The organism is Sphingopyxis bauzanensis (genome assembly GCF_002205675.1).
GTDB classification, from domain to species: Bacteria; Pseudomonadota; Alphaproteobacteria; order Sphingomonadales; family Sphingomonadaceae; genus Sphingopyxis; species Sphingopyxis bauzanensis.
In genome coordinates this window covers 57672-112900 of sequence record NZ_NISK01000004.1, presented here as the reverse complement: position 1 = coordinate 112900, position 55229 = coordinate 57672, and the positions used below count along the sequence as shown (strand labels likewise).

General features: G+C 64.8%; 59 protein-coding genes and 1 tRNA gene (2 of these 60 cut by a window edge). 25 read left to right on the top strand and 35 right to left on the bottom strand.

Going from position 1 to position 55229, the window contains the following annotated elements; all coding sequences use genetic code 11:
- The 10 genes from CDQ92_RS15960 to CDQ92_RS15920 all read right to left on the bottom strand — a co-directional run.
- Positions 1-58, bottom strand: partial view of a prolyl oligopeptidase family serine peptidase gene (locus CDQ92_RS15960; protein ID WP_188682381.1) — the 5' portion only. Its footprint begins 2093 nt before the window's first position; 58 of the gene's 2151 nt are visible here — the first part of the coding sequence; the start codon lies at positions 56-58; its stop codon lies off the left edge, out of view.
- 128 nt (positions 59-186) lie between these two features.
- Positions 187-315 (bottom strand): hypothetical protein, encoded by a 129-nt coding sequence (locus tag CDQ92_RS21850; protein ID WP_268239162.1) that lies wholly within the window; start codon positions 313-315, stop codon positions 187-189.
- A 176-nt stretch (positions 316-491) separates the two neighbouring features.
- Positions 492-914, bottom strand: coding sequence for a 50S ribosomal protein L17 (rplQ, locus tag CDQ92_RS15955; protein ID WP_088442505.1), 423 nt, complete (start codon positions 912-914; stop codon positions 492-494).
- Positions 915-1029: 115 nt separating this feature from the next.
- Complete coding sequence (locus tag CDQ92_RS15950) at positions 1030-2088, bottom strand: DNA-directed RNA polymerase subunit alpha (RefSeq protein ID WP_039576660.1); 1059 nt, start codon at positions 2086-2088, stop codon at positions 1030-1032.
- Positions 2089-2195: 107 nt separating this feature from the next.
- Positions 2196-2585 carry a 30S ribosomal protein S11 gene (gene rpsK / locus CDQ92_RS15945; RefSeq protein WP_003040416.1) on the bottom strand — a complete coding sequence of 130 codons (390 nt, stop codon included), beginning with the start codon at positions 2583-2585 and terminating at the stop codon, positions 2196-2198.
- Positions 2586-2685: 100 nt separating this feature from the next.
- Positions 2686-3054: a 30S ribosomal protein S13 gene (gene rpsM, locus CDQ92_RS15940; protein WP_088442503.1), complete on the bottom strand. Its 369-nt coding sequence runs from the start codon at positions 3052-3054 to the stop codon at positions 2686-2688.
- A 199-nt stretch (positions 3055-3253) separates the two neighbouring features.
- Entirely contained in the window at positions 3254-4045 is a 792-nt protein-coding gene (locus CDQ92_RS15935) for a 3'(2'),5'-bisphosphate nucleotidase CysQ (RefSeq protein ID WP_088442501.1), read from the bottom strand.
- A gap of 13 nt (positions 4046-4058) precedes the next feature.
- Positions 4059-5402 carry a TldD/PmbA family protein gene (locus tag CDQ92_RS15930; protein WP_088442499.1) on the bottom strand — a complete coding sequence of 448 codons (1344 nt, stop codon included), beginning with the start codon at positions 5400-5402 and terminating at the stop codon, positions 4059-4061.
- Between the two features lie 51 nt (positions 5403-5453).
- The gene (locus CDQ92_RS15925; RefSeq protein WP_088442497.1) at positions 5454-5852 is read right to left on the bottom strand and encodes a hypothetical protein; all 399 of its coding nucleotides are present in this window, start codon (positions 5850-5852) and stop codon (positions 5454-5456) included.
- A 104-nt stretch (positions 5853-5956) separates the two neighbouring features.
- Positions 5957-6169, bottom strand: coding sequence for a hypothetical protein (locus CDQ92_RS15920; RefSeq protein ID WP_088442495.1), 213 nt, complete (start codon positions 6167-6169; stop codon positions 5957-5959).
- Here CDQ92_RS15920 and CDQ92_RS15915 point away from each other — a divergent pair.
- The gene (locus tag CDQ92_RS15915) at positions 6168-8105 is read left to right on the top strand and encodes a S9 family peptidase (RefSeq protein WP_088442493.1); all 1938 of its coding nucleotides are present in this window, start codon (positions 6168-6170) and stop codon (positions 8103-8105) included. The two genes, CDQ92_RS15920 and CDQ92_RS15915, sit on opposite strands and share 2 nt — an antisense overlap.
- Positions 8106-8214: 109 nt before the next feature.
- Here CDQ92_RS15915 and CDQ92_RS15910 read toward each other — a convergent pair whose 3' ends face one another.
- From CDQ92_RS15910 to CDQ92_RS15860, 11 genes are all read right to left on the bottom strand, one after another.
- Positions 8215-8820, bottom strand: a complete 606-nt coding sequence (locus CDQ92_RS15910) for a hypothetical protein (RefSeq protein ID WP_088442491.1) — start codon at positions 8818-8820, stop codon at positions 8215-8217.
- 83 nt (positions 8821-8903) lie between these two features.
- Positions 8904-9422 (bottom strand): demethoxyubiquinone hydroxylase family protein, encoded by a 519-nt coding sequence (locus CDQ92_RS15905; RefSeq protein WP_088442489.1) that lies wholly within the window; start codon positions 9420-9422, stop codon positions 8904-8906.
- Positions 9419-9901: a disulfide bond formation protein B gene (locus tag CDQ92_RS15900; protein WP_188682383.1), complete on the bottom strand. Its 483-nt coding sequence runs from the start codon at positions 9899-9901 to the stop codon at positions 9419-9421. Before CDQ92_RS15900 ends, CDQ92_RS15905 begins: the two co-directional genes overlap by 4 nt.
- A gap of 12 nt (positions 9902-9913) precedes the next feature.
- Positions 9914-11305 carry a S41 family peptidase gene (locus CDQ92_RS15895; RefSeq protein WP_088442487.1) on the bottom strand — a complete coding sequence of 464 codons (1392 nt, stop codon included), beginning with the start codon at positions 11303-11305 and terminating at the stop codon, positions 9914-9916.
- Positions 11306-11437: 132 nt separating this feature from the next.
- Positions 11438-12652, bottom strand: coding sequence for a murein hydrolase activator EnvC family protein (locus tag CDQ92_RS15890; RefSeq protein ID WP_088442485.1), 1215 nt, complete (start codon positions 12650-12652; stop codon positions 11438-11440).
- Positions 12649-13077 (bottom strand): 23S rRNA (pseudouridine(1915)-N(3))-methyltransferase RlmH, encoded by a 429-nt coding sequence (locus CDQ92_RS15885; RefSeq protein ID WP_088442483.1) that lies wholly within the window; start codon positions 13075-13077, stop codon positions 12649-12651. Before CDQ92_RS15885 ends, CDQ92_RS15890 begins: the two co-directional genes overlap by 4 nt.
- A gap of 32 nt (positions 13078-13109) precedes the next feature.
- The gene (gene rsfS, locus CDQ92_RS15880) at positions 13110-13508 is read right to left on the bottom strand and encodes a ribosome silencing factor (protein WP_088442481.1); all 399 of its coding nucleotides are present in this window, start codon (positions 13506-13508) and stop codon (positions 13110-13112) included.
- Positions 13505-14158 carry a nicotinate-nucleotide adenylyltransferase gene (locus CDQ92_RS15875; RefSeq protein ID WP_088442479.1) on the bottom strand — a complete coding sequence of 218 codons (654 nt, stop codon included), beginning with the start codon at positions 14156-14158 and terminating at the stop codon, positions 13505-13507. The genes rsfS and CDQ92_RS15875 overlap by 4 nt, the downstream gene beginning before the upstream one ends.
- Positions 14155-14442, bottom strand: a complete 288-nt coding sequence (locus tag CDQ92_RS15870; RefSeq protein WP_088442477.1) for a type II toxin-antitoxin system RelE/ParE family toxin — start codon at positions 14440-14442, stop codon at positions 14155-14157. Before CDQ92_RS15870 ends, CDQ92_RS15875 begins: the two co-directional genes overlap by 4 nt.
- Positions 14439-14711: a CopG family ribbon-helix-helix protein gene (locus CDQ92_RS15865; RefSeq protein WP_088442475.1), complete on the bottom strand. Its 273-nt coding sequence runs from the start codon at positions 14709-14711 to the stop codon at positions 14439-14441. Before CDQ92_RS15865 ends, CDQ92_RS15870 begins: the two co-directional genes overlap by 4 nt.
- A 30-nt stretch (positions 14712-14741) precedes the next feature.
- A complete protein-coding gene (locus CDQ92_RS15860; RefSeq protein WP_088442473.1) occupies positions 14742-16028 on the bottom strand; it encodes a glutamate-5-semialdehyde dehydrogenase in 1287 nt (428 codons plus the stop codon).
- 79 nt (positions 16029-16107) lie between these two features.
- Between CDQ92_RS15860 and CDQ92_RS15855 the strand changes: the two genes are divergently transcribed.
- Positions 16108-17244 carry a DUF3667 domain-containing protein gene (locus CDQ92_RS15855; protein ID WP_088442471.1) on the top strand — a complete coding sequence of 379 codons (1137 nt, stop codon included), beginning with the start codon at positions 16108-16110 and terminating at the stop codon, positions 17242-17244.
- Between the two features lie 93 nt (positions 17245-17337).
- Positions 17338-18948: an alkaline phosphatase D family protein gene (locus tag CDQ92_RS15850; protein ID WP_088442469.1), complete on the top strand. Its 1611-nt coding sequence runs from the start codon at positions 17338-17340 to the stop codon at positions 18946-18948.
- On the opposite strand, the gene CDQ92_RS15845 is transcribed toward CDQ92_RS15850, so the two are convergent.
- Positions 18945-19868, bottom strand: coding sequence for a crotonase/enoyl-CoA hydratase family protein (locus tag CDQ92_RS15845; protein ID WP_088442467.1), 924 nt, complete (start codon positions 19866-19868; stop codon positions 18945-18947). The genes CDQ92_RS15850 and CDQ92_RS15845 overlap by 4 nt on opposite strands.
- A gap of 340 nt (positions 19869-20208) precedes the next feature.
- Between CDQ92_RS15845 and purC the strand changes: the two genes are divergently transcribed.
- The 3 genes from purC (at position 20209) to CDQ92_RS15830 (ending at position 24704) form a co-directional block, all read left to right on the top strand.
- Complete coding sequence (gene purC / locus CDQ92_RS15840; RefSeq protein WP_088442465.1) at positions 20209-20988, top strand: phosphoribosylaminoimidazolesuccinocarboxamide synthase; 780 nt, start codon at positions 20209-20211, stop codon at positions 20986-20988.
- 110 nt (positions 20989-21098) lie between these two features.
- Positions 21099-23996 (top strand): M16 family metallopeptidase, encoded by a 2898-nt coding sequence (locus CDQ92_RS15835; RefSeq protein WP_088442463.1) that lies wholly within the window; start codon positions 21099-21101, stop codon positions 23994-23996.
- Between the two features lie 60 nt (positions 23997-24056).
- Complete coding sequence (locus tag CDQ92_RS15830) at positions 24057-24704, top strand: DsbA family protein (protein ID WP_229667434.1); 648 nt, start codon at positions 24057-24059, stop codon at positions 24702-24704.
- Positions 24705-24741: 37 nt separating this feature from the next.
- On the opposite strand, the gene CDQ92_RS15825 is transcribed toward CDQ92_RS15830, so the two are convergent.
- The 3 genes from CDQ92_RS15825 to CDQ92_RS15815 form a co-directional block, all read right to left on the bottom strand.
- Entirely contained in the window at positions 24742-25161 is a 420-nt protein-coding gene (locus tag CDQ92_RS15825) for an addiction module antidote protein (protein WP_088442459.1), read from the bottom strand.
- Between the two features lie 273 nt (positions 25162-25434).
- The gene (gene bfr, locus CDQ92_RS15820) at positions 25435-25917 is read right to left on the bottom strand and encodes a bacterioferritin (RefSeq protein ID WP_088442457.1); all 483 of its coding nucleotides are present in this window, start codon (positions 25915-25917) and stop codon (positions 25435-25437) included.
- 99 nt (positions 25918-26016) lie between these two features.
- Complete coding sequence (locus CDQ92_RS15815; RefSeq protein ID WP_088442455.1) at positions 26017-26190, bottom strand: (2Fe-2S)-binding protein; 174 nt, start codon at positions 26188-26190, stop codon at positions 26017-26019.
- 193 nt (positions 26191-26383) lie between these two features.
- Here CDQ92_RS15815 and purS point away from each other — a divergent pair, with 193 nt between their 5' ends.
- Together purS and purQ are read left to right on the top strand one after the other, a co-directional pair.
- Positions 26384-26614 carry a phosphoribosylformylglycinamidine synthase subunit PurS gene (purS, locus tag CDQ92_RS15810; protein ID WP_088442453.1) on the top strand — a complete coding sequence of 77 codons (231 nt, stop codon included), beginning with the start codon at positions 26384-26386 and terminating at the stop codon, positions 26612-26614.
- A 14-nt stretch (positions 26615-26628) separates the two neighbouring features.
- Entirely contained in the window at positions 26629-27294 is a 666-nt protein-coding gene (gene purQ, locus CDQ92_RS15805; RefSeq protein WP_088442451.1) for a phosphoribosylformylglycinamidine synthase subunit PurQ, read from the top strand.
- Here purQ and CDQ92_RS15800 read toward each other — a convergent pair.
- Together CDQ92_RS15800 and CDQ92_RS15795 are read right to left on the bottom strand one after the other, a co-directional pair.
- The gene (locus CDQ92_RS15800) at positions 27256-27645 is read right to left on the bottom strand and encodes a hypothetical protein (protein WP_088442449.1); all 390 of its coding nucleotides are present in this window, start codon (positions 27643-27645) and stop codon (positions 27256-27258) included. The genes purQ and CDQ92_RS15800 overlap by 39 nt on opposite strands.
- 3 nt (positions 27646-27648) lie before the next feature.
- The gene (locus CDQ92_RS15795; RefSeq protein ID WP_088442447.1) at positions 27649-28437 is read right to left on the bottom strand and encodes a queuosine precursor transporter; all 789 of its coding nucleotides are present in this window, start codon (positions 28435-28437) and stop codon (positions 27649-27651) included.
- 59 nt (positions 28438-28496) lie between these two features.
- On the opposite strand from CDQ92_RS15795, the gene CDQ92_RS15790 reads away from it, so the two are divergent.
- Both CDQ92_RS15790 and CDQ92_RS15785 read left to right on the top strand, forming a co-directional pair.
- Positions 28497-28573, top strand: a tRNA-Arg gene (locus tag CDQ92_RS15790).
- A gap of 47 nt (positions 28574-28620) precedes the next feature.
- Positions 28621-30894, top strand: coding sequence for an FdhF/YdeP family oxidoreductase (locus CDQ92_RS15785; RefSeq protein WP_088442445.1), 2274 nt, complete (start codon positions 28621-28623; stop codon positions 30892-30894).
- Here CDQ92_RS15785 and mobA read toward each other — a convergent pair.
- Together mobA and fdhD are read right to left on the bottom strand one after the other, a co-directional pair.
- On the bottom strand, positions 30891-31409 hold the full coding sequence (mobA, locus tag CDQ92_RS15780) for a molybdenum cofactor guanylyltransferase (RefSeq protein WP_088442443.1): 519 nt from the start codon (positions 31407-31409) through the stop codon (positions 30891-30893). The genes CDQ92_RS15785 and mobA overlap by 4 nt on opposite strands.
- Complete coding sequence (gene fdhD, locus CDQ92_RS15775) at positions 31406-32209, bottom strand: formate dehydrogenase accessory sulfurtransferase FdhD (protein WP_088442441.1); 804 nt, start codon at positions 32207-32209, stop codon at positions 31406-31408. The genes mobA and fdhD overlap by 4 nt, the downstream gene beginning before the upstream one ends.
- Before the next feature lie 82 nt (positions 32210-32291).
- Here fdhD and CDQ92_RS15770 point away from each other — a divergent pair, with 82 nt between their 5' ends.
- Positions 32292-32954: an MOSC domain-containing protein gene (locus CDQ92_RS15770; RefSeq protein ID WP_088442439.1), complete on the top strand. Its 663-nt coding sequence runs from the start codon at positions 32292-32294 to the stop codon at positions 32952-32954.
- On the opposite strand, the gene CDQ92_RS15765 is transcribed toward CDQ92_RS15770, so the two are convergent.
- Positions 32951-33856 carry an AraC family transcriptional regulator gene (locus CDQ92_RS15765; RefSeq protein WP_088442437.1) on the bottom strand — a complete coding sequence of 302 codons (906 nt, stop codon included), beginning with the start codon at positions 33854-33856 and terminating at the stop codon, positions 32951-32953. The genes CDQ92_RS15770 and CDQ92_RS15765 overlap by 4 nt on opposite strands.
- A 99-nt stretch (positions 33857-33955) precedes the next feature.
- Here CDQ92_RS15765 and CDQ92_RS15760 point away from each other — a divergent pair, with 99 nt between their 5' ends.
- Positions 33956-34699, top strand: coding sequence for an SDR family oxidoreductase (locus tag CDQ92_RS15760; protein ID WP_088442435.1), 744 nt, complete (start codon positions 33956-33958; stop codon positions 34697-34699).
- On the opposite strand, the gene glpD is transcribed toward CDQ92_RS15760, so the two are convergent.
- Complete coding sequence (gene glpD, locus CDQ92_RS15755; protein WP_088442433.1) at positions 34683-36197, bottom strand: glycerol-3-phosphate dehydrogenase; 1515 nt, start codon at positions 36195-36197, stop codon at positions 34683-34685. The two genes, CDQ92_RS15760 and glpD, sit on opposite strands and share 17 nt — an antisense overlap.
- A 160-nt stretch (positions 36198-36357) precedes the next feature.
- On the opposite strand from glpD, the gene CDQ92_RS21845 reads away from it, so the two are divergent.
- From CDQ92_RS21845 to CDQ92_RS15700, 13 genes are all read left to right on the top strand, one after another.
- Complete coding sequence (locus tag CDQ92_RS21845; protein WP_268239163.1) at positions 36358-36483, top strand: hypothetical protein; 126 nt, start codon at positions 36358-36360, stop codon at positions 36481-36483.
- A gap of 13 nt (positions 36484-36496) precedes the next feature.
- The gene (locus CDQ92_RS21840; protein WP_268239164.1) at positions 36497-36628 is read left to right on the top strand and encodes a hypothetical protein; all 132 of its coding nucleotides are present in this window, start codon (positions 36497-36499) and stop codon (positions 36626-36628) included.
- Between the two features lie 163 nt (positions 36629-36791).
- Positions 36792-38195: a glucose-6-phosphate dehydrogenase gene (gene zwf / locus CDQ92_RS15750; RefSeq protein ID WP_229667455.1), complete on the top strand. Its 1404-nt coding sequence runs from the start codon at positions 36792-36794 to the stop codon at positions 38193-38195.
- 204 nt (positions 38196-38399) lie between these two features.
- A complete protein-coding gene (gene edd, locus CDQ92_RS15745) occupies positions 38400-40241 on the top strand; it encodes a phosphogluconate dehydratase (protein ID WP_088442431.1) in 1842 nt (613 codons plus the stop codon).
- Complete coding sequence (gene eda, locus CDQ92_RS15740; protein ID WP_088442430.1) at positions 40238-40858, top strand: bifunctional 4-hydroxy-2-oxoglutarate aldolase/2-dehydro-3-deoxy-phosphogluconate aldolase; 621 nt, start codon at positions 40238-40240, stop codon at positions 40856-40858. The genes edd and eda overlap by 4 nt, the downstream gene beginning before the upstream one ends.
- 89 nt (positions 40859-40947) lie before the next feature.
- Positions 40948-42534 carry an HAD-IB family hydrolase gene (locus CDQ92_RS15735; RefSeq protein WP_229667437.1) on the top strand — a complete coding sequence of 529 codons (1587 nt, stop codon included), beginning with the start codon at positions 40948-40950 and terminating at the stop codon, positions 42532-42534.
- A 112-nt stretch (positions 42535-42646) separates the two neighbouring features.
- Positions 42647-44992, top strand: coding sequence for a glycerol-3-phosphate 1-O-acyltransferase (locus CDQ92_RS15730; RefSeq protein ID WP_088442428.1), 2346 nt, complete (start codon positions 42647-42649; stop codon positions 44990-44992).
- A gap of 117 nt (positions 44993-45109) precedes the next feature.
- A complete protein-coding gene (locus tag CDQ92_RS15725; RefSeq protein ID WP_088442426.1) occupies positions 45110-46687 on the top strand; it encodes a wax ester/triacylglycerol synthase family O-acyltransferase in 1578 nt (525 codons plus the stop codon).
- 22 nt (positions 46688-46709) lie between these two features.
- Positions 46710-48161: a DUF3336 domain-containing protein gene (locus CDQ92_RS15720; RefSeq protein WP_088442424.1), complete on the top strand. Its 1452-nt coding sequence runs from the start codon at positions 46710-46712 to the stop codon at positions 48159-48161.
- A gap of 1 nt (position 48162) precedes the next feature.
- A complete protein-coding gene (locus CDQ92_RS15715; RefSeq protein WP_088442422.1) occupies positions 48163-49017 on the top strand; it encodes an alpha/beta hydrolase in 855 nt (284 codons plus the stop codon).
- 37 nt (positions 49018-49054) lie between these two features.
- Positions 49055-49987: an alpha/beta fold hydrolase gene (locus CDQ92_RS15710; protein ID WP_088442420.1), complete on the top strand. Its 933-nt coding sequence runs from the start codon at positions 49055-49057 to the stop codon at positions 49985-49987.
- Positions 49988-50180: 193 nt separating this feature from the next.
- A complete protein-coding gene (locus CDQ92_RS15705) occupies positions 50181-51182 on the top strand; it encodes an NAD(P)H-dependent glycerol-3-phosphate dehydrogenase (RefSeq protein ID WP_088442418.1) in 1002 nt (333 codons plus the stop codon).
- Positions 51183-51719: 537 nt separating this feature from the next.
- Positions 51720-52679, top strand: a complete 960-nt coding sequence (locus tag CDQ92_RS15700; RefSeq protein ID WP_088442416.1) for a beta-propeller fold lactonase family protein — start codon at positions 51720-51722, stop codon at positions 52677-52679.
- Between the two features lie 188 nt (positions 52680-52867).
- On the opposite strand, the gene CDQ92_RS15695 is transcribed toward CDQ92_RS15700, so the two are convergent.
- Positions 52868-53647 (bottom strand): precorrin-2 dehydrogenase/sirohydrochlorin ferrochelatase family protein, encoded by a 780-nt coding sequence (locus tag CDQ92_RS15695; RefSeq protein WP_088442414.1) that lies wholly within the window; start codon positions 53645-53647, stop codon positions 52868-52870.
- A 53-nt stretch (positions 53648-53700) separates the two neighbouring features.
- Entirely contained in the window at positions 53701-54960 is a 1260-nt protein-coding gene (gene lysA / locus CDQ92_RS15690) for a diaminopimelate decarboxylase (RefSeq protein ID WP_088442412.1), read from the bottom strand.
- Between the two features lie 17 nt (positions 54961-54977).
- On the bottom strand, positions 54978-55229 hold the full coding sequence (locus tag CDQ92_RS15685; RefSeq protein WP_088442410.1) for a hypothetical protein: 252 nt from the start codon (positions 55227-55229) through the stop codon (positions 54978-54980).
- Position 55229, bottom strand: a 1-nt sliver of a protein-coding gene (argH, locus tag CDQ92_RS15680) for an argininosuccinate lyase (protein WP_229667439.1). Its footprint extends 1403 nt past the window's final position; only 1 of the gene's 1404 nt is visible here; the start codon falls outside the window, past its right edge; its stop codon straddles the right edge of the window (only 1 of its three bases is visible, at position 55229). The genes CDQ92_RS15685 and argH overlap by 1 nt, the downstream gene beginning before the upstream one ends.

Here is a 55229-nt window from a genome sequence, read left to right as displayed (position 1 = left end):
TGGGCGTCATGGCAAGGGCGACGAGCGCCAGCGGCGCGGACAGGGCATTGCGGGACATGGCAAGGCGATCCTCATGGTTCCGGGGTAATTATCGTGCGCCAATATGTAAGGATGCAAAAGCCGCGGGCAAGCGGAATTCGGACCTATTTTAGTGGTGGTGTGGGCTGGGCGCCGAACGATTAGCGTTTAGAACTCGATCAAGATCCGGACCTTGTCCGGCGTGGTGCCGACGACGCGGGCGATATCGGCTCGACTGGTAGCCAGCAGGACAGGTGTGAATTCGCTGTCGAGTTCAGCAGTTGATACGCCGAGCATCTTACCCAGCGCCGCTACTCTGCCGTGGCGGGGGCGTGCTCGACCCTTTTCTCAGCCCGATATCGCAGGCGTGCTACGAGTACATCGACGGACGTGGCGGCAAGCGCCTGCCGCTAAAGAAAAGGGCGGCCATCCTGTCGGAGGCCGCCCTTGATCTTGTCTAATTAGAGCGAGGCTCAGGCTTCCGCCATATCCTCTTCATACTGCTCGACCGGACCCGAATCCTGGCCCTTGGCAGCGACGTCGCGATCGACGAGTTCGATGATCGCCATCGGGGCGGCGTCCGAAGCGCGAATACCGGCCTTGATGACGCGTGCGTAACCGCCATTGCGGTCCTTGTAGCGTTCGGCCAGGACGTCGAACAGCTTGACCAACTGGGTGTCGTCCATCAGGCGGCTCATCGCTAGACGGCGATTGGCCAGACCGCCGCGCTTCGCCAGCGTGATCAACTTTTCGATATAAGGCCGCAGTTCCTTCGCCTTGGCGACGGTGGTCGTGATCTGCTCATGCTTGATGAGCGCGGCCGACATGTTGCGGAACAGGGCCGTGCGGTGCGCGCTGGTGCGCTGCAGCTTCCGGCCACCCGATTTATGACGCATGGTTTCTTCCTTCGTTTGTCAAAGGGGCCGTGTGAGGTACCCCAAGCCAGGTCGATTGCGGGCCGACCCATTCCCGTTGTGACAGCGCCCCGGCGAACCGGGGCGCTTATCTCGATTAACCCAGCAGCTCTTGCTCGAGCTTCTTGGCCATCTCTTCGATGTTTTCCGGCGGCCAGCCGGGGATGTCCATGCCCAGGCGCAGACCCATCGAAGACAGCACTTCCTTGATTTCGTTCAAGGATTTGCGGCCGAAGTTCGGGGTGCGGAGCATTTCGGCTTCGGTCTTCTGAACCAGATCACCGATGTAGATGATGTTGTCGTTCTTCAGGCAGTTGGCGCTACGGACCGACAGTTCCAGCTCGTCGACCTTCTTGAGCAGGAAGCGATTAAGCTGGTTGACGTCGGACTCGTCGGCGGTGGTCGGCGAAGCTGCCATGCCGATCATGCCGCTGTCGTTCATCGCTTCTTCGAAGTGGACGAAGACCTGGAGCTGGTCCTGGAGGATGCGAGCAGCGTAAGCCACGGCGTCTTCCGGGGTGATCGTGCCGTCGGTTTCGACGGTCAGGTTCAGCTTGTCATAGTCCAGTTCCTGACCGATGCGGGCATTGTCGACCTTGTAGGCGACCTGGCGCACCGGCGAGTAGAGCGAATCGACCGGGATCAGGCCGATCGGCGCGTCGATCGGACGGTTGGCGGTCGCGGGGACATATCCTTTGCCGGTGTCGGCAACGAGTTCCATGTTCAGCGTCGCACCGTCATCGAGGTGGCAGATGACGTGGTTGGGGTTCATCACCTTGATATCGCCCGACACCATGATGTCGCCGGCCTTGACGGTCGCGGGACCGGTGGCCGAAAGCTGGAGCCGCTTCGGGCCTTCGCCTTCCATCTTGAGCGCGATCTGCTTCACGTTGAGGACGATGTCGGTGACATCTTCGCGCACGCCGGCCAGGCTCGAGAATTCGTGGAGAACGTTCTCGATCTTGATCGACGTGATCGCCGCACCCTGGAGCGACGAGAGCAACACGCGGCGCAGCGCGTTGCCGAGCGTCAGGCCAAAGCCGCGCTCGAGCGGTTCGGCGACGAAGGTCGCCTTGCGCTTGCCGTCGCTGCCAGCCTTGATTTCCAGGTTGCTGGGCTTCTTCAATTCCTGCCAGTTCCGGATATTGACAGTCATGGTCTTCCCTTTGCTTTTGGCGGGACGAATTGGGGGTCGACCAATCTGTCCGGCGTTAGGAGTTTAGCGGATGCAGCCCCGGAAATGGGGCGCATCCGAAGCAGGCATCAGACGCGGCGGCGCTTGGCCGGGCGGACACCATTGTGCGGGATCGGGGTCACATCGCGGATCGAGGTGATGTGGAAACCAACCGCCTGCAGCGCACGGAGCGCCGATTCACGACCGGCACCCGGGCCTTTGACTTCGACTTCGAGGGTACGGACGCCATGTTCGGCGGCCTTCTTGCCGGCGTCTTCGGCGCAGACCTGCGCTGCATAGGGAGTCGACTTGCGGCTGCCCTTGAAGCCCATCATGCCGGCGCTCGACCAGGCAATCGCGTTGCCCTGCGCGTCGGTGATGGTGATCATCGTGTTGTTGAAGGTCGCGTTGACGTGGGCGACGCCCGACGAGATGTTTTTGCGTTCGCGCCGACGAAGGCGCTGCGGTTCACGAGCCATGATGTAATCCTAACCTAATCCTGAATGGCCGGTGGCGGGCGATGGCCGCTGCCCCGGCAGGGGAAATAAGGAAGCGCGCCCGGATGGACGCGCTCGAACCTTATTTCTTCTTACCGGCGATCGCCTTGGCCTTGCCCTTGCGGGTACGCGCATTGGTGTGCGTGCGCTGGCCGCGGACCGGCAGGCCCTTACGATGACGCAAACCGCGATAGCAGGCGAGGTCCATCAGGCGCTTGATGTTCATCGCCGTGGTGCGGCGAAGATCACCCTCGACGGTCAGGTCGGCGTCGATCGTTTCACGGATCTGCAGCACTTCGGCGTCCGACAGGTCTTGAACGCGGCGCGACTGGTCGATCCCCAGCTTGGTGGCGATGTCGACGGCGGTCTTTCGGCCGATACCGTGGATGTAGGTGAGCGCGATGATCACGCGCTTGTTGGTGGGCAGATTGACGCCCGCAATACGTGCCATAAGTAACTTTCTCCTGCTCCACAGGGCCGTAGGCAATCGACCCCATCTCAAAGCGTCTGATTTCCAACGCAAAAAACGGACCACGAATGCACGCTACGCGCTTCGCCGTCCGGTCATGATGTCGGAATGGAGGCGCAACTAAGGTGAGTCGGGCCGATTGTCAAGCGGAGTGCGCTGGTTTGCCGCGGCGCTTTTGCCATCAGGATGGCGATGTAAGGGCGACCGCGCGATCGTGCAAGCGATCGACCACCGCGGCATGAATATCCGGGGCGCAGGCGATCACCCCGAACGCCTGTGCGCGCGGCGTGTTGAACTTCAACGGCGCGCCAAAGGCGTCGGTGACGCTTGCGCCCGCTTCGGTCGCGATCAGCGCCGCGGCGGCGACGTCCCACTCGAACCCCCAACGCAATGTCGCGACCAGATCGGCGCGGTCGTCGGCGACGAGCGCTATGCGCAGCGCGATGCTGTTCGGCTTGGTGACGATCACCAGATCGCTGTCGACCTTGGGCAGGGCGTCGGCGGGGACGCGCGATCCGGCGAATGTAATGCGCTGGCTGGCGTGCAGCGTCTCGCCGTTGAGCTGCGCGCCTTGCCCTTTTTGTGCGACCCACAATTCATCGAGCGCCGGGGCATAAAGGATGCCGAACTCGGGGGCGCCATCAATCACCAGCGCGACCGACACGCACCACCCGGGGCGGCCGCGAATGAAATCGCGGGTGCCGTCGATAGGGTCGACGCACCAGATCGCGCGGCACGCCAGCCGGTCGGCGTTATCGGCGGTTTCTTCGGACAGCCAGCCCGCTTCGGGCACCATCGCGCCGAGCACCGCCTTCAGCCGCGCATCGACCGCGAGGTCGACGTCGCTGACCGGATTGTTGTGCGACTTGTTCCAGACATTGACCGCCTGCCCCTCGCCGCGCCAGCGCGCCATCGCCATATCGCCGACTTCGCGGGTCGCGGCGATCGCGGCTTCGAGGTTGCGGCCGGGCATTAGCGGCTGATCCTTAGCTCGACGCGACGGTCATGCCGTCGATGCGCAGCGTCGGTGCATTGGTACCGTGGCGGAATTCCAGGTCGTTGGCGGGGACCAGCGCCGCGAACATATCGATCAGGTTGCCTGCGATGGTAAATTCGGCAATCGGCCCGGCGATTTCGCCATCCTTTATCAGGAAGCCCGAGGCACCGCGGCTGTAATCGCCCGTGACTGGATTGACGCCGTGGCCGATCAACTCCGTGATGTAGACACCGTCGGCGATGCCCTCCATCAGCGCGGCGGGCGTTACGCTGCCCGCGGCAAGGTGGAGATTGCTGGCGCCGACTCCCGAGGCACCGCCGCCCCGGCTCGCGTGGCCGGTCGGGGTCAGGCCAAGCTGCTTCGCCGATGCGGTGTCGAGCAGCCAGCCGGTGATCTTGCCGTCCTCGACCAGGTTGCGCGCCGCGGTCGGCAAGCCCTCGCCGTCGAAGGCGCGACTGCGCAGCCCGCGCATACGATGGGGTTCGTCGCGAATGACGATGCTGCGGTCGAAAAGCAGCTGATCCTCTTTGCCGAGCAGGAAGCTGGTGCCGCGCGCGATCGCCGGGCCGGCGATCGCGCCGAGCAGATGACCGACGATGCCGCCGCTAACGCGCGGATCGAACAGCACCGGCGCCTTGCCGTTCGGCGCCTTGCCGGGGTTGAGCCGTGCAACGGCGCGCGTTCCCGCCCGGGTGCCGATGTCGCCGACGCTTTCGAGGTCGGAGAGGTGGTGCGCGCTGTGCCAGCCATAGTCGCGCTGCATGTTGGCGCCTTCGCCCGCGATGACGCTCGCCGACAGGCTGTGGCCGCTCAACCCGTAACCACCGGCAAAGCCGTGGCTGGTCACGAGCGCGAAACGGGTGCGGCTATGGCTCGCGCTGCCGCCTTCGCTGTTGGTCACCCCGGCGACCGCGCGCGCTGCTTCCTCGACCGCCTGCGCGGCTGCGCGCAGCGCAGCGGGGTCGGCTTCACTGCCGTCGTCGAGATCGAGGTCGGGAACCGGGCATTTGAACAACAATTCTTCAGGCGCCAGACCGGCATAAGGATCTTCGGGCGCCTCACGCGCCATGGCGACACAGCGTTCGACCAGCTTGGTCAGCTCGCCCGCATCCATGTCGGCGGTCGACACGCTGGCGCTGCGTTGGCCGACAAAAACGCGCAGGCTGATATCCTGCCCCTCGGAGCGCTCTACATCCTCCAGCGCGCCAAGGCGCATCGAGACCGACGTGGCGGCGTTGCAATAATAAAGCGCGTCGGCGGCATCGGCGCCGGCTTTGGCAGCGGCGCCGCACAGCAATTGCGCGCGATCGAGGGCCTGGGAGACAGTGAGCATTGCCGCGCCCTATACGGCGGGCGGCAGGGCGTCAAACTTGGCTGATGGTGGTTACTTGACGATCGCCGCAATCGCGTCGGTGGCGGCCATCGCGCCGCTAACCCACAAAAAGGGCAACGTCAGCGCGGCGATCCACAGGCGGCGGACGTCGCGGCGAAAGCGCGCATGCAATCCCCAGCTGGCGAGCGCCTGACGGCTCAGGTGATACCAGCGCCGCTCGGTAGAGCGCGCAACGGGAACGGCGAGGGCCAGCAGGACAATTAGCGCGACGACAACGAGCGTCGACGAGGCGCCCGCAGCGATTGCACTCGAAACCAGCCAGATCTGCAATGCGGCAAAGGCGACCAGCGCGGTTGCGGCGTGCCAGGTCATGCGGCGGCCAAGACTCCGCGCTGCCGGCACACTAGGTGACGTGCGCCGCCACAGGCGCGGTCCGAATGTTGATGCCATTTTTCAGCCCCCTTAGGCTGGCGATTCCCAGAACGCCACGATTTCAGCCCGATATTCCCAAGTCAAGACAGGTTGGCACCGATTCGTTAACAATTCCGTTCGTTTCACCCCGGATTCGCAACCAAATCGCGCCAGATCGCCAAAAATGTTGCGATTTTGCTGCGATAGACCGTGCAGGGTCGATGATTCGCTGTCGAAATCCGGCTGACGGTCGTCGAAGCCGCGGCTTCGTTGGTCGAAGCCTTGCATCCGCCAGCGACGTTGATAGCGTCTAGTCCCAGTGGATCTGCTTTTTGCAACGCGGGGAAAATCATCATGCGCTATCTGGCCTTTCTTGCTGCCCTGACCCTGCCGCTCGCTTCTGCTGCGGCTGCGAAAGCCGACAAGCCCGCCGTCGAACCTAAACCCGCGGCGCTGATCGCTGACGGGGTGCCGGAAGTGCCGGTCGAGCTGGCGGCGGCAACGCGGCCCTATATGGAGAACCGCGGTGCCGGTTTTGTCGGCTGGAACCCGATCGACAAATCGATGCTGATCGCGACCCGCTTCGGCAACACCGCGCAGCTGCACCGCGTCGCGATCCCGATGGGCGCGCGCAAGCAGATCACGTTCGAAGCCGAGCCGGTGGGGTCGGGTAGCTGGGCACCAAAGACGGCCGAGGTGATGCTGGTCCAGAAGGACATCGGCGGCAATGAATTCTATCAAATCTATGCCATGAAGGACGGGCGGCTCGACCTGCTCACCGATGGCAAGAGTCGCAACGGGCTCAACGCGTGGAGCCAGGACGGCGAGCTCGTCGCCTTTACCTCGACGCTGCGTAACGGCCGCGACAGCGACATCTATGTGATGGACCCGCGCGATCCCAAGACGCGCCGCATGGTCGCGCAAGTCGAGGGCGGCGGCTGGGGCTTGCTCGATTTCACGCCTGACAAGAGTTGGGCGCTGGTCGGCAAATATACGTCGGTGCAGAAAGCCGATCTGTTCCGCCTCGACCTGGCCAGCGGCGCGATGACGCCGATCGGCGACCATAGTAAGACGGTGGCGCTCGGCGGGGCGAGCTTTGCCCCCGACGGCACGATCTGGATGACCAGCGACGAGGGCAGCGATTTCCAGCGGCTCGGCACGCTCGACCCCGCTACGGGCAAATTCACGCCGAAGGGACCGGCCGAAAAATGGGACGTCGATACCTTCGACATCGCCGATGACGGCAGCTTTATCGCTTATGTGGTCAACGAGGCGGGCATGGCGAAACTGCGGCTGTTCGATCCAAAGACCGGAACGGTGCGGACGGTCGATAAGCTGCCCGCCGGGATCATCGGCGGGCTGGAGATCGCGCCATGGGGCGAGATCGGCATCACCTTCACCTCGGCACGCAGCGCCGCCGATGCGTTCAGCGTCGATCCGAACACGCTGGCGGTAACGCGCTGGACCGAAAGCGAGACGGGCGGGCTCGACGTCACCAAGAATGTCGAACCCGAGTTGGTGAAGGTCAAAAGCTTTGACGGGCTTGAGGTGTCGGGCTTCCTCTATCGCCCCGACGCGGCGAAATTCCCCGGCAAGCGGCCCTTGATCATGAGCGTCCATGGCGGTCCCGAGGCGCAGTCGCGGCCCGGCTTCATGGGCCGCAGCAACTATATGCTGAACGAAATGGGGATCGCGCTCTTCTATCCCAACGTCCGCGGCTCGACGGGCTATGGCAAGACCTTTGTCAGTCTCGACAACGGGCCATTCAAGCGAGAGGACAGCGTCAAGGATATGGGCGCGTTTCTCGATGCGCTGGCCAAGGACAAGGCGCTCGACGCAGCGCGCTTCGGGCTGACCGGCGGCAGCTATGGCGGCTATATGTGCTATGCCGCCGCGACCCATTATGGCGACAAGCTGCGTGCTAATCTGTGCGTCGTCGCGATTTCGAACTTCGTGACCTTCCTGGAAAACACCCAGGATTATCGCCGCGACCTGCGCCGCGTCGAATATGGCGACGAGCGCGATCCGGCGCAGCGCAAGAAGCTGATAGAAATCTCGCCGCTGACGCGCGTTTCCGATATCAAGAAACCGCTGTTCGTCGTCACCGGCGCCAACGACCCGCGCGTTCCCGCGTCAGAGGCCGATCAGATCGTCGCCGCGATCCGCAAGAATGGCGGCACAGCGTGGCACCTTGTCGGGACCAACGAAGGACATGGCTTCGCGAAGAAAGAAAATGCCGACTATAATTTCTGGACGTCGCTGCTGTTCTGGAAACAATATTTGCTGAATTGAGCTGATCTGAACGCCCCGTCTTTGCGAGGAGCGAAGAGACGCGGCAATTCAGGGTGGGCGTACACCGCCCTTGATTGCTTTGCTTCGCTCGCAATGACGATATAAAGCGTCAGCCTTGCGGCGGAACCGGCAGCGGTTCGGCGTCGGCTTCATCGGGTGCGGTCGGCATCGGTGCCTCACCGCTCGCCTGCCGCTCCAGCTCCGCGGCAGCAGCCTGCCGTTCAGCCAACGCGCGTTCTTCGGCCAACACCGCGGCTTCAACCTCGTCCGATGCCGAATCAATGCCCGCAAGCCGTTTGGCGCGTTCATCGGCGATCATCGCCTGCCAGTCCGTCTTGTCGGCGGCCTGGCGCTCAGCCTTGGCGCCTGCGACCAGCGCCTGCGTGCAGCCAGTAAAGCCGCCCAGCCCGGTCGGCGAACAGCTGTCGGTTCCGAAACGACCGATGCGCTCCACCGCGACGACCTTGTTCGCCCATGCTTCGTTGCGTACGTCGAGCGGATTGCCGCGCAGCATTTCGGGGACGCGATAGCGCTCGCCCTCAGGAAGCTTGGCGCAGACCAGAATTTCGTCGTCGGCACCCTTCGGACATTGATCGTCGCCATAAACGACGACCTGGTTGACCTTTTCGCCCCCGACCACGGTCTGCTGCGCCGCGGCGGGTACTGAGAGGGCGCTACCGGCGAGGATCAGCGCGAACAGGGGCAGGCGGGTCATCGGATATTCCTTTGGCTTCTTTGGTGCGGCTTGGCACCGCGACCCTGCATCGGTCATGAACGGATGCGTGGGCCTGATCTCTATCAGATACGCTTCGACAGCGCGATAGCTGCACGGCAACCGGCGCGGATCGCGAGGCTTAGCACCGGGTAACCCGGCGCGCTCTCGGCGCCCGCGGCGAGCGCCGTGTGCTTATGCTCCAGTTCTTCGGCGCGGAAATCGGCGACCGCGGCGCTGAGTTCGGGGTCGCTGTCGCCGAGTTCGTCGAGCTGGTCCCGGTAATGGCGATCGATTTCTGTCTCGACCGCGGCGGTGCACGCCATTGCGGCGCGGGGTCCCATCGCGGCGGTTACCGCACCCAGCGCAAAGCCTGCGACTTTCCAGAACGGCTGGAGCGCGGTCGGGCGCACGCCGCGTTTGGCGACCATGTCGTCAAAAAATTTGCGGTGGCGCTCTTCCTGTTCGGCCATATGCGCAATCTCGCGCGCCATCGGATGGCGGTCGCCCATCACCGCGAGCTGCCCCGCATAGATACGCGTCGCGCCATATTCGCCGGCCTGATCGACCCGGATCATCGCTGCGTTTTTATCGGCTTGGCTCATGCCGCCGATGTGGGCCGAAGGCGCAGCAAGGTCAAGACGAGCGCCGCGGCGCCGAGCGAAAAGATCGCGTTGAAGCCCGCGAGCGAAATGCCGAACAGCGTCCATTGCGCGGTGTCGCAGCGGATTAGCGGCGCGTTCATGATCGCGTCGAGTGATACGGGTCCGCCGCTGCCGGTCGCGCAGGTGGTCAGACCTTCCCAAAAGCCATATTCGACCCCGGCGTGGTAGATGCCGATTACGCCCGAGACCGCGATGGCGAGCGCGGCGAGCATCGTCAGCGCGCGCATGGCCTTGTCATTGCCGCGCAGCAACAGCGCAAGCAGCGCGAGTATGATCGCCGCCTGGTGCGGCCAGCGCTGCCAGTAACACATTTCGCAGGGGTGCAGGCCAAATCCAAATTGTGACACCAGCGCGCCGCCATAGAGCAGCAGCGGCGCAGCGAGCGCGGCGATCGGCGCGCCAAGGCGCGATTTCAGCATGCCGGCGAACCCTTAGTTACGGCGCGCAGGCTTGGCGCCGGGCTTGGTCGCCTGCGCTGCCATGCGCGGCGCGGTCGGGCTGATCCGCCCGATCGTCTGCAACGCATAGTGGAGCTGGAAGTCCTCGATACCCTTGGCCTTGAGCTCCGCCGCGGTCGCGGTGAAGCGCGGATCGACCTTCTCGTCCTTCTCGATCAGCCCGTCGTCGACCTTCTTCTCATTGATCAGGTGACGGCGCAGGTCGCTTTCCCGGAATTTCGGCCGCGATGCATAATCGGGGTCCGAAATCTGCGGGACGCGGATGTCGGGTTCGATGCCGCCCTCCTGCACGCTACGCCCCGACGGGGTGTAGTAACGCGCGGTGGTCAGCCGCAGCGCGGTCGTGTCGCTGAGCGGCAGCACGGTCTGCACCGATCCCTTGCCAAAGCTGCGCTCGCCCATCACCACGGCGCGATGCTGGTCCTGCAAGGCGCCCGCGACGATTTCCGAGGCAGATGCCGATCCCGAGTCGATCAAGACGACCACCGGTGCGCCACCCGCCAAATCGCCGGGCTCGGCGAAAAAGCGTTCGATGTCGCCCTTGCGGCGGCCGCGCTGTGACACGATTTCGCCGCGTTCGAGGAACAGGTCGCTGATCCCCACCGCTTCGTCGAGCAGTCCGCCGGGGTTCGAGCGCAGGTCGACGATCCAGCCGCGCGGCTTTTTGCCGAGCGACTTTTCGACTGCCATCATCGCGGCGCGCATGTCGGTGGTCGCGTCGGCGGAGAAGCTGGTGACGGTCAGCACCCCGACATCGCCGCTGACTTCCCACTTGACGGGCTTCAGGTCGATGACTTCGCGGGTCAGCGACATTTCGATCGGCTTGTCCTGGCCTTCGCGGACGATGGTGACGTCGATCTTGGTGCCCGGACGCCCGCGCATCTGTTCGACCGCCTCGTCGAGCGTCAGGCCAAAGATCAGTTCCTTGTTAATGTGGGTGATATAGTCGCCCGACTTGATCCCGGCCTTGTCGGCGGGGGTATCGGCGGTCGGTGCGATGACCTTCACAACGCCGTCTTCCATCGTCACCGACAGGCCCAGACCGCCATATTCGCCGTCGGTCTGGGTGCGCAGGTTCGAAAAGCCGCGCGCGTCGAGATAGCCCGAATGCGGGTCGAGGCTGGCGAGCATGCCGTTGATCGCACCTTCGATCAGTTTCGAATCGTCGACCGGTTCGACATAGTTCGATTTCACTTCGAGATAGACGTCCATGAAACGGGAAATTTCTTCCTGCGTCTTGCTGTCCACGCTCGCCATCGCGCCGGTCGCGAGCGGCACCAGCGCCAGCGTCGAGAGCGCGGCGGCGCCCTGCCATAACGCAAAGCGGCGCTTCGAAGACACGGGCGTTTTGGTCGAGTCGGTCATGTGCGTCTTTCACTCAGGCGGGAATTCCCGCCTTATATACCTCGGCCCACCATCCTCCTACGCATTTGCGCAGGCGTCAAGCGGTGCATCCCGATAGGGGACAGCGCCCGAATGGGGGATTAACGGGTGCGATCACCCGATCATCGCGACGATATCGACCGGGCGCCCACCGCGGCGCAGTTCAACAGTGATGCGGCTGTCGTCGGACCCGGCGCGTCCGATCGGCGCGCCGGCGTCGAGCGTGTCGCCGACCGCGACCGACAGCCCAATCATGCCGGTCAGCAGCGAGACCCAGCCGCCGCCATGATCGATGATGACGATCTTGCCATAACCGCGATAATCCTCGGCAAAGCTGACGCGGCCGGGCGCAGGGGCTACGACCTGTCCGCCGGGACGCGCCGCGATTGTCACGCCGCGCGAACGGACCCCGCTGTCGTTGACCTCGCCCAGCCCGGCGACGATGCGCCCGACGACGGGCAGGCGATAGGCGCCTGCCGTAAGCTCGGCCGCAGCGGGGGCAGGCGGGGCAGCACTGGAAATGGTATTTGCGGGGTTGCGCGGGCGCGGCAGCGGACCGGTGAGCTGCGCCAGTTCGGCGCGCACCGCGCCGTCGGCCTCGATCGCGTCCATCAGTTCGACAATGTCGCGCGCTTTCTCACCCAGCCCGAGCGCGCGGTCGGCCTCGAGCTGCGCGCTGCTCATCAGCTCGCGCGAGCGCATCCGGCCTTCATTCTCCAGCCGTGTCAGCGTGTTGCGGCGCTCCGCGAGCTGGCCCTTGCTGGCCGAAAGCGCGCGCAGCGCGACCGCCTGCTGACGCCGCGTCGCTTGCAGCAGCGTCAATTCCTGGCGTACTCCGGCGGTGCGGCGTTCGATCACCGGCATCGCGGCGTCGATCACCGCGCGGGCGTGGACCATGTCGGTCAGCGACCCCGGCTGCGCGAGGACGCTGACCGGCGGCTGGCGACTGAGCTGCTGGAGCGAGGCGGCGAGTTCGAGCAATGGCTGTTGCTGCTGCGCGAACCGCGCGCGCTGCGCCGCCAGACGGCGGCTGACCAGCGTGACGCGCGCTTCGCCCGCGCTGATGTCGGCCTCGGCCGACTGGATACGCGCGGCAAGCGCGGCGCTGCGGATTTTCAGCCGGTCGGCCTCGCTACTCGCGGCGGTGGCCTGCGCCTCCAGCCGCGTGCTGCGCGCCATCGCTTCGGCCGACTGCTGCTTGGCGCCGAGCAATTGCGCGCGTTCGCGTGCGGCGATCGCTTGCGGATCAAAGACGTCGCTTTGCGCCACTGCGAGCGCGCCGCCGGATAAGACGGCAACAGCGACGAGCGCAGTCAGAGCACGCCTCATTGACGCCCCTCGCGATGATAAGGGTGGTTCGCGACGATGCTGGTAGCGCGCCACAATTGTTCGGCGAGCATCGCGCGTGCCATCAAATGCGGCCATGTTGCGCGGCCAAAGGCGACGACCTTGTCGGCGCCCTCGCGTTCCTCGGGTGTGAAGCCGTCGGCGGCGCCCAGACAAAAGCGCGCCTCGCGTACCCCGCCATCGCGCCAACCTTCCAGCAATTTTGCAAATTCAACCGATGACATCTGCTCGCCGCCCTCGTCGAGCAAGATGGTGCGGCTGTTGTCGGCGGCGGCAGGCATACGACCGCCCGTATCCGGAAGCTCGGAAACCTTCTGCGCCCAGGTCACGCGCTTCATATAGCGCTCGACCAGCTCGGCCTCGGGCCCGCGCCCGATGCGCCCGCGCGCGATGATGTGCAGCAACATGACGCCCGCCTACCCTTGGCAGGGCCAGGACGTCAATTTGCCAGCGTGACCGGCGGAGCGTCGCCGAACGACCACATGCGTTCGAGGTTGTAGAAACTACGCACCTCGGGACGGAACAGATGGACGATCACGTCGCCCGCATCGAGCAGCACCCAATCGGCATTGGGCAGGCCTTCGACGCGAACCTGGCGGCCCGCTTCCTGCTTGATCCGCTGCGCCAGTTTCTCGGCAATCGCCGAGACATGGCGCGTCGACCGGCCGCTCGCGATCACCATATGATCGGCGATGCTGCTTTTGCCGGCAAGCGGGATGGAAATGGTTTCCTGGGCCTGGTCCTCATCCAGCTGGTGGAGGATCAGAGCGTGGAGCGCGTCCACATTATCGTTGGCGGATGCGGCGCTGGGCGCGGCACCCTGGGTGGCGGAGATCAAATGCGTCCTTTCCTAATCGGGTCCGCAAGGCGTGAACGGGTCAGCGGGTCGCGCAAAGCGCGGCCTTCATAGCGTTCGAACCAGCGGGGGTTGGCCTGCCGTATCGCAGTTGCGGATCGCACATCGGGCGAAAATCGCAGGAACACGAGGGCGGGCGGTCTCCAGTCCGTCCAATGCAATTTCTGGTCAGCGGGCCGGACGAAGCGCCGAAGCCAACCCATCGCACGTCTTGCGTGGGCTCGGTCATTATAGCCCGGACGCGCGACAACCGCAATCGGCATGAGTCGCGCAATCCCCCGCCAGTCGCGCCATTGGGGCAATTGGACCAGATTGTCGGCCCCCATGATCCAGATAAACTGCCGATCGGGGTAGCGGCGGACAAGCAATTTGAGCGTGTCGATCGTGTAGCGCGTGCCCAGCTCGGCCTCGATTCCCGTCGCGCGAATCGGCGACCGCCGCGCCATGTGCCGCGCCGAGGCGAGCCGCGCAGGGAGCGAGGCCATACCCGCGTTGGGTTTCAGCGGATTGCCGGGCGACACCAGCCACCACAGTTCATCCAGTCCCAGCGCATCGATCGCATTCAAACTGATCGCGCGATGCCCGCCGTGGGCGGGATTGAAACTGCCGCCGAGGAGGCCGGTGGGGATCACAGTAGGGTTTGCCAGTCGCTACGCAAATTGACCACTCGAAGGACGAGCAGCCTTTCTGTATTCACATCATACAGCAGGGCAAACGGAAGCTGGCCCAAACGCCATTTTCGCAGCCCCTTTGCATCGACCAGCGATCCGCCGCGTGGTGCAAGCGCGAGAAAGTCGCTCGCGCGCTCGGCTTCGGACAACAACGCATCTGCCAGATCGAAATCGACCAGATAGAGGCCGTCGGCATTGTTCAGCAGGTCTACTGTCGCTGCCTGCGACCATTGGACATTGATCACGCTGCCGCTTTATCGCGCTTTGAACGGAGTTCGATGCGCTTCGCGGCGATCAGCTTTTTCATCTCTTCATGCGAGATCAGCGGCTCTTCGCGCGCGGAACGCTCGCCTTCCTCAATGATTGCAAGCATCTCTGCTTCGCGTTCGACAAACTGTCGAACGGCCTGCGCAACGAGCCATGAACGCGAGCGATCATAGCGTTCGGCCAGTCTGTCGAGCGTTTCCAAGGTTGCGGCGTCTAGCCGCGTCGTGATCGGCGTCGTAGAATCCATGCATCATTGTATCACTTGTATACAAATGATTCAAGATCGCGTCTGGCCGCTCCCTCGCACGAGCCATTTATAGGTGGTGAGTCCCTCCAGCGCGACCGGCCCTCGCGCGTGCAGCCTCCCGGTGGCGATGCCGATTTCGGCGCCGAGGCCGAATTCGCCGCCGTCGGCGAATTGGGTCGAGGCATTGTGCATGACGATTGCGCTGTCGGCCTCGGACAGGAATCGTTCTGCGGCGGAAGTATCCTCCGTGACAATCGCATCGGTGTGCCGGCTCGAATGCGCGTCGATATGGGCCAGCGCGCCTACCAGACCTTCGACCATGGCGATGGAGACGATTGCATCGAGATATTCTGTGTCCCAGTCGCCGATCGACGCGGCTTCGACATGTGGGCTCAACGCCGTGACGGCCTTGTCGCCGCGCACTTCGCAACCCGCCGCGACCAGCGCGTCGATGATCGCGAGCGGCGCGGGATAGGCGCGGTCGATCAGGATTGTCTCGGTCGCGCCGCAGATACCGGTGCGGCGCATCTTGGCGTTGACCGCCAGCGCGACCGCCTTGGCCGGATCGGCGGCGCCATCGATATAGAGATGGTTGATGCCATCAAGATGCGCGAGTACGGGCACGCGCGCCTCGTCCTGCACCCGCGCGACAAGGCCTTTGCCGCCGCGCGGGATGATGATGTCGATCAGCCCCTGCGCGCGCAGCATGGCGCCGACCGCGGCGCGGTCCTGCGTCGGCACGAGTTGCGCCGCATCGGCGGGCAGCCCGGCCTCCACTAGCCCCGCCGCGAACGCGGCATGGAGCGCGCGGTTCGAATGCACCGCCTCGCTGCCGCCGCGCAGGATCACCGCATTGCCCGACATCAGCCCCAGCGCCGCAGCGTCGGCGGTCACGTTGGGGCGGCTTTCATAAATGATGCCGACGACGCCCAGCGGCACGCGCACCCGGCTCAGCACCAGCCCGTTCGGCCGCGTCACGCGGTCTATCTCGTCGCCCGAAGGATCGGGCAGCGCCGCAACCGCGTCGATAGCATCGGCAATTCCGGCGAGCCGCGTTTCGTCGAGCCGCAACCGGTCGAGCATCGCGCCCGACAGCCCGTTCGTCCGTCCTGCCGCCATGTCCTCGGCATTGGCGGCCAGGATGTCGGCGGCGCTGGCGCGGATCGCTGCCGCAGCGGCGATCAGTCCGGCGGCCTTGTCCGCGGTTGCTGCCAGCGCCAGCTGTTTCGCCGCAACGCGCGCGCGCGCGCCCATGTCGGCAATCAGGGCGGCAGCGTCGCCGGGCATCGGCGGGGTGGTCAGGGCTTCAGCGTTCATGGTGCTGCCACTATCACGTTTTGCGTGACGCCCGAAAGTCCCGTTGCGCCCTTTCTCGCGCGCCTTTAGGCAGGGCGTCATGAGCGGGGATATCGAAGGCATCGGGGCGGCGGTCACCGCAGGTTTGGCGGCGCGCGCGGTTGAGCCGCAGCACGGCAGCCCGCGCGAGTCGGCGAGTGCCCGGCGCTGTTTGAATTGCGGCACCAGCTTGACCGGGTCGCACTGTCACCATTGCGGCCAGCGCGCCGATATCCACCGCAGTTTCGGTGCGATCGGTCATGATCTGGTCCACGCGATCTTTCATTTCGAGGGCAAGATCTGGAACACGCTGCCTCTCCTCGCCTGGCGGCCCGGCGACCTGACACGCCGCTATATCCACGGCGAACGCGCGCGCTTCATATCGCCGCTCGCTCTGTTCCTGTTCGCCGTTTTTCTCACCTACGCTGTGCTCGCGATGGTCGGCAGTGGCAGCGGGGTGGGCGAAGGAATCGCCAAGGCTGCGGACGAGCAGACGCGGGCCGCGGCGATCAAAGACAGCATGCAGGACGAGGTCGACCGGATCGACGCGGAACTTGCAAAGCCCGATCTGGTGGCGGCGGCGCGCGAGGAGCTTCGCAGCGAGCGCGAGATTCTGCAAAAGAGTGCGGACGTTCTGGGCATAGCGCGCAGCCGCAGTGCGAGTGAACGCGCTGCCGATCGCGCGGCCGGGCCGCCGGTGCTGGAGGATCCAGCCGACCAGCTGATGACAGGCGCCGACTTCATCTCGCGCAACAAGGTCGATACCGGCGTTGCCTTTATCGATCAGGGGCTGCGCAAGGCGTTGGCGAACCCCGCGCTTGTATTCTACAAGTTGCAGGCGAACGCCTATAAATTCGCCTGGGCGATGATCCCGCTGTCGCTGCCCTTCATGTGGTTGCTCTTTCCGTTCAGCCGCCGCTTTCACACTTATGATCATTTTGTCTTTGTGACCTATTCGATCAGCTTCATGCTGCTCTTGTTTGTTGCGGCACGCTTGCTAAATCTCTCGATCTTCGGCGAGCTTGCCGCTGCTTTCGCGCTGATTTACGTCCCCTTTCACATGTATCGCCAGTTGCGCGGCGCCTATCGTTCGTCGCGTTTCGGTGCGTTTGTGCGCGCCAATTTGCTGCTGTTTTTTAGCCTGTTTGCCGTGATGATGTTCATGTTCCTCCTGCTCGCCGTAGGGTTGATGGGTTAATCCAAATCTGGGCAGCGCCGAATCGTAACAAAGGCCGGGCAAAGAACCCGCCGGTCGAGGAGGAGAATTGCAGTGCATCATCATTGGGGCGAAATGGATCGGCGTCAGCTGATCGCACTGGGCACCGCAGGGCTGGCGGCGCTGTCGCTGCCCGGCGCGGCCATCGCGATGATGGCGCAGGGCTTTACCCACGGCGTGGCAAGCGGTGAGCCCGGTTCGAATTCGGTGCTGCTGTGGACGCGTTTCGCCGCGGCGAACGACACAATGTTGACCGCAGAAGTTGCTGAAACGGCGGATTTCGCCCGCGTCGTCGGCGGGGGCAGCGTCACGGCCGCTGGCGAACGCGACCACACCGCGAAACTGGTGGTCAGCGGCCTCGAACCCGGCCGCTGGTATTATTACCGCTTTGTCGCGCCCGATGGCACCCAGTCGATCACCGGCCGTACCCGCACCCTTCCCGAAGGACCGACCAGTGCTTTCACACTCGCGCTCTTTTCCTGTTCGAATCTGCCGTTCGGCTGGTTCAACGCCTATGCCCACGCCGCGGCGCGGCAGGACATCGATCTGGTCGTCCATTCGGGCGACTATCTTTATGAATATCCGATCGGCGACTATCCCTCGCTCCAGCAGGCGGTACCGGGTCGCGATATCCAGCCAGCGCACGAAATGGTGGCACTTGCCGATTATCGCCTACGCTACGCCGCCTATCGCAGCGACCCCGATTTGGCGCGCCTACACGCATTGTTCCCGATGATCGCGCAGTGGGACGATCATGAGATGACCAACGACGCCTGGAAAGGCGGCGCGGAGAACCATAATGACGGCGAGGGCGAATGGCCTGAGCGGGTAGCCGCAGCCGAACGGGCCTATAATGAATGGATGCCCGTCGCCGATACGCGCTGGCGCTATTATCAGGTCGGCGACCTCGCAACGATTTTCCTGCCCGAAACGCGCGTAACGGGCCGTGACAAACAGTTTGAGATTGCCGAGATCGTCGCGGGCGGCGGCGACACAGCTGCGCAACTCAAGCAATTCGCCGAAACCACTTATCGCGACCCGGCGAGGCAGATGCTTGGCGCGAGCCAGGAAAAATGGCTGTTCGACGGTTTCGCCGCTTCGACGAAATCCGGAACCCGCTGGCAGGTGTGCGCGCAGCAGGTGGTGATGGGCAGCCTGTACACCCCGCCCGAAGCGCGCGACTGGTTCGGTGCCAATATGGCCGACAATGTCCGTCGCCGGATTGATGCGGCGCAGCTGGCGGCCAAGGCGGGCATTCCGTTCAACCTCGATGCGTGGGACGGTTACCCGGCGGCGCGCTCGCGCCTGCTCGCCGCCGCGCAGCGCGCCGATGCCGATCTGGTCACGCTGACCGGCGACACGCACAACGCGTGGGCCTTCGATCTGTCCGAAGGCGGACGCCCGGCGGGGATCGAGATCGCCGGTCAAAGCGTCACTTCGCCCGGCTATGAAGCCTATACGCGTGGTATCACCGATACCCAGCGCGTATCGGCGCTGCGCGGATCGTCGTCCCAGCTCAAATGGGCGAACACGCAGGATCGCGGCTATGTGATCGTCCAGCTGACCCGCGATCACGTCGGCGCGAATTGGCACAATCTCGAATCGATTCGCACCCATACGCCGTTGCTGAAAGGCACGCATAGCATGACGGCAACGCGTGGGCGGCGCAGGTTCGACACCGCTTAGCTATAGGGCGGCGTGTCCTCGAACTCAGCGAACCAAGGATAGTCGTTCGCCACGCTGACGGTGAAATTGGCGGGGCGCTTTTCCAAGAAGCTCGACACCCCCTCGGCAGCATCGGCGCTGCGTCCGCGCGCAAAGATCGCGCGGCTGTCCCAGCGGTGCGCGCTCATCGGGTGCGGCGCGCCTAGCATGCGCCACAGCATGTGGCGGGTCAGCGCGACCGACACCGGCGCGCTATGATCGGTCAGCTCGCGCGCTTTGGCGATCGCGGCGTCGACCAGTCCGCCGGGCTTGTGGACCGATTGCACCAGCCCCTTGTCATGCGCTTCGGCGGCATCGATTAGGCGGCCCGAGAAACACCAGTCGACCGCGTTCTGGATTCCGACCAGCCGCGGCAGGAACCAGCTCGAGGCCGCTTCGGGGACGATGCCGCGCCGCGCAAAGACAAAGCCATAGCGCGCGGTCTCGCTCGCCAGACGTGCATCCATCGACAGCGTCATCGTCGCGCCAATGCCGACCGCGGCGCCGTTGATAGCACCCAGAACGGGCTTCTTGCAGTCGAAGATACGCATCGACACCCGCCCACCCGAATCGCGGATCAGCGGATGCGACCAGTCGATCGTCCCATCCTCGCCGACCGGGCTTGCCGCCATGCCATCGGGCAGGTTCGCCTGCTTGTCAGTGCGCTTGTCATAATCAAAGGTCGCTGCGCCCTGACCCAGATCGGCCCCGGCGCAATAGGCGCGTTCGCCCGATCCCGTAAAAATTACCGCGCGGACGCCATCGTCGGCGTCGCATTCGTCGAGCGCGGCGACGATCTCGAGCATCATTTCGGTGGTAAAGGCGTTCATCCGGTCGGGCCGGTGCAGCGTCAGCAGCGCGATGCCTTCATGCTTGTCGAGGCGAATCTGGTCGAAGCTCATATTCTCTCTCCTTGTTATCCGTATCGTTGCAAGCGGTGCGGGCGAGTGCAAGACCTTTACGTAAACGTAAGGGTAAATCCTCCCTGTGGCGAAGCCATATGGGGGAGCACCGCCGCAGGCGGTGGTGGAGGGGCGGCGACGGTAGCGCCAAAGCCCCTCGGACAGCGCTTCGCACGCCACCTCCCCATCGCTACGCGACAGGGAGGATCATCGCGGCGACGTGACTGATGACGCGCGTCCGCTTTGCCGCTATAGGCGCCCCAATGCCCCGGCGGCGCGCCTCCCCGTGAGTCGTTTTGCCGGGGCCATTCATTTGGTTCCGGCAGAAAGTTTGCACATCATGTCCCGTCGCCGCCAGATTTACGAAGGCAAAGCGAAGATCCTTTACGAAGGCCCCGAACCGGGGACGCTGATCCAGTATTTCAAGGACGACGCGACCGCGTTCAACGCCCAGAAAAAGGGTACGATCAGTGGCAAGGGCGTGCTCAACAACCGGATTTCCGAGCATGTCTTCACGTTGCTCGGCAACATCGGCGTTCCGCATCATTTCATCCGCCGCCTCAACATGCGCGAACAGCTGATCCGGCAGGTGGAGATCGTGCCGATCGAAGTGATCGTGCGCAACGTCGCCGCGGGTACGCTGTCGAAGCGTCTTGGCATCGAGGAAGGCACGCAGCTTCCCCGCACGCTGATCGAATATTGCTACAAGGACGACGCGCTCGGCGATCCGCTGGTGGCCGAGGAGCATATCGCCTGCTTCAACTGGTGCAGCCAGGAAGAGCTGCATGATATTCAGGACATGGCGATCCGCATCAACGACTTCATGTCGGGCATGTTTGCCGCGGTCAGCATCCGCCTGGTCGATTTCAAGCTCGAGTTCGGTCGCCTCTATGACGGCGATTTCAGCCGTATCATCCTGGCCGACGAAATCAGCCCCGACGGCTGCCGCCTGTGGGACATGACGACGAACGAAAAGCTCGACAAGGACCGCTTCCGCCGCGACCTCGGCGGCGAAGTCGAAGCCTATCAGGAAGTCGCGCGCCGCCTGGGACTGCTGCCTGAGGGCGGCGAGAATGCGGTGCTCGACCTTGAGAGCCACCGGAAAAAAAAGGGCAGCTGACGCCGCGCTGTCGGAGGCGATTGTTTCCCCGATGTCGTTCGTCGAACGCTGTAAGCCGATTTGCGCGACCCCGGCTTGACCGCTCGCAGGAGGGCAGCCACACGGGTGGCATGACCAAAAGCTTTGTCCGGCGCGCCTCGACCGCCCTGTCGCCCCTCGTCCTGCTGATCGCCACCGCCGCACCGGCGTATGCCCGCGACACGCCGGCCACGAGCGCCGCGGTAACGGCCGCGACCAATCCACAGTCCGACGCGGCGCGGGCTTGGAACTTCGCCGCGAGCGATGTGCCGGTCGATCCGAACATTGTGTTCGGCGTGCTGCCCAACGGGATGAAATATGCGCTGCTGGCAAACAGCACGCCCAAAGACAGCGTCGTCCTGCGGATGCGCTTCGACGTCGGCAGTTTTGCCGAGGCCGACGACCAGCGCGGCCTCGCCCATTTCCTCGAACATATGGCGTTCAACGGCTCGACTAATGTGCCGGAGGGCGAGATGATCAAGCTGCTCGAACGCAAGGGGCTGGCGTTCGGCGCTGATACCAATGCCTCGACCGGCTTTGACGAGACAATCTACAAGCTCGACCTGCCCAATGCCTCCGACGATCTGATCGACACCGGGCTGATGCTGATGCGCGAAACGGGCAGCGAGCTGACGATCGACCCCGCCGCGGTCGATCGTGAGCGCGGCATCATCCTGTCCGAACGCCGCGCGCGCGACACCTATCAGCTGCGCAATCTTGTCGACCAGCTCGATTTCCAGATGCAGGGGATGACGGTCGCCAGCCGCATTCCGGTCGGCACCGAGGAGGTCATCAAGACCGCACCCGCGGCACGGCTGCGCGACCTGTACGATCGCTATTACCGCCCCGAACGCGCCACGCTGGTGATGGTCGGTGACCTCGATCCGGCAGCGGTCGAGGCGAAGATCAAGGCGCGCTTTGGCGACTGGAAGGGGCGCGGCGCCGCCGGCGCCGACCCCGACATTGGCACAGTCGATTATCAGCGTGCGGCGGCGGCCGATGATTTCATCGACCCCGCGATCCAGGATTCGGTGACGATCGCCGCGTTCAAACCGTGGACCCTCGAGCCCGACACCAAAGCAAAGCGCGCCCGCACGCTGGCCGAAAATATTGGCGAAGCAATCGTCAGCCGCCGTCTGGGTAAGCTTGCACTTGATGAGGATTCGCCGATCCTCGCTGGCTATTTCAGCGAAGCAGCGGGCTGGAAGGTCTTCGATCAGGTAACCGTCGGCGCGGTCGCCAAGGAAGGCGCGTGGAAAGAGGCGCTGGCGCTGATCGAACAGGAACAGCGCCGCGCCATGCAACATGGTTTCACCCAGGCCGAAGTCGACGAGCAACTGGCGACCCGCCGCACTGCGTTCCGAAACGCTGTTGCCGGGGTGACGACGCGGCGCAGCGACGCGCTCGCCGACGCGCTGGTCACGGCGGCGAAGGGCGATATTGTCTTTGTCCGTCCCGAAACCTCGCAGGCGTTGTTCGAAGCGGCCGCACCGTCGCTCAGCGCCGCCGCCGTCACCGCGGCGTTCCGCAAACGCATGCAGGGCTTCAGCGCCCCGCTCGCGCGGGTATCGGCGAAAAAGCCGATCGAGGGCGGCACTGATGCAATCCTCGCCGCGTTGCGCAGCTCGACCCAGGTTGCCGTGGCGGCGCCGACCGAAGCCGCCAATGCCGCCTTCGCCTATGACAATTTCGGTACCCCGGGCAACATCGTCAGCGACGACCGGGTCGAGGATCTGAGTATTCGGCGGGTTCGCTTTGCCAATAATGTGATGCTCAACATCAAGAAGACCGATTTTCAGAAGGACCGCGTCATGCTGTCACTGCGCGTCGACGGCGGCAATTTGCTCGCGACGCGCGACGATCCGACCCGGGTGTCGCTGGCGGGTTCGCTCATGCTGGGCGGGCTCGAAGCGCACAGCCTCGATGAACTTCGTTCGATCCTCGCGGGCAAAACGGTCAGCCCAAGTTTCGGCAACGCCACCGATGCGTTCGGCGGCAGCGCGCTGACCTCGCCCGAAGATTTCGGGCTGCAGGCGAAGCTGATGGCGGCGTATCTGACCCACCCCGGCTATCGCCCCGAGGGGCTTGCGCTGATCCGCCGCGTGCTACCACAGCAATATGCCGCGAATGATGCGACCCCGGCGGCGGTGATCGGTCGCGATGCGGGGGGCATATTGGCCAACGACGACCCACGGTCGCAAACCCCGCCGCTCGAAAAACTGATGGCGCTCGACTGGACGCAACTGAGGCCAATGGTTGCCGACAGCTTTGCCCATGGCGCGATCGAGATCGGTGTCGTCGGCGACATCGACGAGCAGGCGGCGATCGATGCCATCGCCGTGTCCTTTGGCGCGCTGCCTGTGCGCCGCGCTGCCTTCGACCCGCGCACCGACGCGCGGGTGCGCGAATTTGCGGCCGACCGCAGCGAGCGGACGCTGGTCCACAAGGGACCGGCCGAACAGGCAGAACTGCGCGTCTATTGGCCTGCGCGTGACGACAGCGACCTGGCCGAAGCGATGCGGCTCAACCTGCTCGCGCGGGTGATGCAGCTCAAGCTGACCGAGGAATTGCGCGAGCGGCTCGGCGAAAGCTACAGTCCTGGCGCCGCGGCCAGCCTGTCGGATGAGTTTCCGGGATACGGCCATCTCTTCGCCGCGAGCAACGTGGATTTCAAAGATCTCGCAACGACGCGCGCCGCGATCTTTGCCATCGCCAAAGAGCTTCGCGATGCGCCCGTCGATGCCGATCTGCTCGACCGCGCGCGCAAGCCGCTGGTCGAAGCGATGACCAAGTCGCGGCGTGAAAATGCCTATTGGCTGAACTATGTCGCTGAGGCGACGAGCCACAGCGAGCGCCTCGACCGCAGCCGCAGGGGGATCGGCGAAATCGAGGCCGCGACGCCGACAGAGTTGCAGACGCTGGCGAAGCGCTATCTGGTCGACGGCAAGGCGCTGGTGATCCGAGCGGTGAGCGACAAGGCGGGGAAGTAGTGAGGGGCGTCCGCTGACGACCCAGTTGCAGCCGTTCTGCTTGGCTTAACGGAGCGGCGCATGCAGAGTGTTGCAATGGTCAGAAGAGAATTGCTTATCCTGTTCGGCCTTGTCTTGGTGGGCGCGGCGACCTCATATTTACTACAGAGCACACGTCCGCTCGGTCGTTACGTGGGCGATACCGCTTCTGCAGTTCAGATCCTTACGGGCAAGAGATCTCCCGAGGTTCTCACAGGCACTGCCGATCTGACGTTGGTAGTATTCACGGATTATCAGTGCCCAGCCTGCCGGAAAGCTGACCCAGCAATGCGGGCCGCCATAGCTAAGGATGGAAATGTACGGCTCGTTTACAAAGATTGGTCGATCTTAGGCAAACGCTCCGAACGAGCCGCTGAAGTCGCATTGGCAGCCCAGTATCAAGGTATTTACTCTCACGTTCACCACTCTTTGATGAGGTCGCGTAGTCTCGACAATTCCGCCCTGCGTCAGACGATACAAGAAGCAGGAGGTAGTTGGCGCCAGCTGGAGACTGATTTGGCTCAATACAGACCCGCAATAGCCAACCAACTGGCCAAGAACCATCAGGAGGCTTTCTCTCTTGGCCTCCAGGGCACCCCAGGATACCTCATCGGCCCCTTCCTCATCCAAGGAGCGCTTACCGAAGGTGAGTTCCTTCGAGCCTTCGCCCAGGCACGCGCCAAACTCTAGCAGATAGCTGGGTTACGCACCGCAAAGCTGCCGAACGCTAATCCCGCCCTGGCGCACGCGCTCGAATGAAATTCTCCAGCGCGACGAAGATCAACTCGCGCGCATCGCTACCCAGCATTTCCGCGGTGAGCACATCAAACTGGACCCGGTCGCTGTGCGCCGCGGCGCTCACCATGCCTGCCAGCAGCGCTTCGTCGAAACTGGCGCGCGGGCAGCAGGGCGGGGCGACCGCAAAGGGATCGGGCCAGCTGTGGCCGATCGCCTCGACCACCAGCCGATAGCGCCGCGCCGCCAGGATGTTGCCCCAGCGTTGCTCCAGCTCGGGCATCGGGTCGCGGTCGTTGCGGCGGCAGACGATGCAATAGCGCAGCGCCAGCACGGCTTGCGCGGATTCGACCGACAGGTCGCGGATCAATGGTTGCTGGGTCAGTTGCCGGATAACGGTGCTGCTGTGCATGGCTCTATCGTCTCCCGGCCGTTGCAGTCTTCTGTTCCCGCTTTTGAAAAAAATGCCGGTCGCTGCATGGGGCAGCGACCGGCAGGAGGGGACTGCCTGATCTTGCTATTGAGAATTAATCGCAAGCGCAAGCAGAAAAAGAGGCGCCCGAAAGCGCCTCTGAAATCCGTGGTTTTTTCGTCGCCCCGCGCAGGCGGCGGTCGCTAGAAGCTTCGACCCGCAACGTTGCATAACCCGACCGCGGCCCCCGCCTGCGCAGGGCGACGATGACCCTCAATCGTCCCCAGCGGGTTTCGACTGCAACTGGATATAATTCTCAATCCCCATCCTTTCGATCATCTCGAACTGCTTTTCCAGCTCGTCGACATGATGTTCTTCGCTTTCGAGGATCGACCCGAACAGGTCGCGGCTGACATAATCGCGCACGCTCTCGCTATGCGCCATCGCGTCCTTGAGCAGCGGAATCGCCTCTTCCTCCAGCGCCAGGTCGGCCTTGAGGATCTCTTCGACCGACTCCCCGACGCGCAGGCGGCCCAGCATCTGGAAATTCGGCAGGCCGCCCAGGAACAGGATACGGTCCGCCAACTGGTCGGCGTGTTTCATTTCGTCGATCGACTCTTCGCGCTCGAACTTGGCGAGCCGCGCGACGCCCCAATTGTCGAGCATGCGATAGTGCAGCCAGTACTGGTTGATCGCGGTCAACTCGTTCTTGAGCGCCTCGTTCAGAAAATCGATGACCTTTTCGTCGCCCTTCATGCTGTCGTCCTGTCATTTTGTCTTGGAATGGGATGGGCGCATTATACGCCGCCCGGCCCCATCACGCCAAGGTCAAAAATGGCGGAAAACCAAGAAAAATCAGGCGGTCGCGGCGACGTCGCTGATGATATTGCGAGCGAAAGGCAGGCACTGCCCGCACTTGGGTTTGCGACCCAATTGCGCATAGGCCGCCTTGGCGCAGCGCAACTGGCCGGTCCGCGCGACATCGCGCAGCTGGCTTTCCCTTATTGCGTTGCAGACACAGACGACCATGTGCGAATCCTTCTCAACAAGTATGTTGTAGGGATAGTGCGAGCGATTCGCAACAGTTAAGATGCGACTGTTTCGCAATCCGAACAGCGGCAATTTTCGCCGTTCCGGCCTCCCGCCGCCCCTTGCCCCCGATGTGATTCGCGGGCATAGGCGCGCCCATCCTCCCGCACCCCGCTTACAAAGGTCGACGCCCATGAAAGTGAATGTCTATGTGACACTCAAGCCTGGGGTTCTCGACCCGCAGGGCAAGGCGATCCACCATGCGCTCGAAGGGTTGGGCTTTGGCGGCGTCGCCGATGTGCGCGCGGGACGCTTTATCGAACTCGACGTCGTCGACGGGACAAGTGATGCGGACCTCGAGGCGATGTGCGCCAAGCTGCTCGCCAACACGGTGATCGAAAACTACCGCATCGAACGCCCGTAGCAGGAGCCATTGCCATGAAGACCGCCGTCATCGTCTTTCCCGGCTCCAATTGTGATCGCGACATGGCGGTCGCGCTCGAGCAGGTCACCGGCCGTACCCCTGCGATGGTGTGGCACCGCGACACCGACCTGCCCGACGGCACAGATTTCATCGCGCTGCCCGGGGGTTTCTCTTATGGCGATTATCTGCGCTCGGGCGCGATGGCCGCACGCTCACCGATCCTGCGCGCGGTCGCCGATGCCGCGGGCCGCGGCGTCCCGGTGCTCGGGGTGTGCAACGGTTTCCAGGTGCTCACCGAGGCCCAGCTGCTTCCCGGCGCCTTGATGCGCAATGCCGGCCTCAACTTCGTGTGCCGCACCGTGCCGCTGAAGGTCGAGAACAGCCAGTCGTTGTTCACCGCCAGCTATAGTGCGGGCGAGACGATCAACATCCCAGTCGCGCATCATGACGGCAATTATTTCGCCGACACGGCGACGCTCGACCGGGTCGAGGGCGAGGGCCGCGTTGCCTTCCGCTACGCCGACAGCGTCAACGGCTCGGCGCGCGCCATCGCGGGAGTGCTCAACGACGCCGGCAATGTGCTGGGCATGATGCCGCACCCCGAACGCGCGATCGATCGCGCGCATGGCGGCACCGACGGGCTACGCCTGTTCGAAGCGGCGCTCGGCGCCCTCGCCTGACATCTCGCTCATAACCGCGTCATTTGCTTGCGGTTGCAGCCAGCGCCCAATGAGCAACAGCACCGTCGGCCAGAACATCGTGTTCCAGATGTCGTGCCAATGCGCCGCGTCGGGCTGGATTGTCGCGTCACCCATTTCGCGCGTCATGTCGAGCCATTCGCCCCCGACGGCCATGGCCAGAACTGTCAGCCATGCGACCACCCAGCCACCACGCCACCGCCAGAACAGGCGAATGAGCAGAAATAGCGCCAGTCCGAAATAGATGTGCAGCGCGTCTTTATCGAGTCCGCTCAACTCGACCAACGAGGCCTTCCGTTCGCCGAACAGCGAGGCGATTTCGATGAGTGTCATGGATCAAACCTTGGCAGCGAATGGCGTAAAATCGGTGCCTTCGTCGAACACATCGACACCTTCGCGGCATTTCAACGCCCCCACTACGACATAAGTTGCCGGGGTCAGTGCCGCCTCCCAAGCGACCTTCAGCGCCCAGTTCGTCGTCATCACCAGCACCACCTGTTCGGTTTCCCAGATGCCGAGGAAGGCGATGGGGTAAAAGATCAGGCTGTCGATCCCTTGCCCGATGATCGTCGATCCGATCGTGCGCATCCACAGGAATCGCCCGCCGGTTGCGACCTTCATCCGCGCCAGGACATAGCTGTTGACGAACTCCCCCGCCCAGAAGGCGGCGATCGAGGCAAGCACGATCCGCCACGCGCTGCCGAACACGCTGTCATAGGTCGCCTGACACACCGCGCCGCTGCCGCTGGCCTCGCCCGATTTCAGCGACAGGCTTTCGGAGCCGCTGCACCACCAATCCTGCGCCGGCGGCATCGCCAGCACGACCCAGCTCATCACCGCCATGAAGATCAGTGCGCCAAACCCGGCCCAGATCACCCTCCGCGCGCGCGCATAGCCATAGACTTCGGTCAGCACGTCACCGATCACATAGCTGACCGGGAAAAACAGGATGCCCGCGCCAAAGGTCAGCGTTCCGACCGTCGATAGCTTCGACGCGCCGATGATGTTCGACAGCAGCAGCACGGCGACGAAGGCGGCCATGACGAGGTCATAGTAACGAAAATGCCGGACCGCCGACGCGCTGACAGGCTGCGGTTTTGCGATCGGGGCAGAAGATTCGGTCATCGGCACGCTGCTTAACGTGCTTTGCACCCCACGCAAACCACGCTATTCGCGCGAGCCAAGCGCCCGTAGCTCAGCTGGATAGAGCACCCGCCTTCTAAGCGGGTGGTCGCAGGTTCGAATCCTGCCGGGCGCGCCAACATCTAGCCGGTTGGCGTGCGGGCGCCACTGTGGTTTAATTCGCCGATGAGCGCCGACGCACCCCGCTACCGAATCTACACCAGCCCCGCGGGCGGCTGGGGAGCTGCTGCTGCCACGGCGAAGGTATTGATGGAACAGAGCGTGGTGACCAAGGGATCGCGCGCGTTGCTGGCGATGAACCAGCCCGGCGGGTTCAAATGCCCGAGCTGCGCCTTCCCCGACGCGACCTGTACCAAAAAGCTCGAATTCTGCGAAAATGGCGCGAAGGCGCTGGCGCATGAAGCGACGAAGTTTCGCGTCACGCGCGAATTTTTCGCCGAGCACAGCGTGTCCGAATTGATGGGGCAATCCGACTATTGGCTCGAAATGCAGGGGCGGCTGACCGAGCCAATGCGCTATGACCCCGCCTCCGACCATTATGTGCCGGTCAGCTGGGACGATGCCTTTGCGCTGATCGGCCGTCATCTGCACGCGCTGGACAGCCCGCACCACGCCGAATTCTACACGTCGGGCCGCACCGCGAACGAGACGGCATTCCTCTATTCGATCTTCGTGCGCGAGTATGGCACGAACAATTTCCCCGATTGTTCGAACATGTGCCACGAACCAACGAGCCGCGGCCTGCCGCCGTCGATCGGCATCGGCAAGGGAACCGTCGTCCTCGATGATTTCGAGCATGCCGAAGCGATTTTTCTGATCGGCCACAATGCCGGGACCAATGCGCCGCGAATGATGACCCCTCTGGTCGAGGCACGCAAGCGCGGGGCGCCGATCGTCGCGGTCAACCCGATGCCCGAACGCGCGCTGGTCCGCTTCACCGAACCGCAGGACATCGTCCAGATGGCGACCTTCGGATCGACCGAGGTGACCAGCGAGTTTGTCCATATCAAGATCGGCGGCGACTTGGCGCTAATCAAGGGCATGATGAAGGTCATGTTCGAACGCGACGCGGCGGGCGAGGCGGTGTTCGACCAAGGCTTTATTTCCGAACACACCGAGGGCTTTGCCGCGCTTCGGGCCGACATCGCCGCGCAGGACTGGCCCGCGATCGTCGCGGCGTCGGGGCTGGACGAGGCCCAGATCCGCCGCTGCGCCGACATCTACATCCGCTCGAACGCGACGATCATCTGCTACGGCATGGGTGTCACCCAGCATCAGCAGGGATCGCAGTTGGTCCAGCAGATCGCCAATCTGCTGCTCCTCAAGGGCAATTTCGGCAAGCCCGGAGCGGGGATTTCGCCGATTCGTGGGCATTCGAACGTGCAGGGGGATCGCACCGTCGGGATCGATGAAAGGCCGAGCCAAGCCTATCTCGACAAAGTGCGCGAGGTGTTCGGCTTCGAACCGCCGCGCGACCACGGCCATCACACCGTTGAATCGATCGAGGCGATGCTGAACGGCAGCGCGAAGGTTTTCATCGGGCTCGGCGGCAATTTTGTCCGCGCGGTCCCCGATACCGATCGGTCCTATGATGCGATGCGCCAGCTTGACCTGACCGTCGGCATTGCGACCAAGCTCAACCGCGGCCACCTCGTCCACGGCAAGGACGCGCTGATTCTGCCCGTCATCGCGCGCTCCGAACGGATCGAAACCGCGGCAGGCGAGCAATTCGTCACCATCGAGGATTCGATGTCGAACGTCACCGCCTCGCGCGGCGTCCTCGACCCGCCAAGCGAGCATCTGCTGACCGAGACCGAAATCGTCTGCCGCATGGCGTTGGCGACCTTGCCCAACAGCAAGATCGATTGGGCCAGCTACATCGACGATTACAGCCTGATCCGCGACAAGATCGCCGCGGTCTATCCCTCGATTTACGAGGGATTTTCCGAACGGATCAAGGCGCCGCTCGGCTTCCACCTCGACATCCCGCCGCGCCGCCGCGCGTGGGCGACCCCGAACGGCAAGGCCAATTTCTTGGTCCTGCCTGGCCTCGCGGTCAACGCGCCGGTCGATGACCCGAGCATGCTGCGGCTCGCCACGGTGCGCTCGCACGACCAGTTCAACACCACGATCTACAGCTACAACGACCGCTATCGCGGCGTGTACAACGACCGCATGGTGCTGTTCATGAACGCCGACGACATCGCCGATCGCGGGCTGGAGACGGGCGCCAAGGTCGCGCTCGAAACGATCATCGACGACGGCGTCGTCCGCCGCGTCGAGGGGCTGACGATCATCGACTATCCGATGTCGCGCGGCTCGGTCGCGGGCTATTATCCCGAACTCAACCCGCTGCTGCCGCTTGGCCACTACGACAAGACCAGCGGCTGTCCGGCGGCCAAGGCGATCCCAGTGCGCGTCGCGCCGATGGCGGCTTAGCCCGGATCGCCCGCCAGCCGCGCCAGATCTTCCGCGCTGTTGATATTGGTCAGCGCAAAATCCACCGCGACGCCGCGCGCGCCGACCCGCCGGGCAAACGCGCGCACGGCGTGATCGTCTTCGCCGGTCAACATCGCCTGCAATGTGTCCAGTGCCGCGACCGACCACAGCCCGACCACCGGCTGGGAGTTGAGGAACGCCGATGCCGGTTCCAGCCGCGCGCGAAGATCGGCGGGCAGGCGCACACAATCGACGGGCGCCGTCAGCACTTGCCCAAAGCCGTTCGCGGCGGCGTGGCGCAGCGCGCCCGCGACGGCGCCGAGCGGTCCCATGTCGGGCCGCGGCCAGTCGGCGATCCCCCCCTCGCGGCCGACAATCACCACCGCGTCGCAATGCGGGCGCAGCGCCGCCAGCGCATGATTGAGCAGCGTCTGCCCGTCCAGCATCGCGACCGCCTTGTCCGACCCGAAGCGGCGCGACTGTCCGCCCGCGAGCATCGCGCCCAGCGTCTTCACGCGATCATCCCCTGCGCATCGTTGATGACCAGCGCGGAGTCGGCGCGCGCCAGTGCGACCAGCGTTAGTCCCGCTTGCACCGCGCGCTCCGCGGCGAGGCTCGTCGGCGCTGAAATGGTGACCAGCATCGGGCATCCGGCGCGCACCGTCTTTTCGACCAGCTCATAACTGCACCGCGCCGACAGCAGGATGAACCCGGTCGCCGGGTCGGTCCCCGCGCGCGCCAGCGCTCCGATCAGCTTGTCGAGCGCATTGTGCCGCCCGACATCCTCGCGCGCATACAGGATTTTGCCTGTCGGCGTGCAAAAGGCAGCGGCATGGACCGCGCCGGTGGCTTGGCCCAGCGGCTGATGATCGCGCAGCGCGGCCAGCGCCGCGGCAATCGCGGCGCGGTCGGTCGTTATCTGCGCGGTCAGCGGGGGGAGGGGGCGCAAGACCTGCTCGATATTCTCGATCCCGCACAGCCCGCAGCTGCTCTCGCTCACCCGCTGGCGCGCGCGCTCCAGCGCCATCGCCTTGCGTTCGGCCGGTACCCAGAGGCGCAGCGCCCAGCCGCCCTCCACCGCGTGAAGGTCGATGCGCTCGATCTGATCAGCCGCCTCGACCAGCCCTTCGCTCAGCGCGAACCCCAGCGCATAATCCTCCAGATCGGCCGGGGTCGCCATCATCACTGCATAACCGATGCCGCCAACTTCGATCGACACCGGCGCCTCGATAGGCAAACTGCGGACCAGCGCGGCGTCGCCAGGTTCGGCAAGGCCCAATTGTTGGACGGACAGGTCAATCATCGCGTCGTTCATGCCGGCACCCTAGCGCATCGCTGCCCGCTTGTCCCCGCCGGGACGATTGCCATTTCCCACGTGCGGCTTATCAATCACCGCCATGCAAACCGAAATTCTTGCCGTCCTTTGTGGACAGGTGCGCCCGTTCCGCGGCGATGACGAACCCAGCGCGATCGGCAAGCTGCCAGTGGTGCATGCGGTCGCGGTCGGGCCGCTGGGATTGGCCGGCGACGAGCAGGCCGATCGCACCGTCCACGGCGGCATCGACAAGGCAGTCCATCATTATCCCGCAGATCACTATGATTGGTGGCGGGGGCTTCTGGGGAACCCACCGCTGCTCGATAACCCCGGCGCGTTCGGCGAGAATATCTCGACAATCGGCCTCGACGAAACCAACGTCTGCCTCGGCGACCGCTTCCGCCTCGGCTCTGCGCTGGTTGAGGTCAGCCAGGCGCGCCAGCCCTGCTGGAAACTCGACCATCATTTCGGCACCAAGGGCGTGATGGCGCAGGTGGTGCAAACACGGCGGACCGGCTGGTATTACCGCGTTCTCGAGCCGGGGCAGGTGCGCGCGCACGACCTGCTCGAACTGGTGGAACGTCCTTATCCCGACTGGTCGCTGGCGTCTTTGTTCGGCCTGCTGGTCGGCGGCGAAGCAAAGGATCGCCCCGCCGACCTCCGCGCGCTGCGCGATGTCCCGGTGCTCGCCGAAACATGGAAAATCCGCCGCGCCAAGCTCGTCGAACAATATGGCGCCGATTAGGCGGCGCTGGCCGCCAGCGCATAGCGTTTCGGTGGCACTCCGACATAGCGGGAAAAGGCGGTGCTGAACGCGCTAGCCGACCCGTAGCCGACACGGTCGGCGATCTCGGCCAGTCCGCCCGCTTTGCGGCGCAGCAAATCTTTGGCGATGGTCATACGCCAGCCGTGCAGATATTCCATCGGCGGCACCCCGACGGTGCGCGAAAAACGATCGAAAAACGCCGAACGCGACAGCGCCGCTTCTTTGGCCAGTTCGGCAACGGTCCAGGGATGGGCCGGCGCGCCATGGATCAGCCGGATCGCCGCCGCCAGCCGCGGATCGCCGAGGCCGCGGAGCATTCCTGGCCGCGCGTCGCCACCCTCGATCGAGCGGAGCGCCTCGACGATCAGCACCTCGACGAGCCGTGACAGGATCAGATCGCACCCTGGCCGCGCATCGCCCGCTTCTTCGCGCACCAGCCGGACGATCGTCGGCAGTCTTTCGTCACCGCGCAAATGGATAAGCGCGGGAAGCTGCGCCACCAGCAGCGCCGCGTCGGGCGACTCGAAGACGAAATAGCCGCCGAGCATCCGGACCTCGGCGTCGCCCTCCTGCCGGCCGTGGCGCACCTCTTGTGCAACGCCGGCCGTGTCGTGCGGATCGATGAAGACGGGCTCGGCGGGTTCGAAGCCCGACATGGAGAAACCGGGGGTCGCGGGCAGGAAAACGAAATCGCCCGCTTCCAGCGTCACCGCCGCCGCGCCATCGACCGCCAGTTGGCAACGCCCCTCGATCACCGTGCAGAACCCCGGATGGCCGAAATCACCATAGCGCGCCGCCCACGCCCCCGCACCGCTGATCCCTTTGGCAAAGACAGTGCGCGGGCGAAGCAGCGCGATGAGATCTGACAGCGGATCGAGCATATCTGGACGATCTGTAATAAAATTAGGATTTATGATTATATATCGTCCGACATTCTATGGCTAGACGCTTTCCACCCACTTCAAAAAAGGAAAGCGTCCTTGAAAACCATCCTCATCACCGGCTGCTCGTCGGGCTACGGTTTTGAAACCGCGCGGCATTTTTACGCGCAGGGCTGGGCCGTCGTCGCGACGATGCGCAAACCGCGCCCGGACCTGTTCCCCGCCTCCGACCGGCTGCGCGTCGTCGCGCTCGACGTCACCGACGCCGACAGCATCGCGCTGGCGCTCGAACTGGCGGGGCCGATCGACGTGCTCGTCAACAATGCTGGCATCGGCCTGTTCGGCGCGCTCGAGCATTCACCGATGCAGAGGATCCGCGACGTCTATGCCACCAACACGCTCGGCACGATCGCCATGGCGCAGGCGGTGATCCCGCAGTTTCGCGAACGCGGCGCGGGCCTCATCGTCAACGTCACCTCGACGGCGACGCTCGCCTCCTTCCCACTCGCCGCCGCCTATACCGGCAGCAAGGCCGCGATCCAGGGCTTCACTGGCAGCCTTGCCCACGAACTCGCGCCGCTCGGCATCGCGGTGAAGCTGATCGAGCCCGGCTATGGCCCGACGACCGCCTTTGCGCAAAACGCCGACGTCGAACTCGCCGACGTGTTGCCAGAACCCTATTGGTCCTATGCCGAGCCGATCCTCATGGCGATGGCCAAACCCGCATTATTCACGACCGAAGCCGATGTCGCGCGGGCGGTCTGGCAAGCGGTGCATGACAATACCGGGCGGGCGCATTTCCCCGCGGGCGCCGACGCCGAAGCGATTATGCGGCAGGCATGACGACCTTCGCGTCGAGCCACGCCGCGAGCTTCGCGACATCGTCCTCGCTGAAATGCAGCCCCAGCTTGCTGCGCCGCCACAATATGTCGTCGGTCGTCTGCGCCCATTCATGATCGATCAGCCACGCTGCCTCGGCCACGCTCAGCCCGTGCGCAATCTCGCCGCCCAGCGCGTCCCAGTCGTCGGCATCGCCCAGCCAGCGCCGCGCGTCGGTACCATAGGCCTTGACGATCCGATCGACCGTCGCGGCGGTCAGGAAAGGATGCGCAAGCTTGATCTCGGCCTTCAGCGCCGCCGCGCCGCTGGTCGGAAAATCACCCCCCGGCAGCGCCGCTTTGCCGGTCCAGCGCTTCCCCGCCATCGCTGGCACATGGCCCGCCAGTTCATCGACCGCGGCCTCGGCAACATGGCGATAGCTGGTGATCTTGCCGCCATAGATGGTGAGCAGTGGCGCGCCCTCTTCCATGTCAAGGTCGATCCGGTAACCGCGCGTCGCCGCTTCGGGTCGCCCCGATCCGTCCTCGATCAGTGGCCGCACCCCCGAATAGGTCCACACGACATCGGCGGGGGTGATCGGTTCGCGGAAATATAGGCTGGCGCCTTCGCACAGATAGGCGATTTCGTCCGCGCTCGCCCGCGCCGCGCTGGCGGGGCCGTCATGATCGACGTCGGTGGTGCCGATCAGCGTGAAGTCGCGCTCATAGGGAATGGCGAAAAAGATCCGCCCGTCGGGGAGCTGGAAGAAATAGGCATAGTCATGCTGGAACAACCGCCGCACCACGATATGCGATCCGCGCACCAGCCGCATCTTGTGTTCTGGTTCGGCATCGGCGCGCTTGAGCAGGTCGAGCACCGCTGGCCCGGCGGCATTGACAATCGCGCGCCCGGTGAAACGATAGCGATGCCCATTGTCGCAGCTTGCCTCGACCACCCACAGCCCGTCTTCGCAGCGCAGTGTGTCGGCGGGGGTGCGGGTGCGCACCTTCGCGCCATGCGCGGCGGCATCTCGCGCGTTGAGCAGCACCAGCCGTGCATCGTCGACCCAACCATCCGAATATTCAAAGCCATGCGTATATTGCGGCTGCAACGGTTCTCCCGCGACATGACGGCGCAGGTCGATCGAGCGCGTCGCGGGCAGTTTCTTGCGCCCGCCAATATGGTCATAGAGGAACAGCCCGAGCCGCAACAGCCAGCGCGGGCGCAGCCCCGGCCGGTGCGGCAAGACGAAGCGCAGCGGCCAGATGATATGCGGCGCGATGCCCCACAAAGTCTCGCGCTCCTTCAGCGCCTCGCGCACCAGGCCGAATTCATAATGCTCGAGGTAGCGCAGCCCGCCATGGATCAGCTTGGTCGAGGCCGACGACGTCCCCTGCGCCAAGTCGCCCGCTTCGAGCAGCAACACCCGCGCCCCGCGCCCCGCGGCGTCGCGCGCGACCCCGGCGCCATTGACGCCGCCTCCGATTACAATGACGTCATAGGGCTGGGCGCTGCCGGGCATGACGACCTCCCTAAGGCAGGTGCGTCGGGGCGGTCAATGCAGGTGACCATCGGCAATGGTGGAGCGCAGCGCGGTCGGTTGCGAAGGTCGTCACAGGTTTGGGCAAGGGGAAGAGAACATGCAGCGTTGGTCGAGACGATGGCATAAGTGCGCAACGGATATGGTCGGACTGTTAGCCGCAGTCGTCACCCCGCCCGCTGCGGCGCAGCTGGCGATGCTCGGTGCCGCGACGCTGGAGGAATATATCGACCGGGGGCAGTTTGCCGCTGGCGCCGTTTGCGAGTGAACTCGGCGCGCCGATGGTGACGATCTCCGTCGTCAACGCCGACAATAACCAGCATGGCGAGAATGAGAATGTCGACCCGGCGTTCCTGGCCAAAGGCACAACCAACATCCGCGCAATCATGGAGGATGATTTTTCGGATCGGTGAGCCCGGGTTACATGCCGGTCCGATTTGGAGCGGCCTACGTATGCGCGTTGCATTCGCGCCGCGGCTCCGCCATTTCCCTTCATGGATATCCAAGGGGATTGGCGTGAGCGTGAAAGTCGAGACATTGGTGCTGTTCGGCGCGACGGGCGACCTCGCGCAGCGGATGCTCTTTCCCTCGCTCTACAATTTGCATCTTGACGGGCTGCTCGCCGACGCGCTGACGATCCTCGGATCGGGGCGCTCGAAGATGGACCGTGCCGCCTTTCACGCGCAGGTCCGCGCAGCGCTGACCGAGCATCTGCCCGCCGACCGTATCGAAGATGCCGGTGTCGCGGCCTTTCTGGACCGCATCGACTATTGCGCGATCGATGCGGGGGCGGGGACGGGCTACGACGAATTGGCGACGCTGCTCGGCGACCGGATGCAGCGCCCGATCGGTGTCTATCTATCGACTCCGCCGTCGATGTTCGGACCGATCGCACAGGGGCTGAAAGCAGCGGGCATCGCCTGCGCCGAATGCCGGATCGCGATGGAAAAGCCGATCGGCCACGATCTCGCCTCGTCACGCGACGTGAACGCGCAGGTCGGCGATGCCTTTGCCGAGGACCATGTGTTCCGCATCGACCATTATCTTGGCAAGGAAACCGTCCAGAACCTGCTCGCGCTGCGCTTTGCCAATATGTTGTTCGAGCCGCTATGGAACGCACAGGCGATCGACCATGTCCAGATCACCGTCGCCGAAACGGTCGGGTTGGAGGGCCGCGTCTCCTATTACGACGGGGTCGGCGCGCTGAAGGACATGGTGCAGAACCATATGCTCCAGCTGCTCGCAATCATCGCGATGGAGCCGCCCGCCAGCGTCAGCGCCACCGCGGTGCGCGACGAAAAGGTCAAGCTGCTCCGCTCGCTGCGCAAGATGAGCGCCGAGGATGTGAAGGCGCATAGCGTCAAAGGGCAGTATAGCAGCGGTGCGGTCAATGGCGGCGCGGTCGCCGGTTATGCCGACGAGCTTGGCCAGCCGTCGAACACCGAAACCTTTGTCGCGATCAAGGCGTTCATTGACAATTGGCGCTGGAAGGGCGTGCCCTTTTACCTGCGCACGGGCAAACGCATGCCCGAACGCAAGTCGGAGGTGCTGATCCAGTTCAAGCCCGTGCCGCACAATATCTTCGCGCGCGTCGGCGCAGGCAAGCTCGACGCCAATATGATGATTATCAACCTGCAACCCGAGGAGAATATCCGGGTCAAGGTGATGGCGAAACAGCCCGGGCTCGACCGCGACGGCGTGAAGCTGAAAGAAGTGACGATGGACGTCTCGCTCTCGCACAGCTTTGCCGGCGAGCGGCGGCGGATCGCATACGAACGCCTGCTGCTCGATTTCATCGAGGGCGACCAGACGTTGTTCGTGCGCCGCGATGAAGTGGAAGCGCAGTGGCAATGGATCGATTCGATCCGCGACGCCTGGGCCGCGGTCGACATGGCGCCGCAGACCTACACGGCAGGCAGCTGGGGTCCGTCGAGCGCGATCGCACTGATCGAACGCGATGGGGCAAGCTGGCATGATTGAGCAGACAAACCCCCTCTCCCCTTACGGGAGAGGGTTGCGCAAACTTGGCATCTTGCTGCCTAATCGAAACTGGGTGAGGGGTTGCGGTCCGCACGACCGCACGAGCCTCTGGCTCGCGACCCCTCATCCAACTCCGCCTAAGCGCTTCGCGCCAAGGCTTCGTATCTTTCTCCCGCAAGGAGAGAAGGGATTAGGTTTGATCGCATGACCATCCTCCACCCAACCATCGCCGCGGTCACCGACCGCATCGTCGCCCGCAGCGCCCAGCGCCGCGCCGCCTATCTCGACCTCATAGAGCGCCAGCGCGAAGCCGGCACCAACCGCGGCAACCTATCCTGCGGCAACCTCGCGCACGGCTTTGCCGCCGCGGGTGACGACAAACCCGCGATCCGCACCGGCGGCGCGATGAATATCGGCATCGTCACCAGCTACAACGATATGCTCTCGGCGCATCAGCCCTATGGCCGCTACCCCGAACAGATCAAACTCTTCGCCCGCGAAGTCGGTGCCACCGCGCAGGTCGCGGGCGGGGTTCCCGCGATGTGCGACGGGGTGACGCAGGGGCAGGCGGGCATGGACCTATCGCTGTTCAGCCGCGACAATATCGCGCAGGGCACCGTGATCGCGCTCAGCCATGCGATGTTCGAGAGCGCCTTGCTGCTCGGCATCTGCGACAAGATCGTCCCCGGCCTGCTGATCGGCGCGTTGCGCTTTGGCCATCTGCCGCAAATCCTGATCCCCGCCGGGCCGATGCCCTCAGGCCTCGCCAACAAGGAAAAGCAGCGCGTCCGCCAGCTTTATGCCGAGGGCAAGGCGACGCGCGACGAACTGCTCGACGCCGAAGCGGCCTCCTATCATGGCGCGGGCACCTGCACCTTCTATGGCACGGCAAATTCGAACCAGATGATGATGGAACTGATGGGGCTGCACATCCCCGGCAGCGCGTTCACCAACCCCGGCACCAAGTTACGCCAGGAACTGACCCGCGCCGCGACGCACCGTGTGGCCGAAATCGGCTGGGACGGCGACGACTACCGCCCGCTGGCGCGCTGCGTCGATGAAAAAGCGATCGTTAACGCCGCGATCGGCCTGCTCGCGACCGGCGGCTCGACCAACCACGCGATCCATCTCCCAGCCATCGCCCGCGCCGCGGGGATCATCATCGACTGGCAGGACTTCGACGAGCTGAGCCACGCCGTGCCGCTGCTCGCGCGCGTCTATCCGAACGGCGCGGGCGACGTGAATAATTTCCACGCCGCGGGCGGCATAGGCTATGTCGTGCGCGAATTGCTGGCGGCCGGACTGCTGCACGGAGATGTGCTCACCGTCGGCGGCACCATGACCGATTATGCGAGCGAGCCGGTGCTCGTCGAGGACGCGCTCCACTGGCAGGCCGCCCCCCCGACAAGCCGCGACGACACGATGCTGCGCCCCGTTACCGCGCCCTTCTCACCCGACGGCGGCATGCGCCTGCTCGCGGGCAATTTGGGCCGCGCGATCATCAAGACCAGCGCGGTCGCCGAAGATCGCTGGACGATTGAGGCGCCGTGCCGCATTTTCGACAATCAGGACGCGGTGCTCGCGGCATTCAAGGCAGGCGAACTCGAACAGGACATCATCGTCGTCGTCCGCTTCCAGGGTCCGCGCGCCAACGGCATGCCCGAACTGCACAAGCTCACCCCCGCACTCGGCGTGCTGCAGGACCGCGGTTTCCGCGTCGCGCTGCTCACCGACGGCCGCATGTCGGGCGCCAGCGGCAAGGTGCCCGCGGCGATCCACCTGTCGCCCGAAGCCTTGCCCGGCGCCGACGGCGTCAGCGGTCCGCTGGCCCTCCTCAACGACGGCGACATGGTCCGCGTCTGTGCGAAGCAAGGCGAGGTGCTCGCGCTCGTCGATCCCGCGGTTTGGGCCGCGCGCTCGCCCGCCGTCGCCCCGCCGCCTGCGCTCGGCGTAGGTCGTGAGCTATTCGCCCTGTTCCGCCACCACGCCGACGAAGCCGAGAAGGGCGGGTCGGCCGTTCTTGCTGCTATGGAGTCCGTCATTTGAGCCAGTCCATCGACCAGATCATGCGCCTCGCTCCCGTCATCCCGGTGATCGTCATCGACCGGGTCGAGGATGCGGTGCCAATGGCCGAGGCGCTCGTCGCGGGCGGGCTAACCGTACTTGAAGTCACGCTGCGCACCCCCGCGGCGCTCGACGCGATCACCGCGATGAAGTCGGTCAAGGGCGCGGTCGTCGGCGCGGGGACCGTGCTCGACCCCGCGATGCTGGCGGGCGCGATCCATGCGGGCGCCGAGTTCATCGTCTCGCCCGGCCTGACCGACAATCTCGGCAAAGCGGCGGTCGCGAGCGGCATTCCCTTTCTGCCCGGCACCGCCAACGCCGGCGACATCATGCGCGGCATGGACCTCGGCCTCGATCGCTTCAAATTTTTCCCCGCGGCGACCAGCGGCGGCATCCCGGCGCTGAAGGCGCTCGCCGGTCCCTTCGGGCAGGCGCGTTTCTGCCCCACTGGCGGCATCAGCCTCGCAACCGCACCCGACTGGCTCACGCTCGAAGCGGTGCTGTGTGTCGGCGGCAGCTGGGTCGTGCCGTCAGGGCGGCTCGACCCGGCGCGGATCGAGACACTGGCAAGGGAAGCGGCCGCACTTTCGTGCCATTGATTAACCCCATCTTACCTGTCATCGTGCAGGGATAAGGCGGCAAACAAGCCGTTGGTGGGGAGATGCGCGTGCCAAGGCCGCAGCCACATTTGGAAGAAGTCCTCGCGTCCAAACCCGGATCGCATATCGCCGCGCTGTTCGATTTCGACGGCACCATCATCTCGGGCTACTCCGCCACCGCGATGCTGCGCGAGAAATTCCAGCGCCGCGAAATGTCGATGGAAGAAATTGCCGAGACCGCGCAGGTCATCGCGCAGCACAGCCTCGGTACCATCGGCTTTTCCGGCCTGATGTCGGGCGCCGCGAAATTCATGAAGGGCGTCGACGAACAAAGCTTCATCGAATTCGGCGAAGAGCTCTACAAAAAGCATATCGCCCGCAAGATTTACCCCGAAACCCGCGCGATCATCGAGGCGCATCAGGCGAAGGGGCACCGCGTCGCGATCATCTCGTCGGCGACGATCTATCAGATCGAACCGACCGCGCGCGACCTCGGCATCTCCGACATCAAATGCTCGGCCTATGAGATTGAGGATGGCGTTTTTACCGGCGACATCATCCGCCCGCTCTGCTTCGGTGAGGGCAAGGTGCTCGCCGCTGAGGAACTGGCCGCCGAATATGGCCTCGACCTCGACAAGAGCTTTTTCTACTCGGACAGCGACGACGATATCGAACTGCTCGAACGCGTCGGCAAACCGCGCCCGCTCAACCCGAATTTGAAACTCAAAGCGATCGCCGAGGAAAATGGCTGGCCGGTTCAACGCTTTGGCAGCCGCGGCACCCCGAGCTGGGTCGATTACACCCGCACCATCTACGCCACCGGCTCGCTCGTCGGCGCCTTTGCCGCGGGCTTGCCGATCTGGGCGCTCACCCGCTCGCAGCGCGAGGCGGCGAATTTCTCGATCGGGCTGTTCGGCGATTTCGCGACCGCGATCACCGGGGTCGAATTGGAGGTCGAGGACGAGAAGCATCTATGGTCCTCGCGCCCCTGCGTCTTCATCTTCAACCACCAGAGCAAGGCTGATGTGATGATCCTCGCCAAGCTCATCCGCCGCGACATGGGCGGGGTGGGTAAGAAAGAGATCAAGAATATTCCCATCCTCGGCAAGCTGATGGAATGGGGCGGCACCGTCTTCGTCGACCGCGCCGACGGCAAGAGCGCGATCAAGGCAATGGAGCCGCTGGTCGATGCGATCAAGATCGAGGGCAAGTCGATCTGCATCTCGCCCGAAGGCACGCGAAGCCTGACCCCGAAGCTCGAGCCGTTCAAAAAGGGCGCCTTCCATCTGGCGATGCAGGCAGGGGTGCCGATCGTCCCGATCGTGATCCATAATGCGACCGATGTCGCGCCGAAGAACGAGTTCGTGATGCGCCCTGCGACGGTGCGCGTCACCGTTCTGCCTCCGGTCGATACGTCGAAGTGGACCCCGCGAACGATCAACAGCCACGTCCGCGACGTCCGCAACATGTTCCTGCGCACCCTCGGCCAGCCCGAGGAAAGCGTCGCGGAGTCGGTGGCGAAGGAACCTGCGCCGGAGGTTGCTTCTCCCGAGGTTAACACCGAAAAGGCTAAGCCCAAGAAGTCGGCGGCGAAGAAGCCCGCAGCGAAGAACAAGGTGCCCGCGACAAAGATGGCCACCAAGAAGTCCTCCCCGCGAAAGGGAAGGGCGGCCTAGCGCATGTCCCACATCGTCATTGCGAGCGTAGCGAAGCAATCCAAGACGGGCTACGTCACGCTGAATTGCCGCGTCGCTACGCTCCTCGCAATGACGGAGGGATTTTAGCGACATGGCCGACGGCACGCCCCGCACCCCCATCATAACGGAGGACGCGGCCGACCGGCTCTATATCATCGACGCGCGCAACGGGGTCGAACGCCAGCTCTTGCTCGATTGGGTCCATGCGACCGCTGGCGACAACGATCCCCAATGGGCCAGCCTCGCGATCGAGGATGACGACCACGCCCTGCCGCTCGAATCCCTCCGCGCCCGGCTCGATGGGCAACCGTCGCGGCAGGTGGTGCCGCTGCGCGTCGCGTGGCGCATCCCGGGGTTCGAGCGCGACCGCGCACTCAAATTCCGCCACATATTGTTCGGCGACCCGCGCCATCCCGGCTCGTTGCGCGCTCGACTGATCCTGCTCCGCGACCGCCGCCGCGCGCAGATTCTGGTCGGCGAGGCGGCGACGCTCGCCGCCTTGCGCGACCGGTTCGCGGCGCAAACCGGCGGCGGCGATGCGGCTGGCCCCGATGGTGCCGAGTTCGCCGGCTTCGTCGCGCGGCAGGCCGGGCTTGCGCTCGATGTCGCCGAACGCGGCATCCGCGGGACCCGCTACAAGGTGCCGCGCTTCGTCGCCGACGGCCTGCGCACCAGCCCCAAATTCCGTGCGGCGCTCGCCGAATTGTCCGAGGCAACGGGGCGCCCGGTCGCCGAACTGTTTCGCGAAGCCCGCCCGCTAATGAAAGAGGTCATTGCGCGGCCCAGCGCGCTGTTCCTCGACCTCCGCGCCCGCCTCGACCGCATGATGTTCGGTGGCTACGCGCCCGAGATGGAGGTCGACGCCGCCGAACTCGCCCGGCTGCGCGCCATCCTGCGCGAACATCCGACCGCGATCCTCTTCACCCACAAAACCTATATCGACGGCGCCACCCCCAGCCGCCTTACCTATGAGAACGACATGCCGATGCTGCACAGCTTCGGCGGCGCCAATCTCGACTTCGCGGTGATGGGCGAATTTTTCCGCCGCTCGGGGATGATCTTCATCCGCCGCAGCTTTCAGGATCAGCCGGTCTATAAACTCGTGCTGCGCCATTATATCGCCTGGCTGCTTGCCAAGCGCTTCCCGCTGAGCTGGGCGTTTGAGGGCACCCGCTCGCGGCTCGGCAAGCTGATGCCGCCCAAATATGGCCTGATGAAATATGTCCTCGACGCCGCCCACGCGACGGGCACGCGCGGCGTCCATTTCGTCCCCTTCGTCACCAGTTTCGACCTGATCCGCGACGTCGAAGAATATGCCGCCGAACAGACCGGGCGCAGCAAAAAGCCCGAGAGCCTGTCGTGGTTCATCGGCTATATGAAGAGCCTGAAGGAACCCTCGGGGCGCATCCGGCTCGACATCGGCAACCCGGTGGTGATCGACACCGCGCCGGGCGCCGACGACAAGCGTGCGCTGGAAAAGATCGCCTTTGCCGTCGCTGTCGAGGCGAACCGCGTCACCCCGCTCACCGTCACCTCGGTAATGTGCCTGATCCTGATCGGCATGGCGCCGCGCGGCGCGACCTCGGCCGAACTGCTCGGGGCGATCGGCGCGGTGACCGATTGGGCGCGGGCGCGCGGCATCCGGATCAGCAGCGAACTGGGTAGCGGTGACGACGCGGCGCTTTCGGCCACCGTCGACACGCTCGTCACCAGCGGACTGCTCACCCGTTACGAAGCGGGCAGCGAAAATGTCTATTCGATCGACCCCGCCAAACATCCGATGGCGAGCTATTATCGCAACATCATCGCGCATCATTTCCTCGACCGCGCCATGATAGAACTGGCGCTGTTCGAACTGCGCGACGCCGACAGCGGCGATGCGACCGCAGCGTTCTGGGACAAGATCGATCGCCTCCGCGACCTGTTCAAATTCGAATTCTTCTATCCGCCGCGCGACGAGCATATGGCCGCATTGCGCGCCGAGCTCGACCGCATCGATCCGGTGTGGGACCGCCGCCTCGCCAGCGGCGACCGCGGCATCGCGCAGCTGCTGCGCCGTTGCCAGCCCGTCGTCGGCCATGCGATCCTGCTGCCCTTTGCCGAGGCCTATTCGGTCGTCGCCGGCCTGCTCGCTCGCGCAAAGCCGGGTGACGCGGTCGATGAAAAGGCCTTGCTCGACGCCGCGCTGACCGAGGGCAAACAGGCCTATCTGCTCCGCCGGATCAGCAGCGAGGCCGCGATCGGCAAATTGCTGTTCTCCAACGGCTTGTCGCTGATGCGCCACATGGGGTTCGCCGAGGAAGCGACCCCTGACTTCCTTACCTCGCGCCGCGCGCTGCTGGCGGAACTGCGCGGGCTGGCGAACGTGATGGAAACCATGCGGCTGTCGACCGTCGCGCTGGCGGATCGGTTGCCGGGGGTGGGAGATCAGCAATGACTTGCTCTCTTGCGTCATTGCGAGGAGCCGAAGGCGACGCGGCAATCCAGCGTCGCATATATCGTCCTGGATTGCTTCGCTTCGTTCGCAATGACGAGGTCTGTAAAGGAATCTAACATGCTCAAACAGCTCAGCGCGCAGGACGCCCAGTTCCTTTACACCCAGACCGCGAACAACCTGACCCACATCATGGGCGTCTATATCTACGACCCCTCGACCGCGCCGGGCGGCTTCGTGCGCTTCAAGGACATCATCCGCCACGTCGAAAGCCGCGTCCACACCTCGCCCTTGTTCAAGCGCCGCCTCCACCGCCTGCCGTTCGACATGGACCATCCCTATTGGGTCGAGGACGAGCATTTCGATGTCGAGGCGCATATGAGCCATGCGCGGCTTCCCGAACCCGGCGACTGGCGGCAATTCTGCATCGCGGTGGCGCGCTATTTCTCCAAACCGATGGATATGAACCGCCCGTTGTGGGACATCTATATCATCGAAGGGCTCGACCGCATCCCGGGCATTCCGAAGGGCAGTTTCGCGATGCTCCACCGCGTCCACCACGCCGCGGTCGATGGCGCGTCGGGCGCGCACGCCTTCATCGCGATGAGCGATATCGATGCCAACGGCACCCCCGCCATCGCCGAACCGCCGCCGGTCGAGGATCTGGGCGATCCGCCGTCGAGCGCCGAAACGCTGTCCCGCGCCTGGTCGGCGTCGCTGCAATCGCCGGTCAAGTTCATGAACGCGCTGATGAAAATGTCGCCCGCGATCATCTCGTCGGCGCGCAAGGCGATGGCCGAGGGCGGGATGACCGCGGGGGTACCCGAGACACGCTTCAACGTCCCGGTCGGCCCGCACAAGATGTTCGACGGCACCTCGGTCGCGCTGTCCGACGTTGCCTTGGTTCGCAAGAAGGTGCCGGGCGCGACGGTCAACGACGTCGTGCTGACGACGGTCGGCGGTGCGCTGCGCAAATATCTGGCGAAGCACAAGGAATTGCCCAAGGACAGCCTGGTCGCGGTCGCCCCGATCAACCTGCGCGGCAAGGACAAGGGAGCGGGCAAGGCCTCGACGCCCGGCAATCAGGTCTCGGCAATGAGCGTCCCCGTGCGCAGCGACATCGTCGATCCGCTCACGCGCCTCGCCGCGATCCGCGACTATACGGTCGAGGCGAAGGAAGCCAAAGCAGGCGTCAGCGCGCGGATCATGACCGACCTGTCGCAGCATATTCCGGGCGCGACGATGGCCGCGGTGGCGCGGCTCGTCACCAGCGAACGCTTTGCAGTGCGCGGCACCAACCTGTTCATCTCGAACGTCCCCGGCGCGCAGGTGCCGCTGTACCTTGCGGGCGCACAGCTCGTCATGCAGCACGGCATGGCGCCGCTCGCGAACAATATGGGGCTGTTCGTCGCCACCCCCAGCTACAACGGCCGCATCGCCTTTTCGATCATCTGCGAGCGTGCAATCATGCCCGACATCGCCTTTTTCCGCGAATGTATCGAGGAAAGTTTCGCCGATTTGATGGCGGCGGTGCCGAAAGGCGAAAAGCCCAAAGCCGCTACGGCAACGCCGAAACCGGCGGCCAAAGCAACGTCAAAACCGAAGGTGACAGCAAAAGCCGTCCCGAAACCTGCCGCCACACCGCGGGCGAAACCGGTTGCCAAAGGCAACGCAACCCGCAAGACTCCGAAAAAATAACCATGTCTTGCAGGAATATTGAATGCTTTTCACCCCGACGCTCAGCGCCGACCGCGATCTCGTGACCGCGCCCGACTACATCGCCTGGGCCAAGGCCGCGCGCGAGCATGACAAGAAATCGGGGCTGCAAACGTGGCGCGACGCCGACGAAAGCAAGCATTTCGATTACAAGGCGATCCGCGCCCGGCTTGAACGGCTGCGCAAGCTGTCGGCGGCGGGTGACGTCAAGGGGTTGCTCTTCGTCCTCAACGAAGGCATCCACGGCAATATCGACGGCATGGGCCACGAACGCCTCTATCAAAAGGCGCGCTTCGGCACGAAGGCGCTGATCGAGAATTATGTCGCCGAGGTTGTCGCCTCGCTCGACAAGATCGCCGCCGCGCGCAGCATTCCGCGCGAAGAAAAGCGCGACTTCTTCCGCCGCGCCCAGCATTGCTACGGCCGCTCGGCGCTGCTGCTCTCGGGATCGGGCAGCTTCCTCTTCTTCCACATCGGCGTGGTCAAGGCGCTCTGGTCCGAAGGCGTGTTGCCCGCGATCATGTCGGGCGCCAGCGGCGGATCGATCGTCGCCGCGGTCGTCTGCACCCGCAAGGACAGCGAGATCGGCGCGTTGCTTGAAAGCGAGCGCCTCGCCAATCCCGCGCGCGACCCCAAACAGAAGCGCCTCGCATCCGACGAAGTGCGCGACCGCCTCGCCGATCTGATCCCCGACCTGACCTTTCAGGAAGCGTTCGAGATCAGCGGCCGCCACCTCAACGTCTCAGTCGCCCCCGCCGAAAAGCATCAGAACGGCCGCCTGCTCAACGCGATCACCGCGCCGAATGTGCTGATCCGCGAAGCCGTGCTCGCATCGTGCGCGGTGCCCGGCGTCTTCCCGCCGGTGATGCTGATGGCGCGCGACGATGCGGGCAACCGCATCCCGTACCAGCCCGACCGGCGCTGGGTTGATGGATCGGTGACGCACGACATCCCGACCAAGCGGCTCGAACGCCTGTACGGAGTCAACCACCACATCGTCAGCCAGGCGAACCCGATCGCGCTGCCCTTCGCGACCGACACGCGCAAGCAGATGGCGCCAATCGAGGCGATTCAGCACGCGTCGATGGCGACCTTCAAGGCATGGCTCAACGCCAATATGATCATCTTCCAGAAACCGCTCGAATGGGTGCCGCCCTTGAACAGCCTCGCCAATATGGCGCGCTCGGTGATCAACCAGGAATATACCGGCGACATCAACATCATCCGCCCGCCCAAATTCTGGTCGCCCGCGAAGATCCTGAGCGATCTCGGGCAGGAGGATATCGACGAGCTGATCGATACCGGCGAGCGCACCGCCTGGCCCAAGGTCGAAATGGTCCGCACCCAGACCGCGATCAGCCGTGCGCTCGAAGGCATATTGGCCAGGATCGACCGCGCCGGCGACGACGGCCCCGGCCACCGCAGCACCGCGGCGCTGAAGAAGGCGGTTCGCTAATATGGCGGTGGGTACGATCCAGCTGCCCGCCGAATCCGCGGGCGCCGGGGCAACACTCCACGTCACCCATTGGCTGCCCGAAGGCCTGCCCAAGGCCGTGGTGCTGCTCGCGCACGGCTATGCCGAACATGCCGGGCGCTACGGCCATGTCGCCAAGCGGCTGATCGACGCCGGTTACGCGGTTTATGCGATCGACCATTGGGGGCATGGGCTGTCAGACGGCGAGGGCGGGTTCGTGCCGCGCTTTTCGGCCTTTACTGACGGCATGGCCGAACTGCTGACCCTGGTAGAGGTCAATCATGGCACCACCCCGCGCCTGCTGCTCGGCCACAGCATGGGCGGATTGATTTCGACTTTGTTTCTGATCGAGCGCCAGCAGGCGTTCGCCGCCGCCGCGCTCTCCGGCCCCGCGATCGTCCCCGCTGCGCCGCCGTCACGCTTCACCGTCTGGATCAGCCACTTCCTGTCGCGCTTCTTCCCGCGCCTCGGCGTGCTGTCGCTCGACGCCAATGGCGTCAGCCGCGATCCCGCGGTGGTCGCGGCCTATCTCGCCGACCCGCTCGTTTACACCGGCAAGATCGGCGCGCGGCTGGGCAAAGAGTTCATGGACGCCATGGCCGCGGCGCAGGCGGGCGCCCCCCGCATCACGCTACCGATCCTGTTCCAGCATGGTTCGGATGACAGCCTCGCGTCGGTGGCGGGTTCGCAATATCTGTTCGACCATGTCGCCTCAGCCGACAAGACGCTCAAAATCTATCCCGGCCTGTTCCACGAAATCTACAATGAGCCGGAACGCGATGCGGTGCTGGACGATTTGATCGGCTGGTTCGACGCACACGTGTCGAAAGCAGAATAACCCCGCCCCTGAAGGGGAGGGGCCAAAGGACCAGACCATGAAAATCCTCCTCATCCTCCTCTTCGCTCCGCTCATCGCGCTGGCGCTGATGTATTTCATCTTCCCTGGCCGCCTCGTCGCGCTCGGTCGCGCGTTGCTGCGCCAGCGTGGGCGGATGGTACAGAAAAGCGTCACCGTCGATGGCCGCAACTGGCCGTATCTGGAGGGCGGCGACCCCGCGAAACCCTTGCTGCTGCTCGTCCATGGCTTTGCCGGCGACAAGGATAATTGGTCGATGATCGCGCCGTACCTGACGCGCGACTATCATTTCATCGCTCCCGACCTGCCGGGCTTCGGCGAGAATGAGCGCAACCCCGACCTCGCCTATGACCTTGGCGCGCAGACCGCGCGGCTCAAGCAATTCGCCGATACCCTCGGTCTTGACCGCCCGCATGTCGGTGGCAACAGCATGGGCGGCTGGATCGCGCTGCGTTACGCGATCGACTATCCGGGCGCGCTCGCCAGCCTAATCCTGCTCAACAACGCCGGAGTCAACGGCGCCAACGAAAGCGATCTGCAGAAACAGGCGGCGAACGAGGATTATAACCCGCTCGTCCTTGCGGGGCTGGAGGACGCTGACCGGCTGGTCGGCATGGTTGTCCACAAACCGCCCTATATCCCGGCGCGCCTCAAACCCGTGCTCTACGCCGACGCGCTCAAATATCGCGACCAGCTCGACAGCATTTTCTGGGTCATCGCGAACGAAGGCCGCGACCATCCGCTCAATGACCGGCTGGGCGAGGTCAAGGCGCCGACGCTGATCATCTGGGGACGCCACGACCGCCTGCTTGACGTCAGCTGTGTGCCGGTGCTCGAAGCGGGCATCGCGGGCAGCCAGAGCCATATTTTCGAACATGTCGGCCATGTCCCGATGATCGAGGATCCCAAGGCGACCGCTGCGGTGATGAAGGGTTTTATTGCCAAACACTAATCCTCCCTGTGCGAAGCCATGGGGAGGGGGACCGCTTGCGAAGCAAGTGGTGGAGGGGCCGCGACCTCGCCCCAAAGCCCCTCCGTCAGCGCTTCGCGCTGCCACCTCCCCATCGCTGCGCGACAGGGAGGATGAGCACCTTGCCAACCCGCCATTCCCCCGCCACTCTGCCCAAAAAACAGGGGAGAGAGATATGCGCCTGAAGGTCGGCCTGCTCGGTGGGGGCAGCTGGGGGACGACGGTCGCGGCGGTGGTGTCGCGCAATGCGCCGATCACCCTGTGGGCGCGCGATGCCGAGACGGTCGAGGGCATCAACCGCGACAACGAGAACCGCAATTATCTGCCCGGCATCAAGCTGCCGACGACGCTGCGTGCGACCGGCGACATGGCCGAAGTCGTTGCCGGTGCCGACGTCCTGATCATGGGCGTCCCCTCGCACAGCTTTCGCAGCGTACTCGAGGAGGCACGCCAGCACCTCCGCCCCTGGGTACCCGTCATCAGTCTGACCAAAGGCCTCGAACTTTCCTCGGGCAAACGCATGACCGAACTGATCGAGGAGGTGCTCCCCGGCCACCCCGTCGGCGTCCTCACCGGCCCCAATCTCGCGCGCGAAATCATGACCGGGCAGGCGGCGGCCAGCGTGCTGTCGATGGAGGATGAGATCGTCGTCCGCGCGCTCCAGCCGGTGTTCCATTCGGGGCTGTTCCGCGTCTATACCAACACCGACCTGCTCGGCTGCGAACTCGGCGGGGTGCTCAAGAATATCATCGCGATCGCCGTCGGCATGGGCGACGGGCTGGGGGCAGGGGACAACACCCGCTCGGCGCTGATGACGCGCGGCCTCGCCGAAATCACCCGGCTCGGCGTCGCGATGGGCGGCCGCCCCGAAACCTTTTCGGGCCTCACCGGCATGGGCGACCTGATCGCGACCTGCACCAGCCCCTTGAGCCGCAATCGCCACGTCGGGGTCGAACTCGGCAAGGGCCGCCCAATCGACGAGATCATCGCGGGCATGAACATGGTGGCCGAGGGGGTAAAGAGCGCGCCGACCGTCATCGCGCTCGCCGAACGCTATGATCTCGCCATGCCGATCGCGCGCGACGTCTTCGACGTGACACAGGGCAAACGCAGCGCGCAGGACGTGTTTCGCGGCCTGCTCCGCTCGGCGGTCGGCGACGAAGCGCATCCGGGCTGATCAATCCTCCCTGTCGCGCGACGACAGGGAGGATCAGGTTGCCAGCCACCGCGCGCAAACGTCCCGGACCCGCGCATCGCGATCCCGCATCCCCCGCTCCAGCACCGCGGCCGGCCAGCGCCCTTCCTCACCGCCGCCAGCGCGGCAATGGCGCCCGCGCGGACGCGGGGGACGGGGTGCGTCTGCGCGACATGGTCGGCGATGTCGTGCGCCTCGGCGCTCAGGTGGACGGCGCAGCGGAGGAGCAGTTCGCCGCTGGTCAGCGTCGGGCGGCGGGCGATGGCGGGGGCCTTGTCCGCGGGCTCGCCCGCTTCCCGGCCCAGGGCGACGACTATACTGGCGCGCCAGGGGACATGCTCGCCCTCGTCCATGATGTTCAGGCTGACCGACAGGTTTTCGGGGGCCAGCCGCCGGGGATCGAGGCTAGGCGGCGGGACGCGGTGTGTCAGTTAACTTACCGCGATGTCGCTGGTCGTACGCGGCTTGCCCCGGCGGCGGCGCGGCATAGGATGGCGGGGATCGAATCGGGAGATTTCTATGCGCCGCACGCTTACCACCGCGCTGGTCGCCGCCCTCGCCCAGCTGCCGTCCGCGCCCGCCGCCGCCGAAACGCTGCTGATCGGCAACAAGGGCGAGGATACGTTGAGTTTGGTCGCGCTGGCGTCGGGCGAGGAGCTGGCGCGATTGCCGACGGGCAAGATGCCGCACGAGATCGCGGTGTCGCCCGACGGCCAGCAGGCGGCGGTGGTCGCTTATGGCGGGACGACGATAGACGTGTTCGATGTCGCGGCGCGGACGAAGGTCAAGACGATCGACCTCAGCCCGAACCAGCGGCCGCACGGGCTGTTGTGGCTGGCCGACGGGAGGCTGGTCGCGACGACCGAGGGCAGCCAGTCGGTCGCGGTGGTCGCCCCCGATGGCACGGTGACGTCGATCGCGACGGGGCAGCAGGGATCGCACATGGTCGTCGTCGCACCTGACAACCGCACTGCCTATGTCGCCAATATCGGGTCGGGGACGGTCAGCGTGCTGGACCTGAACGCGGGGACGAAGCTGGGCGATCTTGCGGTCGGCGGGCGGCCCGAAGGGCTGGCGCTAGCGAAGGGCGGGCGCGAGCTTTGGGTCGGCGACCTGGCGGCGGCGCGTGTGTCGGTGTGGGATGTGGCGACGGGCGGTAAGGTGGCCGAGCAGCCGGTCGATCCGGTCGCGATCCGCGTGCTGGCGAGCCCCGACGGCAGACTGATCGCGACGAGCAATATCGGCGCGGGAACGATCAGCCTGTTCGACGCCGAAACCCGCACACCGGTGCGGAAGATCCAGGTGTCGGAGGGCGGCGCGGCGCGGCAGGTGACCTTGCTGTTCAGCCCCGATTCGAAGCGGCTCTATGCGGCGGAAACAGGGGTGGACAAGGTCGCGGAGATCGAGGTTGCGAGCGGCACTGTGCTGCGCCGGATCGCTGCGGGGAAGCAGGGGGATGGGTTGGCGATTGCGCCTTAGGGGGCGAGAGTGCGGGGGTGTGGAGCCGACGAAGCCGAGCCTCCCTGTCGCGGAGCGAAGGGGAGGGGGCCGCTCGCGAAGTGAGGGGTGGAAGGGCAGAAACGCAGGCACCAAAGCCCGTCCGTCAGCGCTTCGCGCTGCCACCTCCCCATGGCTACACCATAGGGAGGAACATCCACTTCCGGTCGCTAGCAGTCGTCCGGCATTTCCAGCCACAGCGACAAACCTGCCGGAGCCTCCTGCGGCGTCGCATCCGCGACATGCCGCACGGCATCGGCGCGAGCGCGGGCGATGATTGCGGGCGCAACGTCGGCGGGGTGGAATATATGGTCGGCCTCGCCCAGCAGGCGCGCGGCGCGGAGGGTTAGGTCGTCGGGGTCGGGGCTGGTCAGGCGGATTGTTTCGAGGCGCGGCGGTTGGCTGGCGACTTCGCTCGCCAGCCAGGCATCGACCTTGTCCGCCGCTGCGCCATCGAGCGGGTCGAGCGCTCCGCCCGGAGCCAGCGCAGTGTCGATGGCGCGGCGGCGGTCGGCGGGGGTGGGCCAGCGCGCCTTCATCGCGTCGCGCGTGGTGTAGAGCGCCGACGCCAGCGCGCCGAGGCGGGCAGGGAGCAGCGCCTCGATGCGTTGGCGGACGGCTTTCGCCAGCCCCGCCGACGCGCCGCCGGTGCCGATGGCGATAGTGACGGGGGCTCGGTCGACGATCGCGGGGGTGGTGAAATCGCAGAGGTCAGGGCGGTCGACGACGTTGACGAGCAGGCCGCGGGCGCGGAGGCCGGTGGCGGCGGTGCGCGCTTCTGCCTCATCGTCGAGCGCGACGAAGGCGATGGTAGCGCCTTGTTCCCATGCCTGGACGATCCGTCCGCCTGCGCGCCCGATCAGGCGGGCCTTGGCCTCGGCAGCCTCCCCTTCCCCGACCAGCACGACGGTGCGGCCGGTGAGGTTCAGGAAGATGGGGAGTTGGTGCATGGGAAGATCCTAGCAGAAATGCGGCTAAAATCCTCCCCGCTTGCGGGGAGGGTCTAGTCGATCCAGTCCGGCACGCGTTCGGCAGCCATGATCGTGCTGGCGGCGATGCGGTCGGCGACTTTGATGTAGCGATCGCCGTCGACGAGCACCTCGGGCACCAGGCTGCGGCTGTTGTAGGTCGAGGCCATCGTCGCACCATAGGCGCCCGCGGTGCGGAACACTGCGAGGTCGCCGGCCTCGACCTTGTCGGTGACGCGGTCGCGCGCGAAGGTGTCGCCGGTTTCACACACTGGGCCGACAATCGACGCGGTCATCTTTTCGCCGCTCGGCTGGACCGCAACGAAGTCGTGGTAAGCGTCGTACAGCGCCGGGCGTGCGAGGTCGTTCATCGCGGCATCGACGATGACGAACGGGTTGGTCGCGCCGGGCTTGACCCACAACACTTCGGTCAGCAGCACCCCGGTGTTACCCGCGATGACGCGGCCGGGTTCGAACATCAGCGTGACGTCCCAATCCTTCGTTACGCGCGCGACCATGGCGCCATAGTCGGCCATGCTGGGCGGATTGTCGCCGGGCTTGTACGACACGCCAAGACCGCCGCCGAGATCGACATGGGTGATGTTGTGCCCCCCAGCGCGGAGATCAGCGACGAGGCGGCCGACGCGGGTGAACGCAGATTCGAGCGGGTCGAGGCTGGTCAGCTGGCTGCCGATATGCACTGCAATGCCGCGCATCTGGAGCCCGGGGAGCGCGGCGAGACGGTCGAACATCGCCGGCGCGACGTCGATGCCGACGCCGAACTTGTTGTCGGCCTTGCCGGTCGAAATCTTGGCGTGGGTGCCCGCGTCGACGTCGGGATTGACGCGCAGCACCGCGCGCGCGGTCATTTCCTTCGCCAGCGCGATTTCGGCGAGCGCGATGCCTTCGGGTTCATGTTCGATGTTGAACTGACCGATGCCGCGGTCAAGCCCCTGCGCCAGCTCGGCGCGGGTCTTGCCGACGCCCGAGAAGACGATGTCCTCGGGCGCCATGCCCGCCGCGAGCGCGCGTTCGAGCTCGCCGCCCGACACGACGTCGGCGCCATAGCCCTGCCGCGCCAGCACACGCAGCACGCCGAGGTTGGGGTTGCTCTTGATCGCAAAGGCAAGGTGCTTGCGCGGCACGTCCTTCAACCCGTCACGAAATTCCTGCGCGTGGCGTTCGAGCATCGCGCGCGAATAGACATAGACGGGGGTGCCGACTTCTTCGGCGATACGGGGCAGCGGAATGTCTTCGGCGTGAAGGACGCCGTCACGAAGTGCAAATTGATCCATTATTTTAGTCCTGAAGCTCAGCCCGGAGGCGGCAAGTCGAAATCATCGGGTTCGCGTTGTTCGGACCGTTTGAGAAGGTCGTCGCTGCGCGCGGGCCGGGCCTGCGCGTCGGGCGTCGTAAGCTCCTCTGTAGTCGGGGCGCGGGGCGCGCCGACGGGAACGACCGCGGCGGGCTGACCTGCCACCGGCTTCAGATCTTCCTTGCTACCACACGCGCCAAGCAGCGCGGTAGCAACGAGCGTTGTTATGATGAGGCGCTTGGTCGCCAT

Bases quoted from the DNA above. Each gene is read 5' to 3' on its own strand.
- CDQ92_RS15855 (WP_088442471.1), top strand. From the start codon at position 16,108: ATGAGCGGGGATATCGAAGGCATCGGGGCGGCGGTCACCGCAGGTTTG.
- CDQ92_RS15715 (WP_088442422.1), top strand. From the start codon at position 48,163: ATGGCGGTGGGTACGATCCAGCTGCCCGCCGAATCCGCGGGCGCCGGG.
- rpsK (WP_003040416.1), bottom strand. From the start codon at position 2,585: ATGGCTCGTGAACCGCAGCGCCTTCGTCGGCGCGAACGCAAAAACATC.
- CDQ92_RS15725 (WP_088442426.1), top strand. From the start codon at position 45,110: ATGCTCAAACAGCTCAGCGCGCAGGACGCCCAGTTCCTTTACACCCAG.
- CDQ92_RS15695 (WP_088442414.1), bottom strand. From the start codon at position 53,647: ATGCACCAACTCCCCATCTTCCTGAACCTCACCGGCCGCACCGTCGTG.
- CDQ92_RS15910 (WP_088442491.1), bottom strand. From the start codon at position 8,820: ATGACCCGCCTGCCCCTGTTCGCGCTGATCCTCGCCGGTAGCGCCCTC.
- CDQ92_RS15925 (WP_088442497.1), bottom strand. From the start codon at position 5,852: ATGGCATCAACATTCGGACCGCGCCTGTGGCGGCGCACGTCACCTAGT.
- CDQ92_RS15900 (WP_188682383.1), bottom strand. From the start codon at position 9,901: ATGCTGAAATCGCGCCTTGGCGCGCCGATCGCCGCGCTCGCTGCGCCG.
- CDQ92_RS15890 (WP_088442485.1), bottom strand. From the start codon at position 12,652: ATGAGGCGTGCTCTGACTGCGCTCGTCGCTGTTGCCGTCTTATCCGGC.
- CDQ92_RS15795 (WP_088442447.1), bottom strand. From the start codon at position 28,437: ATGACCGAATCTTCTGCCCCGATCGCAAAACCGCAGCCTGTCAGCGCG.
- CDQ92_RS15905 (WP_088442489.1), bottom strand. From the start codon at position 9,422: ATGAGCCAAGCCGATAAAAACGCAGCGATGATCCGGGTCGATCAGGCC.
- CDQ92_RS15845 (WP_088442467.1), bottom strand. From the start codon at position 19,868: ATGAGCTTCGACCAGATTCGCCTCGACAAGCATGAAGGCATCGCGCTG.
- purQ (WP_088442451.1), top strand. From the start codon at position 26,629: ATGAAGACCGCCGTCATCGTCTTTCCCGGCTCCAATTGTGATCGCGAC.
- edd (WP_088442431.1), top strand. From the start codon at position 38,400: ATGACCATCCTCCACCCAACCATCGCCGCGGTCACCGACCGCATCGTC.
- CDQ92_RS15685 (WP_088442410.1), bottom strand. From the start codon at position 55,229: ATGGCGACCAAGCGCCTCATCATAACAACGCTCGTTGCTACCGCGCTG.
- CDQ92_RS15850 (WP_088442469.1), top strand. From the start codon at position 17,338: ATGGATCGGCGTCAGCTGATCGCACTGGGCACCGCAGGGCTGGCGGCG.
- CDQ92_RS15860 (WP_088442473.1), bottom strand. From the start codon at position 16,028: ATGAACGCTGAAGCCCTGACCACCCCGCCGATGCCCGGCGACGCTGCC.
- CDQ92_RS15770 (WP_088442439.1), top strand. From the start codon at position 32,292: ATGCAAACCGAAATTCTTGCCGTCCTTTGTGGACAGGTGCGCCCGTTC.
- purC (WP_088442465.1), top strand. From the start codon at position 20,209: ATGTCCCGTCGCCGCCAGATTTACGAAGGCAAAGCGAAGATCCTTTAC.
- CDQ92_RS15720 (WP_088442424.1), top strand. From the start codon at position 46,710: ATGCTTTTCACCCCGACGCTCAGCGCCGACCGCGATCTCGTGACCGCG.
- fdhD (WP_088442441.1), bottom strand. From the start codon at position 32,209: ATGAACGACGCGATGATTGACCTGTCCGTCCAACAATTGGGCCTTGCC.
- CDQ92_RS15710 (WP_088442420.1), top strand. From the start codon at position 49,055: ATGAAAATCCTCCTCATCCTCCTCTTCGCTCCGCTCATCGCGCTGGCG.
- CDQ92_RS15765 (WP_088442437.1), bottom strand. From the start codon at position 33,856: ATGCTCGATCCGCTGTCAGATCTCATCGCGCTGCTTCGCCCGCGCACT.
- CDQ92_RS15930 (WP_088442499.1), bottom strand. From the start codon at position 5,402: ATGCTCACTGTCTCCCAGGCCCTCGATCGCGCGCAATTGCTGTGCGGC.
- CDQ92_RS15885 (WP_088442483.1), bottom strand. From the start codon at position 13,077: ATGTTGCTGCACATCATCGCGCGCGGGCGCATCGGGCGCGGGCCCGAG.
- CDQ92_RS21840 (WP_268239164.1), top strand. From the start codon at position 36,497: ATGGTGACGATCTCCGTCGTCAACGCCGACAATAACCAGCATGGCGAG.
- CDQ92_RS15915 (WP_088442493.1), top strand. From the start codon at position 6,168: ATGCGCTATCTGGCCTTTCTTGCTGCCCTGACCCTGCCGCTCGCTTCT.
- lysA (WP_088442412.1), bottom strand. From the start codon at position 54,960: ATGGATCAATTTGCACTTCGTGACGGCGTCCTTCACGCCGAAGACATT.
- CDQ92_RS15800 (WP_088442449.1), bottom strand. From the start codon at position 27,645: ATGACACTCATCGAAATCGCCTCGCTGTTCGGCGAACGGAAGGCCTCG.
- CDQ92_RS21850 (WP_268239162.1), bottom strand. From the start codon at position 315: ATGCTCGGCGTATCAACTGCTGAACTCGACAGCGAATTCACACCTGTC.
- CDQ92_RS15825 (WP_088442459.1), bottom strand. From the start codon at position 25,161: ATGCACAGCAGCACCGTTATCCGGCAACTGACCCAGCAACCATTGATC.
- CDQ92_RS15830 (WP_229667434.1), top strand. From the start codon at position 24,057: ATGCAGAGTGTTGCAATGGTCAGAAGAGAATTGCTTATCCTGTTCGGC.
- CDQ92_RS15865 (WP_088442475.1), bottom strand. From the start codon at position 14,711: ATGGATTCTACGACGCCGATCACGACGCGGCTAGACGCCGCAACCTTG.
- purS (WP_088442453.1), top strand. From the start codon at position 26,384: ATGAAAGTGAATGTCTATGTGACACTCAAGCCTGGGGTTCTCGACCCG.
- CDQ92_RS15815 (WP_088442455.1), bottom strand. From the start codon at position 26,190: ATGGTCGTCTGTGTCTGCAACGCAATAAGGGAAAGCCAGCTGCGCGAT.
- CDQ92_RS15835 (WP_088442463.1), top strand. From the start codon at position 21,099: ATGACCAAAAGCTTTGTCCGGCGCGCCTCGACCGCCCTGTCGCCCCTC.
- rplQ (WP_088442505.1), bottom strand. From the start codon at position 914: ATGCGTCATAAATCGGGTGGCCGGAAGCTGCAGCGCACCAGCGCGCAC.
- CDQ92_RS15700 (WP_088442416.1), top strand. From the start codon at position 51,720: ATGCGCCGCACGCTTACCACCGCGCTGGTCGCCGCCCTCGCCCAGCTG.
- CDQ92_RS21845 (WP_268239163.1), top strand. From the start codon at position 36,358: ATGGTCGGACTGTTAGCCGCAGTCGTCACCCCGCCCGCTGCGGCGCAG.
- CDQ92_RS15950 (WP_039576660.1), bottom strand. From the start codon at position 2,088: ATGACTGTCAATATCCGGAACTGGCAGGAATTGAAGAAGCCCAGCAAC.
- CDQ92_RS15705 (WP_088442418.1), top strand. From the start codon at position 50,181: ATGCGCCTGAAGGTCGGCCTGCTCGGTGGGGGCAGCTGGGGGACGACG.
- bfr (WP_088442457.1), bottom strand. From the start codon at position 25,917: ATGAAGGGCGACGAAAAGGTCATCGATTTTCTGAACGAGGCGCTCAAG.
- CDQ92_RS15935 (WP_088442501.1), bottom strand. From the start codon at position 4,045: ATGCCCGGCCGCAACCTCGAAGCCGCGATCGCCGCGACCCGCGAAGTC.
- zwf (WP_229667455.1), top strand. From the start codon at position 36,792: ATGCTCTTTCCCTCGCTCTACAATTTGCATCTTGACGGGCTGCTCGCC.
- CDQ92_RS15730 (WP_088442428.1), top strand. From the start codon at position 42,647: ATGGCCGACGGCACGCCCCGCACCCCCATCATAACGGAGGACGCGGCC.
- CDQ92_RS15785 (WP_088442445.1), top strand. From the start codon at position 28,621: ATGAGCGCCGACGCACCCCGCTACCGAATCTACACCAGCCCCGCGGGC.
- glpD (WP_088442433.1), bottom strand. From the start codon at position 36,197: ATGCCCGGCAGCGCCCAGCCCTATGACGTCATTGTAATCGGAGGCGGC.
- CDQ92_RS15920 (WP_088442495.1), bottom strand. From the start codon at position 6,169: ATGATGATTTTCCCCGCGTTGCAAAAAGCAGATCCACTGGGACTAGAC.
- CDQ92_RS15895 (WP_088442487.1), bottom strand. From the start codon at position 11,305: ATGACCGACTCGACCAAAACGCCCGTGTCTTCGAAGCGCCGCTTTGCG.
- rpsM (WP_088442503.1), bottom strand. From the start codon at position 3,054: ATGGCACGTATTGCGGGCGTCAATCTGCCCACCAACAAGCGCGTGATC.